This window comes from Allobosea sp. 05T422_2 (genome assembly GCF_056396265.1).
Genome location: NZ_JBFTLD010000012.1, coordinates 1 through 54,544 on the forward strand (window position 1 = coordinate 1; position 54,544 = coordinate 54,544).

The window sequence follows — 54,544 nt, forward strand, 5'->3', positions numbered from 1 at the left end:
GGCCGGCTGCGCATGCCCGAGCTCTACAATCTGAATTATGAAAAGCCGACACCGCTGGTGCCGCGCCATCGGCGCTACGAGATTGCCGAGCGCATGGGAGCCCATGGCGACATCGTCCTGCCCCTGGACGAGGACAGCGTCGTCGAGGCGGCGCGCAGCATAGCGGCGAGCGACACGCGAGCAGTCGCGGTCAGTTTCCTGCACGCCTATGCCAATCCGCAGCACGAGCGGCGGGCCTGCGAGATTCTCGCCGGGATGCTCGGCCCCGAGGTCTTCGTCAGCTGCTCCAGCGATGTCCTGCCGGAGATCCGCGAATACGAGCGGACGAGCACGGTGGTGGTCAACGCCTATCTCGGGCCCGTCGTGCGCTCCTATCTGCGTGCCCTGTCGACGCGGCTGCGCGATGCCGGCATTCACGCACCGCTGCAGGTCATGCAGTCGAGCGGAGGCGTGATGAGTGCCTTGTCCGCGAGCGAGAAGCCGGCCTGCATCATCGAGTCCGGTCCCGCGGCCGGCGTCATCGCTGCCGCCCGCATCGGAGCGGCGGGACGCTCAAACGATATCATCACGATCGACATGGGCGGCACGACCGCCAAGGCCGCGATCATCGAGCAGGGCCAGCCGGCACGCACGACGGAGTACGAGGTCGGGGCCGGGATCAACATCTCGAGCAAGCTGATCAAGGGCGGCGGGCACGCGGTGAAGCTGCCGTTCATCGACGTCTCCGAGATCGGCGCCGGCGGCGGCAGCATCATCCGGGTCGATGCCGGCGGCCTGATCCAGGTCGGTCCCGACAGTGCCGGCGCCGTCCCGGGCCCGGCCTGCTACGGCACAGGCGGAACCCGCCCGACGCTGACCGACGCGCTCGTCGTGCTCGGCTACATCAATCCGGAATACATCGCCGGCGGCGCCGTGCGCCTCGATGCGGAGCGCTCGCGGCGTGCGATCAGCGAGCAGGTCTGCGCCCCCACGGGGCTTGATCTCGAGACGGCCGCCCATGGCGTCTACGCCATCGCGGCCTCGACGATGATGCGAGCCGTCAAGGCCGTCTCGACCTATCGCGGCCGCGATCCGCGCGACTTCACCCTGTTCGCCTTCGGCGGCAACGGTCCGGCGGTGGCAGCCGAGATCGCGCGCCTCCTCGACATGAAGCGTGTCGTCGTCCCGTCCCATCCTGGCGTCTTCAGCGCGCTCGGTCTGCTCTACTCGACGACCGAGCACGACCTGATGCAGACCTATTTCTGCGCGCTCGATGCGATCGACTCCGACAGGCTCGATACGGCCTACCGCAAGCTCGAGACCAGCATGTTCGCCGGCCTGGAGGCCGACGGCTTCACCAGAGCGGATATCGAAATCGAGCGGCTGGCCGACCTGCGTTACGCCGGGCAGGCCTATGAGCTGACGATCGGGCTGACCGACCGTCCGGGCGACCCCATCGACATCGCCGCCATGGGCGCGGCCTTCCACCGCGAGCACAAGCAGACCTACGGCCATGCATCGACGAGCGATCCGCTCGAGATCGTCAATATCCGCGTGACCGGCCGTTCCCGCAGCGACAGGACCGACGCCTATCGGCCGTCAGCCCCGGACGCGCGAACGGGGGTGGCGGGCTCTCCGTCGATGCGGACCTGCTGGTTCGGACCGGACTGGGGGCACCTGGAGACGCCGATCATCACGCGTCTCGACCTCGCGGCCGGCGACCGGGAAAGCCCGCTGATCGTCGAGGAATACGACGCCACCTGCGTGGTTCCTCCTGGCTGGACGGCGGGTCTCGACGAATTGGGCAATCTCGTACTCACAGCCTCGGAAAGGTGACGTCATGCTCGCCCCTCATAGTGCCCCCCATTCTGGCCCCGAATTGTCGCGCTCCGATCCGGTGACCCTGGAGATCGTCAAGAACGCGCTCGCGTCCATCGCCGACGAGATGGCGCTGGTCATCCTGCGCAGCGCCTATTCGCCGATCGTCCGGGACTCGATGGACTACTCGACGGCGCTCTGCGATCGAAACGGCCTGATCATCGCCCAGGGCCTCACCAATCCGGTGCATCTCGGCTCGTTCCCGAGCGTGATGGTCAACATCCTGAAACGCTTCGGCGGGACGATGCAGCCGGGCGACGGCTACATCACCAACGACCCCTACGGTGCCGGCGGCATGCATTTGCCGGACGTCTATCTGGTCAAGCCGGTGTTCCACGCCGGCCATGTCGAAGGCTTCGTAGCGAGCCTCGTCCACCACACTGATCTCGGCGGCATGGCGCCGGGCAGCATGGCCCTGCATGCCACCGAGATCTTCCAGGAAGGATTGCGGATCCCGCTTATCAAGGTGATGCACGAAGACCGGATGGACGAGAACCTCCTGGCTTTCCTGGAGGTCAATTCCCGCGTTCCGGAACAGGTTCTGGGCGATCTTCGGGCCCAGATCGCCGCCTGCGCCGCTGCCGAACGCGGCTTCGGCAAGGTGCTCGAAAAATACGGCGCGCCGGCCATGCGCGGCATGCTGGCGGAACTGCACGCCTACGCGGAAAGGCTCGTCCGCGACGAGATCCGCGCGATGCCTGACGGCGTCTATGAGGCCGAGGATTTCATCGACGGCCTCGGCGAGGGCGGCGGGCCGATCCGCTTCAAGGTGACGATCACGGTTGCAGGCGACGAGCTTGAGATCGACTGGACGGGGACCAGCGGGGAGGTTCCGGGCGCCATCAACGGACCTGTGGCGATCACCTATTCGGTCGCCTATGCCGCCTTGCGCTGCGCCGTCCAGGCGGCGGTTCCAAACTGCGAAGGCTATACGCGGCCGGTTCGGGTCGTGGCTCCGCTCGGCACTATCGTCAACCCGCGTCCGCCGGCGGCCTGCGCAGCCCGCGGCGTCATGGCCTATCGCATGCTCGATGTGCTGTTCAACGCGTTTGCCCAGATCGTGCCGGACCGGATGCCTGCCGCCGGCGAAGGCGGGCCCTCCGCCGTGTCGCTCAGCGGCATCCACGAGGGGAAGACCTGGCTGATCACCGATGGCATTCTCGGAAGCTGGGGCGGCCGGGCCACGAAGGACGGGGTCGACGGGATCGCCAACCCCGGCGCGAACCTCTCGAACATGCCGATCGAACTGATCGAGGCACGCTATCCCTTGCGGATCGAGAGCTATGGTCTCGTCGCCAATTCGGGCGGTGCCGGCCGCCGCCGTGGCGGCATGGCGATCACGCGCTCTTACCGTATCCTCGGGGATGACGCGCAACTGACGATCCGCTCGGACCGGCGCGCGCATCTGCCGCCGGGCCTCTTCGGCGGATGTCCGGGCTCGCCATCGCTCAATATCATCGATCGGAACGGCACGACTGAACTGCTCCCGGTGATGCCGATGCGGACGCTCGCTCTCAGCAAGGGCGATCTCTTCACCCATGTCGCGCCTGGCGGGGCAGGCAATGGCGATMCGCTCGAACGTGACCCGGACCATGTCGCAGCCGATGTCCGCGACGGCCGCTTCACCAGGGAGTTCGCCCGCGACGTCTATGGTGTCGTYACTGGAGCGAACGGTCGCGCAGACCGGGTCGCAACGGACATTCGTCGCGATGGCCTGGCGTCCGATTTGCCGAAACTGGCGGAAGCGCAGCTCCGTCTCTTCATGGACGGGGATCAGGGCCGGGCGGCGCTGAGCCCGGAATATGAGGGAGAGCCGGCATGACGGCGCAAGTCGCACTCTCGGCAATCGATCCGGGCCACAACCGGACCGATTGCCGCCGGTACGATCTCGCCCGACTCCTGCGCCCAAGCTGGGCGGAGCTCGATTTCGGTGCATTGAGCCGGAATGTCGCGGCAACGCGCAGTCTGGTCGGACGGGATGTTCGCATCTACTTCGTCTGCAAGGGCGACGGCTTCGGCTTTGGCGCCGCCGCGGTCGCGAAGGCCGCGGAACGGGCCGGCGTCGACGGCTTTTGTGCCGGCAGCCCTGACGAAGTCGTTTCGATCCGCAGCACCGGCACGACGCTTCCCGTCCTGTTGTTCGCGTCGACCACGCCGGGCGATCTGCCGGCCGCCGCCAGGCTCGGCGCCACGGTCACGGTCCAGAGCATGGCCGATATGGACGCGGTGCTGACGGCTGGCGAGCGGATCGAGGTCTTTGTCGAGGTTGATTGCGGGCTTGGCCGCTACGGTCTGCGCCCCGAGCAATGGCCCGGCGTGCTGCAGCGCCTTCGTGCTGCCGATCATGTCGGGGTGCGCGGCCTGTACTCGCATCTCAGCACTCCGGATGATCCGGGCGTCAGCAGGCGCCAGGCAGAGCTCTTCCGGCAGGCGGCAGCCGATGCTGCGGCAGCCGGCCACGACGATCTCATCCTCATGCTGGCGTCTAGCCGGGTGGTGCTGGCCTATCCCGACATGCTCTTMAATGCGGTCGACCCCGGGCGCCTGATCTATGGCGGCGGGCTTGACGAGCACTGGATGGAGAGCAGCGGCCTCTCGCCTCTGCTCACCGCGGTGAAATCCCGGATCATCCAGGTCCAGGAGCATCCTCCGGGAACGGTGCTGGGGATCGGATATGGCGCGCCGATCGCCATCGAACGCGGCATGCGGACCGCGGTCGCGCCGATCGGCTTCTGGGATGGGCTGAACCATGTTCCGCCGCTCGGGGAGGTTCTGATCCACGGCCGGCGCTGCCCCGTGCTCGGGCGCCGGACCTTTCAGCATTCGGTCATCGACGTGACGGGGATCTCCGACGTCGCGCCCGGCGATGAGGTCGTGGTCCTTGGGCGGCAGGGCACCGAAGAGATCTCGATCCATGATCTCGCGACGGCGATCGGCATCACGGTCATCGAATTGGTCCCTCGGCTCGCGCGCTCCTTGCCGCACGTGTATGTCGGCCAGGGGCAGGAGAGGGACGGTCGGCGTGGCTAAGATGGGGACGAGGCAGTCGGCGGACGAGCCCAGGCCGATCACGATCAAGGACGTCGCGAGCCGGGCCGGTGTCGGGCTCGGCACCGCTTCACGGGTTCTCAATGGCAACGAGAATGTCGCACCTCATTTGCGCGAGCAGGTTTTCAAGGCCGTCCAGGACCTGGGCTATCACCCCAATTCCGTGGCGCGCTCCATGCGGCTCGGAAAAAGCTACGCCGTCGGCTGCCTCGTCACGGATATCCGCCAGCCCATAGCGGCTGAAATGATCGCCGCCGCGGAAAATACCCTGCGTCGCGCCGGCTACACGCTGATCGTTGCCAGCACGCATTTCGACGACAGCCGCGAGGCCGAGATCCTGTCGCTGCTGCAGAACCGCGTCGTCGACGGCATGCTCCTGGCGGTCAATCGCGACAATGATCCGGAGACGGCGCGGCGGCTTACCGCCATCACCATTCCCATGGTGCTCTGGGAGCGCAGCCCCGATGGCGGTTTCGATACTGTCCTGACGGAGCATCGTGTCGGCGCTMGCAGGGCAACCGAGCATCTGCTGGCGCTGGGGCACCGCGAGATCGCGCTCGTCGCCGGTCATCTCGACACCTGGGTCGGGCGGGAGCAGCGGGCCGGTTTCGATGCGGCGTTCGCAGACCGGGGGCTGGAACCGCCGGCAGGTCGTATCTTCGAGGTGGGCGCATTCGGAGCCCGCAAGCTTGAGGCCCTATGCCGTGGCGAGCGGCCGATCACGGCGATCATCGCCAATATCGACGAGATCCCCGGTATCCTGCATTTCTGCGCGAAACGCGGCCTCGTGCTGCCGCGCGACATGTCGATCGTGTCGATCGGTGACGCCAGTATCCTGGAAGTCATGACGCCATCGATCACGGCCGTGCGCGGCAACGGCACGAAAGTAGCCCAGCTCGCAGCCACGCTTCTGCTGAAGAAAATGTCCGACAAGCAGCCGGAAAYGGCATCGGAGCGCTTATCCGTCGGCATGCAACTCAAGGTCCGGCATTCCACGGCGCCTTTGAACGATGGCGGCGGCGAGCATGTTTAGCGTCCGCAAAATCGTTGCTGATCACTGATCGATCGTCTCGGCTCCACGGTGGTGGAGAGGAAAGTCATGATGTCCCTCCATGTCAGAACACCGACACACCACTCGTCTGCTCTCTCCCGGGCGAGCGGGCGAAGGGTGTGGCTGAAGCTTGAATCCCTTCAGCCCTCGGGGTCCTTCAAGCTCCGCGGAATTGGCCTTGCGTGTCAGGACCATGCCAGGCGCGGCGTGAAACGCTTCGTCAGCTCGTCTGGCGGCAATGCCGGGATCGCCGTCGCCTATGCCGGGCGTGAGCTCGACATCCCCGTCACGGTTGTCGTCCCCGAGACGACATCGCCAAGAGCCTGTCGCCTGATCTCGGACATGAAGGCCGATGTCCTGATCCACGGTGCGTCCTGGCAGGAGGCAAACGAGCGCGCGCTTGCGATGCTGGGTGAGAGCGATGCGTTCATCCACCCCTTCGACGACCCGGTGGTGTGGCGGGGGCACTCGACGATCATCGATGAGGTGGTCGAGGATGGAGTGCAGCCCGACCTCGTCGTTCTCTCCGTCGGCGGCGGCGGATTGCTCAGTGGCGTCATCGAAGGCTTGCAGCGCCACACGCTGAACTGTCCCGTTCTTGCGGTGGAGACGACGGGCGCGTCCTCCTTTGCCCAGTCGGTTGCCCGGGGCGAGCGCATCGTTCTGCCAGCGATCGAGAGCATCGCCACCTCGCTCGGTGCGCACCAGGTCTCGGAGCATGCCTTTGCTCTTCTTGCACAGCATCGCATCGACTGCGCCGTGGTCTCGGATCTTCAGGCGGTGGAGGCGTGCCTGCGGTTCCTGGACGACCATCGCATCCTCGTCGAACCGGCATGCGGGGCGAGCATCGCCACGCTCTACCAGAATGTCGCGGAACTCGCCGATTACCAGAACATCCTGGTCATCGTCTGCGGCGGGGCGACATCGACGGTGGAGCAAATGACTGCATGGCGCCACAGTCTCTCATCAGAAAGTGAAATCTAGGACGAGGCCTGTGTTTCCGCAGCGCGTGTCAAACAACGCTTGAAATTCAACTTGGGGTGATTGTGATGTCGGTCGATATTCGGGGCGAATACATCGAGAGAGCGGCCCTCGTCGTCATGCATTATCAGGTCGACGTGTTCGAGATCCTGTTCGGAGAGAAGCCATCGCCCTTGCTGGATCGGTGCAACGCACTGATCCGGCGCTGGCGCGCCACGGGCCGGCCGGTGCTGTTCCCGAATTTTTCGCTGGGCGCAGACTATGAACATGCCCCGCCGGGAACCAACCGCCAGATCACGCCCTATCTCCCGAGCGGACGATTTCGTACCGGTCTGCCCGTCGCGGGCCTCGCGATCGAGCCGGGTGACCTCGTCTATGCCTGTCCGCGCGCCAGCGTCTTCCACGGCACGTCACTCGACGCGGACCTTCGCACGCGCGGTGTCAGCACGCTTGTCATGGCCGGGATCAGCACCACCGGCGTGGTCCTGTCCAGCGTCGCCTGGGCCTGTGATGCGGATTACGATCTGCGTCTGGTCCAGGACTGCTGCTTTGATCCGGATCAGGAGGCCCATGACGCCCTGTTCCGCTCCAGTTTCGGCGGACGTGTCCTGGTCCTGTGAGGCGAATGCGGCTGGACCTGCCGCCCCGTACGCGAGCCGTTCGAACGATTCGGAGGGAGGGACTGGCGCGCAGGACCGTGGGTTGCGTCGTCATGCCGACAATCCCAACAGGCGCGCCCTGGGCCCGGATTTCGCCGGGGACGGGACCGCGAGCGGACACCGCAGACGCCGGCCTGGTGGTGGGCGTTGCCTCCCGTGGGAGKAATGTGTCAGCGGGGCGGCTTGTCGGACTCCGAGGATGCCGATGGCGCTAGCTGCGGACTGGCCGCCTCGGCGGTCGTGCCGGGGTCCGGAACGGCCTCGGCCATCGCGATGGCGTCGCTCTCGATCGAGGCGGCGAGGCGGCGGTAATCGTCGAAGTTGAACATCGCGCAACGTCCGTCCTGGGACCACTGGGTGATCACCTCCCAGACGAGATCGTACTCCTCGCAGACGCTGCGAAACCGTAGATCCCGCATTCGTGCGAAGCGATTGCGGAACGCAGGAATCTTAAGCATGAGACGGGCAAGCCCGCGTTCTTGAGCCGACATGGTACGCCCCTCGTGAACCCACCAGAAGACATAGGCAAGGAACGCATAGGCAAGGGCGGAAGGCGGCAGCGATATCGAGTGTCGCAATTTCTGCTGGGAATACTGACACGAAGCGACATCCGCTTCAAATATACTTTCAAGTGACGTCGACCATTTGTGTATGGGATGCGGGATCGTAGTTAAGGCAGGTTTGCCGGATTCGCAGAGAGTCGCCACCGGGTTTCCAATGCTGCGTTCAAAGCAACGATTTGGACCGGCTGCGTTGCTGTCAGCTCTTGGTGCGCGCTGGCGCGGTGCGAGACGGAACGGGGCGGGTTTAGTCCAGCCTGATCAAGAAAGATCCCGCGCGACGTCCAGAAAGGCCTTGATCGCCTTGTTGTCCCGGCGTTCGCTCAAGCAGATCAGGGATTCCTCCATCAGGATCGGCGGCCCGTCGAGGGCGATGCGCACCAGGCCGCGATCGCCGCGCAGCTCGGCCTCCGAGACGAAACCGATGCCGCCACTCGCCGCCACGATGTCGAGCGCAGCCTCGCGCCCTTCGACCTCGATGGCGTAGGTCAGCCTGACGCCGGTCTCGGACGCGCGCTGTTCGAGCAGCCGGCGCGTCCGCGAGCCGCTTTCCCGGATCACGAGCGCCATGCCGGCAAGCTCCGCCAGCGCCAGCGACCGGCGCGAGGCAAGCGGATGATCGGCTGCGACGACGGCGATGATCCGCGCCGCATTCAGCGCAATGATCTCGAAATCACGGTGCGGGGCCATATCGCCGAGGACGCCGATATCGGCCTCGTAGCTTCGCAGCTGCGCCACGATGGTCTCGGTGTTGCCGGCGCTCACCGTGATCCGCACGCCCGGATAGATCTCGCGGAACGCTGTCAGCACATGCAGGACATGATGGACGGAATCGGCCGCGAGCCGCAGGGTCCCGAGCCGCAGGGCGCGCGACTCTAAGAGCAGCCCGCGCGCCTGGTCCTCGGCATCGAACAGGCGGTGCGTGATCGCGAGCAGCCTTTCGCCCATCGCGGTCAGGGCGATCTGCCTGTGCTGCCGGCTGAACAGCAGCACGTCATACTCCTCCTCGAGCTTGCGGACCTGATCGGAGATCGCCGGCTGCGTCAGGTTCAGCTCGCTCGCGGCGCGTGAGAAGCCGCCGGCGAGCGCGACCTGATGGAAGGCACGGAGCTGGACATAGCGCATGGCGGGATCCGCGCAGGGTGGAGCCGGGGAGGCGATACGCATCAATGCAACGATTCAATTTATGCGTCGATCGAAAATAACGATTTTTCAGATGCTCTATTGCCGGCGATGATGCCGACATCGAAAGCAGTCGCCAGTCGAAAGCAGTCGCCAGGGGAACGCCCGCCGCAACGCCGGCGCGTCGCCTTGGCCCGGGAGTTTCAGATATGTCAGGTCTTTCCGCCAAGCTCGTGCATACCGAAGGCGAGTCGAACACCTCGGCGGCGCGCGGCGCCTGGTCGGCGCGGCTCGATGACAAGGCGACGCAGAGCCTGCTGAAGCGCGACGCCGATGCCTTCCTGCACCAGAGCCTGTCGAGCCCCTGCGTCACGGCGATCGCCAAGGCCGAGGGCATCTGGATCCAGGACACGGCCGGGCGCCGCTACATGGATTTCCATGGCAACAGCGTCCACCATATCGGCTATGGCCATCCCCGCCTGAAGGCTGCGATCAAGCAGCAGATCGACGATCTCTGCTTCGCGCCGCGCCGCTTCACCTGCGAGCCCGCGGTCGAGCTGGCCGAGACGCTGGGCCGCCTTGCCCCGGGCGATCTCGGCAAGGTGCTGTTCACGACGGGCGGTTCGGATGCGGTCGAGGTGGCGCTCAGGCTTGCGCGCGCCGCCACCGGGCGCTTCAAGACCTTGTCCTTCTGGGATGCGTTTCACGGTGCGGGCTTCGGCGCCTCGAGCGTCGGCGGCGAGGCGACCTTCCGCTCCGGCATTGCCGGGCCGCTCCTGCCGGGCGCGGAGCATGTCGCGCCCTGGGCGAACCATCACTGCGCCTATGGCCATAACAGCCTGGAGGATTCGGCTCGCGCCTGCGCCAGCATGATCTCCTATGTGCTCGGCCGGGAGGGCGATTTCGCGGCCCTCGTCGCCGAGCCGATGCGGGCGACCCCGAACCCGCCGGCGCCCGGCTTCTGGAAACTGGTGCGCGAGGCTTGCGACCGCCACGGCACGCTCCTGATCTTCGACGAGATCCCGACCGGGCTCGGCAAGACCGGCCGCTTCTTCACCAGCGAGCATGACGGGGTGACGCCCGACATTCTCGTCGTCGGCAAGGCGCTGGGCGGCGGCATCCTGCCGATCGCCGCGGCGATCGCGCGGCGCGACCTCGATGTCGCCGGCGATTTCGCGATTGGCCACTACACTCATGAGAAGAACCCGGTGACGACGCGCGCGGCGCTGACCACGATCGCGATCATCCGCGAGGAGGGTCTGCCGGAGCGCGCAGCTGAGCTCGGCGGTCTGGCGATGGACCGTCTGCGCGCCTTCGGCGAGGGCTCGCCCCATGTCGGCGACGTGCGCGGGCGCGGGCTGATGTTCGGGGTCGAGATCGTGGCCGACAAGGCGGACATGGCGCCCGACAACGCGCTCGCCGAACGGGTCTATTATCGCTGCCTCGAAGCCGGGCTGAGCTTCAAGATCAGCCAGGGCAACGTGCTGACGCTCTCGCCGCCGCTGGTGATCCCGCAAGCCGACCTGGACCGCGCGCTCGACATCGTCGAGACCGCGATCGCGGCCGGCTGAGGCGCCTCTGACTTCCCGACCGAAAGGGTCCGCTATGAAAGCCGTCCGCACGGACCGTGAACTGGAATGCCCCGAGATCGACGCCGGCCTGCGAGCCCGCGGCGTCGAGCTCGTCACCTTGCCCGATGGCATCCCGGAGGCCGCGCTGATCKAGGCCGTCGCCGACGCCGAGCTGATCCTGATGTGCTACACGCCGATCACGGCTCGCGTCATCGCGGCTGCGCCCAGGCTCAAGGGCATCGTCAAATACGGCGTCGGCATCGATGCGATCGATATCCCCGCCGCAAGCGCGCGTGGCATCCCGGTCGTCAATGTTCCTGAATATGCCGAGGAGACCGTCGCGGAGGGCGCCTTCGCCCTGATGATCGCGCTGGCCAAGCGCCTGCCCGAAATCGGCCGCGCCATGGCGACTGAGGGCTGGATCTGGCCGGAACAGCGCTGGATCGGCCGCGATATCTCCGGCGCCACGCTGGGGCTCGTCGGTGCCGGCAAGATCGGCCGCAGCATGGCCCGGATGGCGGGGCAGGGCTTTCGGGCCCGTGTTCTCGGCTACGATCCCCATGTCGACCGGGCAAAGCTCGCTGAGGCCGGCATCGAGAAGGTCGACGATCTGCATGCGATGTTGCGCCAATGCGACTTCGTCTCGCTCCATTGCGTGCTGAACGCGGCGACGCGCGGCTTGATCGGCCGCGCCGAGCTCGCCTGCCTGAAACCCTCCTCCGTGCTGGTCAACGTCTCCAGGGGAGCGCTGATCGACGAGGCGGCGCTCGTCGAGGCCGTGCTGGCCGAACGTCTCGGCGGCGTCGGGCTCGACGTCTATTCGACGGAACCGCTGGCCAAGGCCGGGCATGTGCTCAGCCCGCTCTTTGGCCGCGACGACGTCATTCTCTTCCCGCACCTGACCTTCTTCACGGTCGAGGCGATGCGGCGCCTCTCGGAGGATACGCTCGCCCGCTGCTTCGAGGTTCTCGACGGGCGGCCGGTCGAGGTGCGCTCGCGTGATCCACGGCTCCGCGCGCAGCGCGAGAACGTCGCCTTCGCCTGACGCGCAAATGTCCCCGCTTCACCCGGGCGGCTTCATCCCGACCGCAGCGCGCGGATGTCGCTGCGGTCGTCCGGCAGCTTGGCCGTGACGTCGAAGAAGGCTTTGACGACGGACCGCATCCGCTCGCTCTTGAGGCAGGCGACATAATCCGTGCTCGCCACCTCGCCATCGCTGAGCTGCAGGGTGGTGAAGCGTCCGGAGCCATAGGCTTCGAGCTCCCAGACGATGCCGTGGCCGAGGCCGGCCGCCACCGCCTCGCACAAGGCCTCGCGGCTGCCCAGTTCGAGGACATAGCGCGGCTTGGCCTTGGCGCGGGCGAAGGCGGCGTCCACGAGCTTCTGCGTCATCGAGCCGTCTTCGCGACCGATCATCGCCTCGCCGTCCAGCTCGGACAGCGAGATCGATTGGCGACCGGCCCAGCGGTGGCTGTTGGCGACGATCACCACGCCGCGGTGATGCCAGAGCGGCATCGCGTGGATATGCGGATGGTCCGCGACGGCGGGCAGGATGCCGATATCGACATGGCGGTCGAGCAGCGCCTGCCGCACCATCCGGCTGTTGCCGGTCGAGACCGAGAGCCTGACCCGCGGATGCAACGCCATGAAGCGGGCGAACAGGCCCATCACGATATGGGGTCCGTCCACAGCCAGCCGCAGGCTGCCATCCTGCAGTTCCTGCGACGCCGCCAGCGTTTCCTCGATCAGCTCGTCCAGGCTCGCGAGCTGGCGCGACAGCGAATAGAGCCGCTCGCCCGCCTCGGTGAGCCGGACACGCCGTCCTTCGCGATGCAGCAGCTTGATGCCATGCCGCTCCTCCAGGGCCTTGACTTGGATCGTCAGCGCCGGCTGCGTCAGCCCGAGCACCTCGGCGGCCCGCGAAAAGCTGCCTTCGCGCGCCACCGCATCGAAGGCCCGGATCTGCGTGTAGATCATCGGTGATTGCACTCGTACCCATTAATTTCTCTATGTATCGATATAAAACTTCTAATTTGTCTAATAGTTTTAGCGCTGCGACGTTCGGCTCATGGATCAACCCGAGGCGAACATCGTGGACAGCGCAGAAACACATTCGCAGGCAGCAGCAGCACTCGCGCTGGCCAGGAGCCGGCGCGCCCAGAGCGTCGCAGCCCTGGCCGAGATCGTCCGGATCCGCAGCCYCACGGGAGAGGAGGGGGCGGCGCAGGGGCGCATGGTCGAGATCCTGTCTTCCGCCGGGGCTGCCGTCACGCAGGCCGAGCCGGATGTCGAGGCGATGTTCAAGGCCTTCCCCGATGTCGCGCAGTATCCGACGCATTGGCAGCACGATCTGATCCTGCCCTATGCCGGGCTCCCGACCTTCGAGGCCCTGCGCGACAGCGGCCTCCAGCCGGTGCTGAACTATGATGGCAGGCCCAATGTCGTCGGCACCTGGCGGGGCACGGGCGGCGGGCGCTCGCTTATTCTCAACGCCCATATCGATACGGTCACCGTCGAGCCCCTGGCGCAATGGACGCGCGATCCCTTCGGCGCGGAGATCACTGACGGCCTGATGTATGGCCGCGGCACCTCCGACATGAAGGGCGGCCTGATGGCCGCGCTGCTGGCGATGCGCTATCTCAGCGAGGCCGGAACGCGCCTGCACGGCGACGTCACGCTCCACTGCGTCGTCAACGAGGAGCATGCCGGCAACGGCACGCTCGACCTCGTCACGCGTGGGGCTGCGGCCGATGCGGCCGTGGTGCTGGAACCGACCAGCAACACCATCGCCTACAGCCATCCCGGCGGTCTCTACTGGCAGGTCACGCTGAGCGGGGTCCAGCGCTCGCCGGGCGCGCGCTGGAACGGCGGCACGCTGGAGGGGCTGGGTGCGGTCGACATGCTGCCGCCGGTGATCGAGGCGCTGCTCGGGCTCGAGCGCCGCTACAACCAGGGCACGCCGGCCGGCGCCAAGCCGCCCTTTTCACTGACCATGGGCAAGATCGCGGGCGGCCATTACGAGACGGTCACGGCCGGGGAGGTGGTGATCAAGGGCGGTGCCTATTTCGCGCCCTCGCTCGGTGCCGTGACCGATATCATGGATGGTTTCCGTGACGCGATCGCAGGCGCCAACGCCGCTGACCAGGGGCTGCGCCGCCATCCTGCCAGGCTCGAATTCCTGCACCATGACGACAGCACGGATCAGCCCGCCGACCTTCCCGTTGCGCGTGTGATGGGGGAGGTGCTGGCGCGCCGGGGGGGAGACGGCACGGCCTATCCCGGCCATTTCTGTTGCGACATGCGCCATCTCGTGAACCAGGGCGGAATCCCGAGCATCATCTTCGGGCCGGGCTCCATCGCCCAGGCGCACAAGCCCGACGAGCATATTCCGATCGACGATTTTCTCGCGGCGATCGAACACCTGATCGCGTTCATCGCGGAGTGGTGCGGCACGGAACTGTAGGAGGCGGCCCAGCAAGGGTTCGCCCAATCATAAAGGGGATTGTCCAGACATGGGTATGAGCAGGCTTCCGGCTATCCTCGCAGCAACGCCGCTGGCGCTCGCTCTTTGCGGCGCCGCTGCGCTGGCACAGAGCTGTCCCAAGACCGGCGGGACGCTGACCTATGTCTATTCGCTCGAGCCGACCTCGCTGTCGACGATCGCCACCTCGGCCGTTCCGGTCGCGCTGATCTCCACCAAGATCTATGAGAGCCTGCTGACCTATGAGGGCCCGGCCCTGACGCCGAAGCCGGGCCTCGCCGAATCCTGGACGATCTCCGACGACAAGAAGACCTATACGTTCAAGCTGCGGCCGGGCGTGACCTGGCATGACGGCAAGCCCTTCACGGCGCAGGATGTGAAGTTCAGCGTCGAGGACATCATCCGCCCCTATCATTCCCGCGGAAAAGTCTATTTCGGCGACGTCGAGGCGGTCGAGACGCCCGATGACCTGACCGTGGTGTTCAAGCTCAAGGCGCCGGTGCCGTTCTTCATGAACGTCTTCCAGCCCGGCGAGGCGCCGATCATGCCAAGGCACGCCTTCGACGGCGTCGACGTGAAGGCGGTGGCTGCGGTCCGCGCTGCGCCGATCATGCAGAACCCGGTCGGGACCGGCCCGTTCCGCTTTAAGGAATGGCGCAAGGGCAGCCACATCACGCTGGAGCGCAATCCAGGCTACTGGCGCAAGGGCTTCCCCTGTCTCGACCAGGTCGTGCAGCGGATCATGCCGGACGGCGCGGCGCGCGCCATCGCCATCGAGACCGGCGAGGTCGATCTCGCCCCGATGAGCAGCCTGCCCGAGGCGGAGGTGCAGCGGCTCGAGAAGATCCCGGCGCTGGAGGCCTCGCAGGCCGGAGCCGAGGCGCTCGGTCCCAATCTCTGGCTCGAGGTCAACATGCGCGATAAGCCGCTCGCCGATCTCAAGGTCAGGCAAGCGCTCAGCCTCGCGCTTGATCGCGAGCGCATCGTCGATGTGATCTGGTACGGCCAGGGCAAGCCGGCGCGCGGTCCCGTCGTCAGCACGAACTCCGCCTTCAACAAGGCGCTGAAGCCCTATGAGTACAACCCGCGCAAGGCCAACCAGCTTCTCGACGAGGCCGGCTATCTGCGCGGTGCCGACGGGGTCCGCTTCAAGATCACCCAGCATTTCCTGCCCTATGGCGAGAACTGGGCCCGGCTCGGCGAATATGTCCGCCAGGAGCTCGGCAAGGTCGGCATCGCGGTCGAGACCCAGAGCGCCGATCTCGGCGGCTGGCTGAAGGCCGTCTACACCGACTGGAGCTTCAATCTCACCAGCACCTTCTMGCATAACTATTCCGATCCCTCGATCGGCGTGGAGCGCACGTTCCATTCCGACTTCATCAGGAAGGGCGCCACCTTCACCAACTCGATGGGCTACCGGAATGCGCGGGTCGACCAGCTCTTCGGGCTCGCCGCCCGCGAGATTGATCCGGCTGCCCGCAAGAAGCAGTTCGACGAGCTGCAGCAGATCCTGCACGACGAGCTGCCGGTGATCTTCCTGATGGAGATGTCCTACACCCATGTCTGGAACCGCAAGGTGAAGGGCCTGATCACCAACGGCATCTCGATGTATTCATCCTGGGACGGGGTCTCCAAGGACTGATGGGAACGCCGATGCGCTCGCGCCCCGTCATCACCTCCTCGTTCCGGGAAACGGCCTGATGTCCTCCCTGTCACTCGGTTTCGTGTCCGTTCGCCTGCTCCAGGTGGTTCCGAGCGTGCTGGGCATCGCGGTGCTGAACTTCGCGCTGCTCCACCTCGCGCCCGGCGACGCGGCCGAGATCATCGGCGCGCAGTCCGGCGGTGCATCGAAGGAGTTCGTCGACGAACTCCGGCGCTCGTTCGGCATCGACCGGCCGCTCTACCAGCAGTTCTTCATCAATCTCGGCAAGCTGCTGACCTTCGATCTCGGTGTCTCCAACGTCCAGCAGCGGCCGGTGCTGGACCTGATCGCAGACCGCATGCCGGCGACGCTCCTGCTGATGCTGACGGCGATCGGGATTGCCATCGTGGTCGGCGTGCTCTGTGGCGTCGTCGCGGCGATGCGGCACCGCAAATGGGTCGACACGATCGTCTCGGTGCTGGCGCTGCTGTGCTATGCGATGCCGCAGTTCTGGCTCGGCCTGATGCTGATCGTGCTGTTTTCGGTGACGCTGGGCGTGCTGCCTTCGGGCGGCATGATGACGATCGGCGCGCAGATGGGGCCGCTGGCCCGCGCCCTCGACATCGCCCGCCACCTCGTGCTGCCGGCGCTGACGCTCGGGCTCTTCTATGCCGCRGTCTATGCCCGGCTGATGCGGGCCTCGATGCTCGAGGTCTATTCATCCGATTTCATCACGACGGCCCGCGCCAAGGGCCTGTCGGAGGGACGCATCAGCCTGACGCATGCAGCCCGCAACGCGCTGATGCCGGTTGTGACGCTGGGCGGTGTCCAGATCGGCCATATGCTCGGCGGTTCGATCCTGGTCGAGACCGTGTTCGGCTGGCCGGGCCTCGGGCGCCTGCTGTTCGACGGCCTGCTGCAGCGCGACCTGAACCTGCTGCTCGGCATCCTGTTCATCTCGTCGATCCTGGTCGTGCTCTGCAACCTGCTCGTCGACCTCGTTTATGGCCTTATCGACCCGAGGATCCTGGCGCGATGAAGCGGAGCTTGCATTTCTGGCGGCGTTTCCGTCGCAACCGGGGCGCGGTCGTGGGCCTCGTCCTGCTGCTGGCGATCGTGCTCGCGGCGATATTCGGCCCGATGGTCTACACGGTCGATCCCTTCGACATGATCGGGCKACCGGCGCAGACGCCCTCCGCGCGCTTTCCGCTCGGCACCGACGTCACCGGCCGGGATATCCTCGCCGGCCTGCTGCATGGCGGCCGGGTCTCGCTGCTGATCGGGGTGGCGGCGAGCCTGTGCGCGACGATCCTCGGTGTCGTCGTCGGGGCGGCCGCCGGCTATTGCGGCCGGGGGAGCGACATCCTGCTGATGCGGCTCACCGATTTCTTCCTGACGATTCCCTCCTTCGTCCTGGCGGTGGTGATCATCGCGATCTTCCGCCCCTCGCTGATCAGCGTGATGAGCGCGATCGCGATCGTGTCCTGGCCGCCGGTCGCGCGGCTGGCACGGGCCGAATTCATGGCCCATCGCGACCGGGAATACGTCCAGGCCTGCCGCTCCATGGGGATGTCCGATTTCCGCATCGCGGCGCGGCATATCCTGCCCAACGCCCTGCCACCGGTCATCGTCGTCTCGTCCCTGCTGGTGGCGACGGCCATCCTGACGGAATCCGGCCTGTCCTTCCTTGGGCTCTCGGACCCGAACGTCGTCTCCTGGGGCTATATGATCGGCATCGGCCGCACCATGCTGCGGACGGCGTGGTGGATGTCGGCGATCCCCGGCATGGCCATCCTGCTGACGGTGCTCTGCATCAATCTCGTCGGTGAGGGCCTGAGCGACGCGCTCAATCCGAAGCTGCAGGAGCGCTGAGGCAACACCCGCTKAACTGGCATGTATGGCATGGGGCGACCATGCAGAAGTCGCTCCGGACGGCGCTCTGCTGGTGAGCGACGACGCCACCGCAGCGATCTTTCGCGTCGCGCCGGGCTCTCGCCGATAAGTGTTTCGCTGCATCGAGGGCTGCGCTGGCCGCCGGCTCCAGGTTGCGACGCAGCGCCTATCCACCGTGCGTGCGGCGCAGGAGCGAGCGCGGAGGCGCCTCTCCGTTTCCCTCCGTGCGGTCGCGATAGAGGGCCGCGCGGGCGAGCAGCATGAGGGTGACCGGCGTCGTGACGATCATGAAGACGCCGATCAGGAGTTCATGCACCACGGGCCGGGAACCCAGCACCGAGAAGCAGAGAATGGACGCGAGCCCGATCGCACCGGTTCCCCAGCTCGTGCCCAGCGTGGGTGCATGAACCCGCTCGAAGAACCTGCGAAAGCGCAATGTTCCGATGGCTCCCAGCAGTGTCAGCCCGGAACCGAGAAGGACCAAAAAGGCCGTCAGCAGGGCCGCCCAGGCGGGGAGGTTCTCGGCGTGGGTCATTCGATCACCTCGCCGCGCATGAGAAATTTGGCGAGCGCGATGCTCGATACGAAACCCAGTACCGCGATGATCAGGGCCGCCTCGAAATAGATCGCGCTTCCCGAGCGGATGCCGATCGTCAGCACCAGGAGCATGGCGGTAACGTACATGGCGTCCAGGCAGAGGACCCGGTCCTGCGCTCGCGGCCCCCGGATGACCCTGTAGGCGTAGCACCCCATGGCGGCGACGAGCATGGCCTGGGCGGCCGTCACCGACCATAGGAGGATCGCGGCCGTCATTCGAAAATGTCCATAAGCAGCGCCTCATAGCGGTTCTTGATCACGGCGATCCACTCGGCCTCGTCGGCGAGGTCGAGGACATGGAGCAGGAGCACGCCGGATTCGGGGGCATATTCGACCCAGGCCGTCCCCGGCGTGCTGGTAACGATGCATGCCAGCACGGCCAGCGCCGTCTTGTCGCGCAGGTCGAGCGGTATGGCGACGAAGCCCGCGACACGGTCGCGACGATCTCCGCGGATGATGATGCCGGCGACGGCGATGTTCGACTGCAGGATATCCAGCGTGACGGCGCCCAGAAGCTTCGGAAGAAGCTGCCATCGCCTCAGCCGGGGCTTGGATGGATGGAGCGCCGCCATCGCAAGGGAGGCCCCGATCGCGACGGCCGCCCCGACGAGGAATTGCCCGGTCGAGAAAGAGGTCAGCAGGAGCCACATCAGCAGCAGCGCCGCGGTCAGCAGCGGATAGGGGAGAAGGCGGTTCATCGCGCACCGCCCGGCGGATGACCCGTTCCCAGCACGCTCTGGATATAGGTCGACGGGGCGTGAAGGGAACGGGCCGCAGCCTCCGTGTAACTGAGCATCGGACCGCCCCACACGGCCAGGATCGTGCAGAGCGCCAGCAATGCGACGATTGGCGCGACCTCGACCATGACCACGCGCGGAACGAGTTCCTCAAGCGGCGCCCAGAAGATCCGGACACCGCTGCGCATCATGGCCACAAGGGTCGCAAGGCCCGACAGGATGACCAGCGCAACCAGCAGCCAAATGCGCCCCGGGATCTCGGCGAGAGAGCCGAGTCCGTCCGGATTCAACATGCCCGTCAGCATCGCGAACTTGGCGATGAACCCCGATAGCGGCGGCAAGCCCGCGAGCAGGAGCGCGACGCATCCAAACGAGACGCTGAGGATGGCGAGCGCCCCCGGTACGGTCACGCCGACCTCCTGATCCTCGTGCTCCTCGCTCTCGTCCGTCTCGTCGCCATACGCCTCCATGGTGACCGACAGCACGTCTGCCGCCGGTTCGCGTGTCCGCTCGACCAGCTCGATGAGCAGGAAAAAGGCAGCGACGCTGAGGCTCGAACTGACGAGGTAGAACAAGGCGCCCGACACGACCGCAGTGTTGCCGATGCCGACGGCCGCGAGCAGGGTCCCCGAGGAGATCAGAACGCTGAAGCCCGCGAGCCGGCCCAGCGCCTGGGACGAAAGCACGCCGGATGTCGCGAAGAGGATCGTCGCCATCCCGCCCCAGAGCAGCACCGTTCCGCCGAAGCCCGCCGTGCCCCCGGCCTCGGGGGCAAAAAGCAGCAGGGAGAGGCGCAGAAGCACATAGGTGCCGACCTTGGTGAGCACGACGAAGATCGCGGCAACGGGGGCGGCCGCCGCCATATAGGCGGAAGGCAGCCAGAAGCAGAGCGGCCACATGCCGGCCTTGACCAGGAACGCGATGCCAAGGATCGCGGCGCCTGTGTGAAGGAGCGCGCGGTCATCTGCGGACAGTCCCGCAAGGCGGACGGCGAGGTCTGCCATGTTCAGCGTTCCGGCGGTCCCATAGATCAGGCTGACGCCGATGAGGAAGAGAAGCGATGCGRCCAGGTTGATCGCGATATAATGGAGGCCGGCTCGCACCCGGAACGCGCCCGATCCGTGCAGCAGCAGGCCGTAGGACGCCGCCAGCGTGACCTCGAAGAAGACGAAAAGATTGAAGAGGTCGCCCGTGAGGAACGCGCCTGCGAGCCCCATGAGCATGAACTGGAAGAGCGTGTGGAAATGCGGGCCGGCCCGGTGCCAGCGCGCCGTCGAGAAGACAAGCGCGGCGACCGCCAGCGTGGATACGAGGGCGAGCATCAGCGCCGACAGCCGATCGAGCACGAGCACGATGGCGAACGGCGCTGGCCAGTTGGCGAGGGCATAGGATGAGGAGAGGGCGCCGCCTCCGTCGGCAACCCCGTCCGCCAGTCGCATCAGAACGATCGCGGTCACCAGGAGCAGCACGCCCGACGCAATGCTGAGACACGCCTTCAGCGTGTGGCGCAGCTCGTCGATCAGCAGGAGAGCCGCCCCCGTGATCAACGGGAGCAGGATCGGGACGATGAGAAGGTGTCTCGTCCAGTCCATCAGTTCGGCTCTCGCCCGTCGACGTGATCGTTGCGGGTCAGCCCACGGGCGACGAGCAGCACCACGAGGAGGAGGGCGGTCGTCGCAAAGCTGATCACGATCGCGGTGAGCACGAGCGCCTGCGGAACCGGGTCGGCCAGATCCGCCGGATTGCCTGCACCRCCGGGTCCCAGCACGGGCGCTGCAGCGACCCGCAAACGGCCCATGCTGAAGATGAAAAGGTTCACCGCATAAGAGAGGAGCGAAAGGCCGATGACGAGCTGATACGTGCGCGGACGCAGGACCAGCCAGACTCCCGATCCGGTGAGCACGCCTATGGCGATCGCAAGCGTCAGTTCCATCGCTGGCGCTCCTCTTCGAGACGGGCCGCGCGCAGGCGGCGGATGGATTGGTGGGCGATCGCGATCAGCATCAAGACCGTCGCTCCGACCACGACGCCGAACACGCCGAGATCGAACAGGGTCGCGCTCGCCAGAGGGACCTTCCCGACGATCGGCAGCTCCAGATACCGGAAATACGAGGTGAGGAAGGAATCGCCCAGGAGCATCGAGGCAGCTCCGGTGGACGCCGCAAGCAGGAGACCGCCGCCGATCCAGGCAACGGGAAGGATGCGCAGCCTGTCCTCGACCCAAATCGTCCCCGCCGCCATGTATTGCAGGATGAAGCCCGCCGCCATCGCGACGCCTGCGGCGAAGCCTCCTCCCGGAGCGTCATGACCGCGCAGGAAGAGATAGGCGGCCAGTACGATCACGACCGGGAACATCCACTGCATGATGACGGACGGCACGTAGAGATATTCCGCCTTGGTCGCTCCGACCTCCGTGTCCGGCTCAGCCTCGTCATTGGAGCGCTGGATGCGCTGCTGCTCGGGCCTCTCGATGCTGTCCGGTGCGGGGCGGAAACGCCGGAGCAGCGCGAAGACGGTCAGTGCCACGACGGCGAGGACCGTGATCTCGCCAAGCGTGTCGAAGCCGCGGAAATCGACGAGAATGACGTTGACGACATTCAGGCCGCCGCCTTCGCTATAGGCCTTCTCGACGAAGAATTTCGCGATCGAGTCCGGCGGCGTCCGCGTCATCACCGCGTAGGAGATCGCCGTCATGCCCAGGCCTGCGACGACGGCGATGGCAAGGTCCCGGAAGCGGCGCAGGCGCGGTTGCCAGCCCCTCGGTTCGGGCACGTCCTGCGAGCGCTTGGGCAGCCACCGCAGACCGAGCAGGATGAGCACCGTGGTCACGATCTCGACGACGAGCTGGGTGGCCGCAAGGTCCGGCGCAGAAAGCCAGACGAAGGTCAGGCAGGTCACGAGCCCTGTCCCGCCGAGCAGGGCAAGGGCCGCCAGCCGATGGAACTTGGCCTGATAGGCGGCTGCGACGGCGCAGATCATGCCGACGGACCAAAGGCCGGTGAAGGCGAAATCCGTCGTCCCATTGCCGGAAGGACCGAAGGAGAGGCCCGAAGCGAGCAGCGGGACGGTCCCTGCGGCGACAGCCACCGCCACCAGCAGGCGCATCTGGGGCTGAAGACGATTGGTGCCGAATGCGCCCTCGAACAGATGCGCCCATCGCCACGAAATCGCGACCATGACCCGCTCGAAGATGCGCTGTCCCTGAATCCGACCAAAAAGCGGGGGACGCTCGCAACGTTCGAGGTAAGCGCCGGCKACGCGATACAAAAGCACGCCAGCAACCAGCGCGACGATGCTCATCGCCAGGGGAAGATTGAAGCCGTGCCACAGAGCCAGGCTGTATTCCGGCGCGGCGCCGCCGAGCACGGACGACACCGCGACATGCAGGAACGGGCCGATGGTGTAGGCCGGGAAGATCCCGACGACGAGGCAGGCGACGACCAGGAACATGACCGGGAACCGCATCCAGAACGGCGGCTCGTGGGGTTCGCGGGGAAAGCTCTCGGGCGGCRCTCCCAGGAAGATCGAATGGATCAGCCGTAGGGAATAGGTCACAGCCAGGGCGCTGCCGAGCACGGCGGCGTAGGGGGCGGCGGTGTCCAGCCAGGAATCGGCGTKGGTCTCCACGGCTTCGGCGAAGAACATCTCCTTCGACAGGAAGCCGTTCAGCAGCGGTACGCCAGCCATGGCGGCGCAGGCCACCATGGCCAGCGTGCCGGTGATCGGCATGTACCGGAACAGTCCGGAGATCCGCCTCATATCGCGCGTGCCGGTCTCGTGGTCGATGATGCCGGCCGCCATGAACAGCGATGCCTTGAACGTCGCGTGGTTGAGCATGTGGAAGATGGCCGCGCCGGCGGCGAGCGGGCTGCCGAGGCTGAGCAGCAGCGTGATCAGGCCCAGATGGCTGATCGTGGAGTAGGCGAGAAGTCCCTTCAGGTCGTTCTGGAACATGGCGAGGTAAGCGCCGAGCACGAACGACGTCATTCCCGCGATGCCCAGGATCATGAACCATTCCGGCGTACCGGAGAGCACCGGCCACAGCCGCGCCATGAGGAAGACCCCGGCCTTGACCATGGTGGCCGAATGCAGGAACGCCGATACGGGCGTCGGCGCCGCCATGGCGTTGGGCAGCCAGAAATGAAAGGGAAACTGCGCGCTTTTCGTCAGCGTGCCGAGGAGGATCAGCAGGAGCGCCGGGACATATAGAGTGTGCGAACGGATGAGGTCGCCCGATCGGAGGACGTCGTCGAGGTCGTAGCTGCCGACGATATGACCGACGATCAGCACGCCACCCAGCAGAGCGAGGCCCCCCATGCCCGTGACCGTCATGGCCATGCGGGCGCCGTCGCGCGCTGCCTGGCTCTGCTGCCAGTAGCCGATCAGCAGGAAGGAAAAGATGCTGGTCAGTTCCCAGAACACGACCAGAAGCACCAGGTTGCCCGAAAGGACCACGCCCAGCATCGAGCCCGTGAATGCCAGAAAGAACAGATAGAAGCGCCGGACCGGATCGTCGGCGGACATGTAATACCGGGCGTACATGACGACCAGGAGGCCGATACCGCTGACGAGAGCCGCGAAGATCCAGGCGAAGCCATCCATCCTCAGCGTGAAGTTCAGTCCGAGAGACGGGATCCAGTCGATCTGATGCCGGAGGGCATCTCCGCCGCTCACGGATGGGTAGAGCGACAAGGTCATGATGAGGCAGGCCAGCAAGGTGAGACCGGTGATCCAGGTCACCGGTTCGCGGGAGGCCCCCGGGGACAGGACCACCGCCAGGCTGGCTACGAAAGGCAGAATGAGGATCAGCAGTAGCGGGGAAAGTTCCATCATTCTCCTTTGCCTGGKAGGCGTCGTCCGTTCTTAGGCCATCGAGGCTGATCCGCCAACGACGAGTGGATCGTGCGCGCATTCGAGGGGGCCAGCCCTCGGACGATCCCCGACGTCGTCACAGGGTCGACCGCCAAGACGTCGACCCATGGCGGTGCGCGAACGTCGGCCCCGATCATCGGGGCCCGATCGCCCACCGAAAGCCCAAGCACTGTGATGCCCAGAGGCGTGATCACCGATAACTCAGCGGGCGGCCACATTCCGTCTGCGGGATTGATCAAGCGTCGGCGTTCGGGCTGCCCCGTGCTCCCGACACGATAGGTGACGAAACCATCCAGCAGGACCGTTTGCTCCGGCATATCGTCCGCCTCACGCCACGCGGCGCGGTCCAGCTTGCGCAAAAGCGCGGACGCGAGCGGATGAATTTGCTCGCCKAGCAAATGCGCCAGCTCTTGCAGCCGCACATAATCGCTGGCCGGAAGCACAGTGACTGGTCGTTTCAATGCGCAAATCATGTTTGCCACCAGCGAGTTGCAGGCAGTCATGAGAGGAATGTCTGAATGGGTTGCCGCTCTGTGTGACCTGCGCAACCCGCGGTACGCGGGAATGCCAGCCTCTGCCCGGACCGGGCCGCGACGCAGCCGGGTCGGGGTCAGTACCCTGTGATGGGGCACTCCCGCTCGAAGTGAAGAGTGAGGACGTCGATCCGCATATCACCTACGTGGAATGTCGCCGTGGGGAAGTCAAGGGAGACGATATCGGACGTGAGTAAGTCATATCCGTCCCGTCAAATGATATTTGACGAGACGATGCTCTCGTGATGTCGATCTGCGGCGCTTTCTATTGCAAAGGTCATCCAAAAATATTCTTCTATACGGCGATATTATTTTTTAAAACGCTAAGTTCTCGGCATCAGCAAGTTCACGACCCTCTCTCATCTCCAGAAGCATCTATTGTCGCGCGCCCTCGCGCGGAGAGGTGGCAATCGGCAACCGCCAACCATGTCTCATCGCCATGGAGCGAAGCCCGAGACATAAAGCCGCTCCGGCCAGGGCCGAGGCGCCATGGGAAAAACCAATTTGATCACCGATGACGACGATGGACGCGCCGGCGAGTGCCGCAATGGCATATAGATTCGATCGCAATACCTGTGGAATCTCAGCGAGAAGGACGTCGCGCGTCATGCCCCCGCCGATATCGGCCGACAGCCGCGCGGGGATTGCTAATTGCCGCTGATGGTTGCGGCAATTCTTGGGCGAATCCCGCACCAGCAGTTATAGATGGCGTATTTCGGGAGTGGCCCGGAACGACAAGTGCGAGTGACCGATACAATGCTGATCAGCAACGCTTTCAAGACCTTCCTCCAGGAAGCGCCGGTGCATCAGAGCGTGTGGCTCGAGGCTGTGCAAAAACTCGGCGCGGCATCGCAGCTCGATCGGAAGACGGCCGCCTTGGTCTATATCGGCATTCTCGCAGCCGTTCGTTTGGAGAGCGGACTTGCTTTCCACGTCGCCGAAGCGAAAGCGTTCGGCGCGAGCAGAGAAGAGGTGATCAGCGCGATTCTCGCAGGGATGCCCGCCGTCGGTAATATCGTGATCCAAGCTCTACCGGTGGCGCTCGAAGCTTTTGATCAGGCCGTGCCAAATTCGGTGGGTCATTCCGAGGGGTAATGATGGTTTCCAAAATCGGAACCCTGGACACGTGAGGAGCTTGAGAAGCTCAAGTTGCTCGCCGAGACGGGCATCGCACTGAAGGCGATTTCAAAAGCGACGACTCGCAGAATGGCCAATCAAGTCAGGGGCGGCGGCAGACATCAGTATTGTCTGCTGCCGAAATTTACCGGGTGCGGACGTCTTGAATGCCGGCGGGACAATTAGCCATTCCGAAGCTCATGGTGCAGCTCTGCAGGGCTCAGCGCCGCGAGACCGAGCGCCGGCAGGAGGTCGTTCTCGGCCCGGAAATCACGAGCGGCGATTGCGTCGAACAGGGCAATCCCGGCTTGATGGACCGGCAGGGGCAGTCCGCAGATCGCACCGAGGAATTCGAGGGGAACCAGGCCGAACGGCACATCCTCGGTGATGAAGCGCGTATCGAGCGTCTTGGGCCCGGCCAGCTCCGGCCGCAGGCGATAGACCGCTGCAGCCATGTCTCCGACAGGGCCGGGCTCGACGCCAAAGGACAGCGCATAATGCTCCTGCACGCTGCGCACGCTGAGGCCGAAGGCGTTGGCCAGGGCCAGCCTTTCAGTGTCGAGAGCCTCGATGATGCGCCCGACCCCGGAGGTGATCGAGCCGTAATTCGGCCAGTCCTCGCCGCGTTCCGCCCGCGTCAAATTGCCGAGCATGTTGGCCATATGCGCGGGCGGATTGAGGTTGCTGAGCATGATCGCCAGCAGGTCCTCGCGCGGCTGGAAGCGATGCCCGAACAGTGCTTCGCAGAGTGCCAGTCCGGCTGCGCTATGCCGAACGGGCAGGGTGGCGACGTCCAGCCGCTTGYGGATGCCGGAGACATGCACGCTGCGGGGGCCGCTCTTCCGGGCGGTCAGGGCCGTGGTCGCCCAGGCGGCGATCGGAAGCTCCAATCCGCGCTGCTCCAGCAGGCGATGCAGATAGAGCGCCGCAAACGAGCAATGGGCGCTGAAGATGACGGCCTGACCTTCTCGCAGATGCGCCGCGAGTGCATCGCACACCTTGCGGAAACCGTTGGCCTGCACGGCGATGATCACCGCATCCGCGCCGGCCACGGCCTCGGCGCAGCTCCGTGCCACGGCGAGCGGAAACTCCCCTTCGATCTTACCCGTCACGGACAGCAGCGCCGCCCCTGCGAATTCGGCCTGGGCCGCCCCGCTCGGCGACCAGAGCACGGGGTGGTGGCCATGGGTCGACAGGTAGGCGGCATAGCCGCGCCCGATTCCGCCCGAGCCGATGATGGCGACACGCATCTGATTATTCCAATGTGATCGAATGAAACGAGACGGCCCGGCCCATGCCTGTGCCGGGCGCGGATGGGCATGGAAGATCGGCAGCGCGATCCCAAGCCGCGTGGAAACCAGCCTCGGCGTTGACCTTCAGAGCCGAAACCCATTCTTCTGGCGGCAGGGATTCGCGCCGGCCCGCTCCGGACGGAGCGCTGGAAGGCAACGAGGCGAGGCGATGAAGCGGCCCCTGCAGCTCAGGCAAATCGAGGCCTTCAAGGCCGTCGTGGAGACGGGATCGGTGACGGCGGCCGCCAATGTCCTCGGCATCTCGCAGCCCTCCGTCAGCAAGCTCATCTCCCATCTCGAAGAGGATGCGGGCCTGCAGTTGTTCGAGCGCCTGCGCGGGCGCCTGGTCCCTTCGGAGAGGGGCATCCGCCTCTACGAGGAGGTCGACAGGACCTTCGCAGGCTTGCGGCAGATCGAGCGCGCCATCGATTCCATCCAGCGCGAAGACATCGGCCAATTGTCCGTCGGCGTGCTTCCGGCCTTGACGGGCCACCTGACGCAGCAGGCCACCAGCCGGTTCCTCGCGAAGCATCCGGACGCCTATGTGTCGATCCTGGGCCGCAGCTCGCAGGTCGTGATCGACTGGCTCGTCAGACGGCAGATCGATGTCGGCATCGTCAGCGCGCCGATGGAGAACCCGTATCTGAATGCGGTTCCGCTGACGACGCATTCGCTCGTCTGCATCATGCCGCGCGGCCATAGCCTCGCCAGCAAGCATGTCGTCACTCCTCAGGATATCACGGGGACTCCGTTCATCGCCCTGGCGTCGGAGAACAAGACGAGGGTGCAGATCGAAGCCAGGCTGGCCGAGCACCGCGTCCAGCCCCGTATCGTTGCCGATGCGAACCTGACCGGCACGATCTGCGAGTTCGTCGCCTCGGGGCTGGGGATCTCGATCCTCGATCCGGTGTTCGCCCACGCGGTCCGTGACCGCGTGGAGATCCGGCGCCTTTCCTTCGAGATCGAGACCGACCTTTGGCTCTGTTACCCACGCGAGGCGCGAAACAAGATCTTCGTGGAGACCTTCCTTCGCGTTGCGCAGGAGGCGATCGCGGCCATGATGGGCGAGGTCTTCAACGTTCTGCCAGGGTCGTGACCTCGGTGATCGGCAGCGACAGGTTCAAGGCGCCCTTGAGCGGATAGCCATAGTCGACCTTGCTGCTGCGCCCCCAGACCTGGAGGATGTCGTTGATCGGCACCGAGCAGACATCCTCGTGGATCTTGCGCTGCGCCTCATGCCAGAGGGCGATCTGCTTCGCCTGATCGGGCTCGTGCCTCGCGGAGTCGATCTCGGCATCGGCGACCGCGCAATGGGAGAAATTGGCCACCGCAGTCGGTTTGCCCACCGCCGATTTCGAGGCGTAGAACTCCGACAGATAGGTATCGGCCACCGGGAAGCGGGCCGCGCCGTAAAAGACCAGGGCGCTCGCATTCTTGCGGGTCTGGTCGTGATAGGTCGGATGGTCGACCACGTTGAGCTCAAGCTTGATGCCGACCTTGGCCAACTGGGCCTGGATGATCTCCATGGCCGGCAGATGGGCCGAGATGTTGGAGGTGGTCGCCCGGATCGTGACGCCGTTGGGATGTCCCGCTTCCTTCAGCAGGGCGGCCGCCTTGGCCGGATCGAACGTGTAGGCACCATAGGAGCAATCCGAGCCGAGATAGCCGTCCGGCACGACCGAGCAGCCGCGCGGGCCGACATCGACGCCGACGAAGCGCTCGATCTGGGCCGTGTCGATGGCATGGGCGAGTGCCTGCCGCACGCGAAGGTCGTCCAGCGGCGCGACCGTGCGGTTGATGTGGAGTGTGCGGTATTCGCCAGGCCGGAAGATGTCGACGACGACATTGCCGCGACGGCGGGCCTGATCGACCCATTTCTGCTCGCGCTTGGCGTAGAAGATGTCGAGCTCGCCCGAGGAATAGGCCAGTTCGCGGCTGCTGTCGGACGGGATGAAGCGGTAGTCGATGCCGTCGATCTTCGGCTGGCCGCGGAAATAGGCCGTGTTGGCGGCGAGCTTCACGCGCTGCTGCGTGATGTGCTCGACGAAGCTGAACGGCCCGGTGCCGACGGGGCTGGTGGCGAAGCGGTTGCCCAGCGCCTCGACCGCCTTGCGGCTGACGATGTATCCGCCGCGATAATTGCTGACCAGATTGAGGAAAGACGCGTCCGGCTCGCGCAGCGTGACCTTCACTGTATGGCTATCGAGGGCCTCGACGCCGACCATATTGGCGAGGCTTGCCGCGAAGGTGGAGGTGTCGCGGCTGGCGGCGCGTTTCAGCGAGAAGGCCACGTCGTCGGCCGTCAGCTCGCCCCAGTCGCCATGGAACTTGACGTTGCGGCGCAAGTGGAACGTCCAGGCCGTCTTGTCGTCCGAGGCCTCCCAGCGCTCGGCAAGGTCGGGTTCGAGATCGGCGGAGTCCGCACTGCCGGGCTTGAAGCGGACCAGGCCGTTGAAGATCCATGCGACGACGGACTGATCCGTCGTCGACACGGCGCGGTGCGGGTCCAGCGTCGCGATGTCCGTGCCGTTGGGGCTGATGCGCAGCACGGCGGCCTGAGCGGGGGCCTGCAAGGGCGCGACCGAGAAGGCTGCGGCCGTCGCCAGCGTCACGGCCATGATCCGGGCTTTCATTCCTGTCGTCCTCCTAGGTCTTGCAATGGGTGCCGCCGGTCGCCGGGCGCGGTTCTTCTGCGTGGCGGCTTCGGTCATCGGGACTGGGTCCGTGGGTCGGAGGCATCGCGCAGGGCGTCGCCGAGCAGATTGAGCGCCAGCACGGTCACCAGGATGGCCAGGCTCGGAAACACCGCGAGCCACCAGGCGTCGAGGATGTTCTCGAAGCCCTCGCGGATCATGCTGCCCCAGGTCGCGGTGGGCGGGGGAACGCCGAGCCCGATGAAGCTGAGGGACGCCTCCGTGCGGATCGCCGACGCCAGCCAGAGCGAGCTCATCACGACCACGTCCGACATCATGTTCGGCAGGATATGGCGCGTCATGATCCGGACCGGTCCGCAGCCATAGGAGCGGCAGGCCTCGACGAAATCGCGCTCGCGCAGCGAGATGGTCGGAGCCCGCGCGACCCGGGCAAAGGGCGCGATCTCGGTGACCGCGATCGCGATGATCAGGTTTTCCAGGCTGGCGCCCAGCATGGCGGCGATCATCAGGCCAAGCAGCAGGGTCGGGAAGGCGAGCATGACATCGAGCACGCCCATCACGATCTGATCGAACAGGCCGCCGATATAGCCGGAAATCACGCCGATCGTCGTCCCGACCAGCATGGCGACCAGGATCGCGGCGAAGCCGACGAAGAGCGAGACCCTTGCCCCGTAGATCAGGCGGGACAGGACATCGCGGCCAAAGCTGTCGGTGCCGAGCCAGTATTCGGCGGAGGGCGGTTCGAGGCGGGCGGCGATGTTCTGTTCGAGCGGGTCGTAGGGCGCGAGCCAGGGGGCGAGCAGCGCGACCAGGACGATCAGCGCCAGCAGGGCGAGCCCGATCCAGGCCAGCCTGTTCTGCGAGAGCGCCAGCCACAGGCGGCCGGGCCTGCTTTCCAGGGAAGGAGCCGCAGCGGCGCTCATGAGTATTTCACCCTGGGATCGACGAGGCCATAGGCCAGGTCCGTCAGCGTGTTCACGGCGATGACGCAGATGGCGAAGATGATCATCAGCCCCTGAAGCAGCGTGTAGTCGCGCGAGTGGAGAGCGCCGAGGATCAGCTTCCCCAGCCCGGGGCGGTTGAAGATGATCTCGGTCAGGACMGAATTGCCGATCAGGGTGCCGAAATAGAGACCGACCACGGTGATGATCGGGATCAGGCTGTTGCGCAGCGCGTGCCGGGCGACGAGCCGGACCGGGCCGACTCCTTTGGCGCGGGCGGTGCGGATGTAATCCTCGGTGAGGACACCCAGCATCGCAGCGCGCGTCACCCGCATGACATAGGCGGTCATGATCAACCCGAGATTGAGCGCCGGCAGCGCCAGGCCCCGCAGGTGCTCGGCGAAGCTCTGACGGCCGCCGGAACCGCCGAGCACGGGGAACCAGCCGAGCTGGATCGCGAATACGATCAGCATCAGGATGCCGGAGACGAAGGCGGGAAAGGACAGGCCGATCAGCGAGACGACGCGTGAGACGTAGTCGAGCCAGCCGTTGCGGCTCAGTGCCGCCGCCACGCCCAGAGGCAGGCCGAAGAGGAGGCCGATCACGATCGCGGCTGCCGTCAGCTCGATCGTCGACGGCAGCACCTGCCTGACTTCCTCGATGACGCTGCGACCGCTGCTCAACGACTGGCCGAGATCGCCGCGGGCGACGTTAAGCAGGAACGAGACGTATTGGACGTAGACCGGCTGGTCGAGACCGAGCTTCGCCCGGAGCGCGGCGAGCGAGGCCGCACTGGCCTGGTCGCCGAGAACGACCTGCGCGGCATCGCCGGGAACCATCCGGACGAGGACGAAGATCGCCGTCAACATGACCARCAACGTCGGGATGGCGAACAGCAGGCGCCTGAGGACGAAGCCCGTCATGGCGATGGATCGATCTCGGTCGAAGGCTGCGACCTGGTGGAAAACAGCGGTCCGCGCCCCGGTCGCGAGAGCAAGGCCACGTCTTGAATCGCTCCGATGGTGCCCGGAAAATGCATGAGGCTTAGCGGCCCGGCCCATCGGGAAGAACACGCCCTTGGCGCATGCCCGTTCGTGATCAGCGGTTCCAAAATCGATCCATACCTGAGCTTGCACCGTGTCAGCGAACTTTGGAGGGGAGTCGATTATTCGTCAAAGTCGTTTTTCTGCCYAAGCCATTCTGCAAAGCTATGGCATCCGCGCGGTGTCTTCTGCCTTGGCGGCCACTCTCCACATCAGCCGGATCGTGATTCAGCGTGTCCGGCCGGGCCACAGTGGAACCCGGCCATCCCCGTTCGATTGCCAAGCGCGAATCGACGACATGTGGCAGATTGGGACGGCTTCTTCCGCCGACCAGGATTTTTGGCTCCGTTTCCATGACCCGCGACATCGCTGCGCGACGGCATCGCATCATCCTCGACAGTCTCGAACGACAGGAATCGATCAGCGTCGAGGAACTGGCCCTGTCGCTCGACGTCTCCCGCGAGACGATCCGGCGCGACCTCAAGGCCTTGTCGGCCGAGGGGCTGCTCGCTGTCGTTCATGGCGGAGCGATCCGGGCCGAGCGTTCGGAAGCCTCCTTCGCCAGCCGCCGGACCGTGAACCGCACGGGCAAGGACCTGATCGCCATGCTCGCCGCCTCCATGCTGGGCGACGGCATGACCATTCTGCTCGATTCCGGCACCACGACCGAGGCCGTGGTGCGCGCGCTGGCGCGGTCGGACCGGAAGCGGCTGGTCGTGCATACCACGTCGCTCGAGAATGCGCGGCTGGCCAGCCGGCTGCCGGGCGCCCGCGTCTTCCTGATCGGTGGCGAATTCGACCCCAACGAGGATGCGACCTCGGGCACGGAGGCCCTGCGGGCGATCGGGCGCCTTTCGGCGGATGTCTCCTTCGTCAGCGTCGGCGGCGTCGACACGGAAGGGCGGCTGACCGACTACACGCGCGCCGGAGCAGCCATCCGAAGCGCTCTCCTGAACGCGGCGGAGCAAGGCTTCCTGATGGCCGACAGCAGCAAGTTCGGCCTTGTCCTTCCCAGCCGGATCGGCGGCGACGAAACCTGCGCGGGACTGCTGGTCGACCGGCTTCCGCCGGACCCGATCGCCGCGAACCTCACCAGGAACGGAGTGCGTCTGCTCGTTTCCTGATTTTGCCCGTTTTGTGGTTTTTTGTTGTTTTGTGGATTTTGCCTGCTAGGCTGCCTCCATCGCGGAGGCGCTCATGTCCATTCCCACCCACTCTCGTGTCGTCATCATCGGCGGCGGTATTGTCGGCTGCTCCGTCGCCTATCATCTGACCAAGCTCGGCTGGCGCGATGTGCTCCTGCTTGAGCAGGGGCGCCTGTCCTCGGGCACCACCTGGCACGCGGCCGGCCTGGTCGGGCAGCTGCGTAGCCAGTCGAGCATGACGCGCCTGATCCGCTATTCCACCGAGCTCTACGCGTCGCTGGAGCAGGAGACCGAGCTCGCCACCGGCTGGAAACGCTGCGGCTCGGTTTCGGTCGCTCGCACGCCCGAACGCATGACACAGCTGCGCCGGACCATTTCGGCGGCGCGCGCTCAAGGGGTGGAGATCGAGGAGCTGAGCCCGAAGGAGGCCGGCGAGAAATGGCCGGTGATGCGCACCGACGATCTCGTCGGCGGCGTCTGGCTCCCCGGCGACGGCAAGGCGAACCCGTCCGACATCACCCAGGCGCTGGCGCGCGGCGCCCGTAGCCGCGGCGCAATCGTGCGCGAGGGGATCCGCGTCACCGGCATCGAGACTGAGAAGGGCCGGGTGAGGGCGGTGCAGACCGATCAGGGCCGGGTCGAATGCGAGGTCCTGGTGATCTGCGCGGGCCAATGGTCACGCGCGGTCGGGCAGATGTGCGGCGTGTCGGTGCCACTGCATTCGGCCGAGCACATGTACATCGTCACCGGCAAGATCGAGGGCGTGACGCCGGACCTGCCGGTGATGCGCGATCCCGATGGCTACACCTACTACAAGGAGGAGGTCGGCGGCCTGGTGATGGGCGGCTTCGAGCCCGACGCGAAACCCTGGGGCATGGACGGCATCCCCTATCCGTTCGAGTTCCAGCTCCTGCCCGATGACTGGGACCAGTTCGCCATCCTGATGGAAAACGCGCTGCAGCGCGTGCCGGCCCTGGAGACGGCCGAGATCAAGACCTTCCTCAACGGTCCCGAGAGCTTCACGCCGGACAACAATTTCCTTCTGGGCGAGGCTCCGGAAGTGGCGGGTGTCTATATCGGCGCCGGCTTCAACTCGATGGGGATCGCCTCTGCCGGCGGCGCCGGCAGCGCGCTGGCCGAATGGATCGTCGCGGGCGAGGCCACGAGCGATCTCTGGCCCGTCGACATTCGCCGCTTCGCGAGGTTCAACAACAATCCGGCCTGGCTGAAGGATCGCATCAAGGACACGCTTGGCCTTCACTACGCCATGCCCTGGCCGAACCGCGAACTCGATACCGCAAGGCCCTTCCGMCGCTCGCCGCTCTATGAGCGCCTGGCCGCCAAACAGGCTGTCTTCGGCTCCAAGATGGGGTGGGAACGCGCGAATTATTTCGCCCGCACCGAGGATGAGCGCAGGATCAGCTATTCCTTCGGGCAGCAGAACTGGTTCGAAACGGTCGCCGCGGAGCATCGAGCCTGCCGCGAGACGGCGGGGCTTGTGGACATGAGCAGCTTCGCCAAATTCCTGCTGCAGGGTCCGCAGGCCGAAGCGGCCTTGCAGCGCCTCTCCGCCAACGATGTCGCGGTTCCGGTGGGCAGCTCGGTCTACACGGCCTTGCTCAACGCGCGCGGCACCTTCGAAAGCGACCTGACGGCCGCCCGCATCGCGCCCGACACCTACCTGCTCCTGACCGGCACCGCCCAGGCGACGCGCGACGCGCACTGGATCAGGCGCCAGCTTCCGGAGGGAGCGACGCTGACGGACGTGACATCGGCCTATGCCGTGCTCTCGCTGGCCGGCCCGAAGGTCGTCGAGATCCTCGCTCGCGTCTCGCCCGTCTCCTTCGATCCCGTCGATTTCCCCGCCAACGCGATCCGGCAGATCACCATCGGCTATGCCACGACCTGGGCTTGCCGCCGCTCCTATCTGGGGGAGGGCTTCGAACTCTACGTGCCCGCGGAATTCGCAGCCGCGATCTACGATATGCTGCACGAGGCCGGAGCCGCTCTCGGTCTCGTCGATGTCGGATACTACGCGGTCGACTCGCTGCGCATCGAGAAGGGCTTCCGCGCCTGGGGACGCGAGCTGACGCCCGACGTCAATCCCTACGAGGCTGGCCTCGGCTTCGCCGTGAAGCTGAACAAGGGCGATTTCATCGGCCGCGACGCCCTCACCATTGCCCGCGCGGCGCCGCGCACCAAGCGGCTGGTCGCGCTTGTCGGCCCCCGTCCGAACGGTCAGATGGCCTGGGGCGGCGAGGCGATCCTGGCCGATGGCAGGCCGGTCGGCGAGATCACCTCCGCGGCCTTCGGCGCAACCCTCGGCGGAATCGTCGCGCTCGGCTGGGCTGAAAGCCACGAGCCGATCGACCAGGCCTGGCTCGATGCGCGCAACTGGACGATCGATCTCGCGGGCACGGCGATCCCCGTCACGGCGAGCCTCGCCGCACCGCTCGACCGCGGGCAGGCGCGCGGAGCCTGAGGGGATGACCGATCTCACGCCGCTCGCCCCCGCCATTCCCAGGGATATCGTCCTGCGCAAGCCCGCCCGTGTCCTCAACCTCGCCTGCGAGGACCGGCCGGGAATCGTGCATGCCGTCAGCGGCGTGCTCTACCGGCACGGCTGCAACATCCTGGAAAGCGCGCAGTTCAGCGATCCGCGCGACGGCCGCTTCTTCATGCGCGTTGCCTTCGCCGCCGGCGACCGCTTCGACGTCACGGCGTTCCGGCGTGAGTTCGACGGCGTGGCCGGCACCTTTCAGATGAGCTGGGACGCGGTCGATACGGCCCGTCCGGCCCGCGTCCTGCTGATGGTGTCACGCTTCGGCCATTGCCTGAACGATCTGCTCTTCCGCCAGGCGACGGGGAACCTCAACATCACGATTCCCGCGATCGTCTCGAACCATCGGGATTTCGAGCCGCTGGCGCAGAATTACGGCATCCCGTTCCACTATCTGCCGGTCACGGCGGAGACCAAGGCGGAGCAGGAGGCAAGGCTGCTGGAGTTGGTTGCGCAGACCGATGCGTCGCTGGTCGTGCTCGCCCGCTATATGCAGGTGCTCTCCAACGATCTCTGCCGTGCGCTCGACGGGCGGGCGATCAACATCCACCATTCCTTCCTGCCGAGCTTCAAGGGCGCCAGGCCCTACCATCAGGCCTATGATCGCGGCGTGAAGCTGATCGGCGCGACGGCCCATTACGTCACCCCGGATCTCGACGAAGGCCCGATCATCGACCAGGACGTCGCGCGCGCCGATCATTCGCTGGCTCCCGACGATCTCGTCAGCGTCGGGCGCGACATCGAGGCGGTCGTCCTGGCGCGTGCGCTGCGCCTGCATATCGAGCGGCGGGTGATGCTGGCCGGCCGGCGGACCGTCATTTTTCGCTAGAGCGTCGGCCCGAAAGGTGGATTGCGGTTTTCGGGGCAAAGCCGATGCAAAGACAAAGGGTTAGATCATCGGGCTGGATACGATGTCCGGTCCGATGATCTAGTGCGTTTCCGGTGAAAATCGGATTCACCTGCAATCCCTTAGCCCTTTGTCTTCACGCAATTCCGGAGGCAAAGCCGCGACGCAGTCTTGCTGGCATTGCTCCAGGAGCCCCCCATCACGCCCGTTCCGGGCGTCGGCGGTCCGGTAACGGTCACCATGCTGCTGGTGAACACGGTGGAGTGCGGGAGYAGGATGATTTCATCGCACCCGAAGAGTGGGCAAGCCGCAAGTGCGCTCACTCGGCCGCCCGCATCAGGCGGCTTCCCATCAGGGCTCCCCGCTGTTCGAGAAGTCCGTGCACGGTGGCGGCGATATGGGCGTCGATGCGCTTCAGATCGCGCGCGATATCAAGCTGGAGCGCGCTGACGATCACCGCTTCGCGGCTGCCGGTGCGCATCTCGGCGAGATGGGCCTCGATCGCTTCCCGCTCCAGTTCGCGGAAGGTTTCCTTCTCGCGCACGATCCGGCGCGCGGTGGCTTCGTCCTGCGAGATGAAGACCGTGAGCGCCAGGCGCAGGTGATCCCGCAACCGGTCATGGGTATCGGCGATGCGGGCAAGCGCGTCCTCGGGCAACCGGCGCTGGTCGCGGATGCGCTTGCCGGCCATCTGCATCAGGTTCTTCTCGATGATGTCGCCGATATGCTCGAGATTGATCGCCAATGTCAGCACCTCCGAGAGCCGGTGCTCGTCGGATCGCGACAGCGTCTCATGCGCGATCGCGCCGACATAGAGCTGGATCTGGTTATAGAGGTTGTCGAGCACGTCGTCGGCACGGCTGACCTCGGCCACCCGGGCCGGATCGTCGCCCTCGAACGCCATCAGCGACGTCTTCAGCATCCCGTCGACGACATCGGCCATATGCAGCACCTCGCGGGTCGCATTGGCGAGCGCGAGCGTCGGCGTCGTGAGCGCTGCGGTGTCGAGATAACGCGGACGCGAGGGGTCGGCTTCCGGCGCGGGATCGGGCAGCAGGCGTGTCAGAATGCCCGCGAAAGCCGGCAGCGGGACAAGGAAGAGCACAGCCATCACGATGTTGAAGGCAAGGTGGAACAGCGCCGCCGATTGCGCCGGATGGCTCGCGAACCGCTCCACGACCGGTGTCAGCACGGGCAGAAGCAACAGGCCGGCCGTGCAGCCCAGGATGCGGTTGGCGAGGTTGCCCACCGGCACGCGCCTGGCCGCGGCATTCCCGTTCATGGCCTGAACCAGGGGATTGAGCGCCGTGCCGAGATTGCAGCCCATCACCATCGCCAGCATGGTCTGGGTTCCCACGACCCCGGTCGCGGCAAGGCTCATCACGACCAGAATCGCCGCAAGCGAGGAATGGGCGGCAAAGCTGAGCACCGCGGCCAGGAGCAGGGCGATCAGCGGATCGCCCGAGAGCGCGCCGAGAACCGCGCGCAGCACCTGCGAGTGCTCGACCGGCGCCATGGTGGCCTGCATCAGGCGAAGCGACAGCAGCATCAGGCCCAGCCCGAACAGCGCCTTCGCCATTTCATTGGCGGCCAACCGGCCGAAGCGGCGCATGCCGAGATAGCCGACGAGGAGCAGGAGCGGCACCATCATGCTGGTGTCGAAGCCGACGAACTGGACGATCAGCGTCGTCCCGACATTGGCGCCGAGCATCATCGCCAGGGCCRGCGCCAGCGCGATCAAACCGGCGCCGGAGAACGAGGCGATCATCATCGCGGTCGCCGTGCTGGATTGCAGGCCGGCCGTCACCATGAGACCCGCGCCGAAGGCCCGCCAGCGACTGTCGAGACCTGTCGCCAGCAACGCGCGCAAGCGGCTGCCGAAGGCGGCCGAAACGCCTGCCGTCACCAGCTGCACGCTCCAGAGCAGCAGGGCGACCTCGCCGGCGAGCGCAAGCAGGATCTGGGTTGGCGTCTGCGCTGCCATGATCACGTTCTCCCGCGCGCCGCTAAACCATCGGCCCAAAAAGTGGATTGCAGTTTTCGGGAAGGCCGATGCGAACACAGAAAGGCTGGATCATCGGCCCGAAAAGTGGATTGCGGTTTTCGGGAAAGCCGATGCGCCACAGAAGGCTGGATCATCGGACCGGATACGATATCCGGCCCGATGATCTAGCGTTGCCGCCAGTGCTGCAGGCGGCCGAAGACCAGGCGGTCGAGGCCGGCATGGGCGAGTTTCACGGCAATGGCCGTGAACATGATGATGCTTGCCATGCCCGCCGCCGACGCCATGGCGCCGGCCTCATCCATATGGACGATCGCGATCGAGGCGAGCTTGGTGTCGGCGCCATAGAGGAAGATCACGGCGGAGACCGTGGTCAATGCGTTGACGAAGACATAGACCGCGATGTCGAGGATAGCCGGCATGCAGATCGGCGCCGTCACCCGGCGGAACGTCGACCAGAACGGCACCTTGAGCGAGGCGGAAACCGACTCGAACTCGCTGTCGAGCTGCTTCAGGCTCGTCAGCGCCGTGATGTGCCCGACCGTGTAGAAATGGGCGATGGTGTTGATCACGAGGATCGTCAGCGTCCCGTACAGGAAGCCGAGCGGATTCCAGCCCGCATTGAAGAAGAAGACATAGCCCAGGCCGAGCACCAGGCCGGGCACGGCCATCGGCAGCATGGCCAGGAACTGGGCGAAGGCGCGCAGCCGCGGGTAGAGCTTCACCTTCTCGATCAGATAGGCGCCGGTGAAGATCAGTGCCGTGCCGATCACCGCCGTCAGGGACGCGAGCAGCAACGAGTTGGCATAGGTCTTCCAGCCATCCGGCTCGACCGCGGCGAAGTTGTAATTGCTCAAGGTCAGGGACAGGTTGTAGGGCCAATACTTGACGAAGGAGCCCCAGAAGGCGATCGCGTAGGGGCTGACGATCGCGAAGGCGATCACGCCGACGAAGCCGAGCAGGGCGAGATCGCGGCGCCGGTCAGGGCGCGGCACGTAGGGAACGGCGCGGGCCGAGAGCATGGCGCCCTGGCGCCGCTGCACCACGCGGTCGACGAAGAAGGCCAGCACCGCCGGCACCAGCAGGATGATGCCGACCACGGCGCCCATCGGGAAATTCTGCTGGCCGACGACCTGCTTGTAGGCGTCGGTCGCCAGCACGTTGAACTGCCCGCCGATCACCTTGGGAATGCCGAAATCGGTGATGACCAGCGTGAAGACGACGAAGACGGCGCTGATCACGCCGTAGCGTGCGCCGGGAAGGGTGATCGTCCGGAAAATGCGCCAGCGCGAGGTGCCCATCGCGTCGGCCGCTTCGCGCAGCCGGCCGTCCGAAAGGGCGAGCGCCGTGACGAGGATCAGCATGGCGTGCGGAAAGCTGTATAGCGTCTCCGCCGCGATGATGCCGACCGGGCCGTAGAGCKAGGCGCCCATCATCCAGGACTTGAGCAGCCCCTGGTTGCCGAAGACATAGATCAGCGCGAGGCCCGACAGCAGGGACGGCGCGAAGACAKGGATCATCGCCGCCGCATAGAAGACGCCCTTGGCGGGAATGCAGCTGCGGCGCAGCGCATAGGCGTAGAGGAAGGCGAGGGGCACCACGATGACCGTGGTCGCACTGGCGACCGCGAGGCTGTTGAGCAGCGAAAAGAACAGCGTCGGCGTCGTCGCATAGCTGACGAAATTTGCCAGGCCGACGAAGTTCCCGTGCGTATCCTCGAGACTCTTGGAGAGCAGCGCCCAGAGCGGCAGGGCGATGATCAGGACCAGGACCGCGCAGAGCGCGACGATCAGGACCCCGGCGACATGGCGCTCGCTGATCCGCACCGGCGATACCTTCACGGACGCATCGATCATCGTCAGCCGTGGTGCGAGGTCGCTCATCGTGCGCCCCCCGCAAAGACATGCAGGGCCTCGGGCGGAAAAGCGACGGTGCAGACCTGTCCCGCCGTGATGCCGAGATCGCGCATCGCATTGGTCGAGAAATCGGCCGCGATCCGGGTCGAACGGGAGCTGGTCGGCTCGAGATGCGCCCGGCAATAGGAGCCGAGGAAAGCGAGATCCCCGATCCGCGCCTCGAATCGGTTKGGCGTATCCTCACCGATGCTGCGGGTGCGAACCTCCTCCGGTCGCATGGCCAGCCGCACCGGCGTCCCCACGGCGAAGGGGGTGGCATTGGCGACGAGCAGGTCGAGCTCGTCGACACGGACCCGGCCCGGCCCGGTCACGATCGCATCCATGAAGGTCATGTGCCCGACGAAGTCGGCGACGAAGGGCGTGGCGGGGCGCCGGTAGATCTCTTCGGGCGTGCCGACCTGCTCGACTTCACCGTCCCGCATCACGACGATGCGGTCTGCCATCGCGAGCGCCTCCTCCTGGTCATGCGTCACCATGATCGTGGTCACGCCGAGCCGCTGCTGCAGCGAGCGCATTTCGTCGCGCAGGCGCACCCGTACCTTGGCGTCGAGGGCCGAAAGCGGCTCGTCGAGCAGCAGCAGCTCCGGCGAGGTGGCAAGCGCGCGCGCCAGCGCCACGCGCTGCTGCTGCCCGCCCGAAAGCTGGAGCGGATATTTCTTGCCCTGCTCGGGCAGGCCGACGAGCGTCAGCAGCTCCTCGACGCGGCGCGCGATCTMGGCAGACGAGCGACGCCGGTTGACGAGGCCGTAGCCGATATTGTCGGTGACGGTGAGATTGGGGAAGAGCGCGTAGGACTGGAAGACGATCCCGAAGTCGCGCTCCGACGGGCTGGCCCGCGACACGTCGCGCCCGCCCATGAGGATGGTGCCGCCATCCTGCTGGTCGAGGCCGGCGATGGCCCGCAGCAATGTCGTCTTGCCGCAGCCCGACGGTCCGAGAAAGCAGACGAACTCGCCGCGGCGGATGTCGAGATCGATATCGTGCAACGCCCGGAACGCGCCGTAATTCTTGGCGAGGTCGCGGATCGAGAGAAACGGGGGCGCAGTCGTGGACATGATGCCGACCTTCATCTGAACAGGCAGTGATCAGGCTCGCCGGCAACGGCGAGGCCGCACTCTTGCGTGGTGCACGGACTTGCTTCGTGAACGGACTTGCGTCTTGCACAGACCACGCCGCCGGCCGCTCGCGCGGGCCGGCGGCGTGGCAAAGGCTCAGTTCTTCGGCGCCGACTTCGACTCGTAGCGCTTCGACCATTCGGCGAGCACGCGCTCGCGATTATCGGCCATCCAGCTGAGGTCGTTCTTGATCATCCCCGCTTCGGCATTGACGGGATAGTTGGCCGGCTTGTTCTCGACACCCGGCGCAGCCACGATGGCGTAGGTCTGCGAGTAGAGCTCGTTCGCCGCCTTGGTCGTCGACCAGTCGGCGATCTTCTTGGAGACGGCGAGGTTCTTGCTGCCCTTGACGATGGCGCTGGCTTCCATTTCCCAGCCCACGCCCTCCTTCGGAATCACGACCTCGATCGGTGCGCCCTTGGTTTTCTCGGACGCGCCGCGCATGTCGAGCGCCAGACCGATGGTGCGCTCGCCGCGGGCTGCCTGGACGCAAGGGGCGGAACCGGAATGGAGATAGGCGCCGATATTCTCGTGCAGCCCGTCCATGAACTTCCAGCCTTCGGCTTCGCCCATGCTCTGCAGCCAGCCGGCGACCATCAGATAGCCGGTGCCGGAGGAGGCCGGATGGGGCATCACGATCTTGCCCTTGAACGCCGGGTTGAGCAGGTCCTTCCACGAGGCCGGCACGGGCACGCCCTTGGCCTCGGCCGTATTGTAGCACACGACGCCGAGATAGGCGTCCATGCCGGTCCAAGTATAGGGGCTGTTGGGATCGCGGAAGACCGGCTTCAGCGCATCGGCGCCGGCCGGCTTGTAGGTTTCCAGCAGCCCGGCCTTCTCGAACATCAGCAGGCTGGACGCCGCGAGCCCCATCACCATATCAGCCCGCGGATTGTCCTTTTCGGCCAGGAAGCGGGCGGTGATGACGCCGGTGGAGTCGCGGACCCAGACCACCTCTGCGTCCGGCACGGCCTTCTCGATCGAGGCCTTGAACGGTCCGAGCTGGTCGTTCTCCAGTGCTGTGTAGATCGTTACCTTCGTCTTCTGCGCCAGGGCGACGCCGGGCAGTGCKAGCGCGAATGCCCCGATGACGCAGGAAGCAAGCCAGTTCTTCATCTTCTCATCCCCTCGTGGTGATCGATTAGAGCGCTCTTTCGGCGTTTTCCCCTGAGATCGTAAAACACAGGCGGATCGCTCCGCCTGTGCTGGTCTTCTTCGTCATGCGGTCCAGGGCAGGGACCAKGTCTTGACGTTGGTGAAGCTCTTCATGGCTTCGACGACGCCCTCCTTGTAGCCGAGGCCTGAATCCTTGATGCCGCCGAAKGGCGACATCTCGATGCGGTAGCCGGGAACCTCCCAGAGGTTGACGGTGCCGACCTCGAGYTCCGCGACRAAGCGCTGGATGTAGTCGAAGCGGTTGGTGCAGACGCCCGAGGACAGGCCATAGGCCGTCGARTTCGAGATCCGGATCACCTCGGCGATATCGTTCGGCACGCGGATGATCGGGATCACCGGGCCGAAGGTTTCCTCATGCACSAGCTCGCAGGYGTAGGGGATGCGGTCGACCACGGTCGGRTGGAAGAGCGCRCCCTCGGCCCGCTGGCCGTAGAGCACTTCGGCGCCTTGCGTCACGGCGTCGTCGACGCGGSCCTGGAAGAGCGCGGCCGAGCGGGCGTTGATGACGGTGCCGACATCGGTTGCCGGATCCATCGGGTTGCCGCATTTCAGCGTCTTCGCCTTCTCGACGACCAGTTTGGCGAAGGCGTCGGCGACGCTCTCGACCACCAGGATGCGCTTCACCGCGGTGCAGCGCTGGCCGGARTTCTTGGTCGCACCAGTGACCGCRAGCTCGGCCGCCTTGTCGAGGTCGGCATCCTCCATGACGATCAGCGGGTCGTTGCCGCCGAGTTCGAGCACGATGCGCTTGTAGCCGGCGGTATTGGCGATGTGCTTGCCGACCCGGACCGAGCCGGTGAAGGTCACCAGATCCGCATCGGGATCGGTGATCATCGCATCGCCCATGGTCGAGGGRTTGCCGGTGACGACCGAGAGCATCTCGGGCGGCAGGCCGGCCTCGTAGAGCACGTCGGCSAGYGCSAGCGCGGTCAGCGGCGTCAGCTCGGTCGGCTTCAGCACGAGGCGGTTATTGGTGGCGATCGCCGGCGCCAGCTTGTGGCTGACCATGTTGAGCGGGTGGTTGAACGGCGTGATCGCCGAGATCACSCCGAGCAAGGGCTGGCGCGTCGTGAAGATCTTGCGYGCCTTGCCGTTCGGCGAGATGTCGCAGGAGAACATCTCGCCATCATCCTTGATGGTGAGCTGGGCCGCAAAGGACCAGACGTCATAGGCCCGGCTCGCCTCATAGAGCGAATCCTTCCAGCACAGCCCGGCTTCGGCCGTGATCAGCCGGGCGAACTCGTCCTTGCGGTCGCGCAGCARCTCGGCCGTCTTCTGCAGGATCTGCTGGCGCTCATAGCGGGTCAGTGTCGGCTTGAAGGCGCGCGCCTTGGCGAAGGCCTCGCGGACATGCTCGGGCCGCGCCGCCGGCACCAGGCCGACGACGGAATTGTCGTAGGGATTGCGGACCTCGACCATGTCGTCGGTCGAGACGAGCTTGCCGGCGATCCGCATCGTCTCGCGGCGGGGTGTCGGGCTGAAGGGAGCGTTCATCACCAGGTCCTCACGCCGCGACGCAATTCAGGGCGACGTCAAAGACGTCGAAATTGCGCAATGGCCCCTGCGGCCAGTCGACGGCGCGGTTGACCAGCATCGGCACAAGCTGCTCGGTCAGGCCGCCATGCGAGCGCAACGGCTCGGTCAAACCCGCCAGGTCGTGCCGCGCGGCGCTGGTCCCGAGCACCTTGTGGCGGGTCGAGATCACCACGATGTCGCCGATCCGGTCGGCCGGGAGCGAGAAGCGGGCGCAGGCAGCGCCGCTGTCCAGCACGACCTCCACGCCGTTGGTGGCTGCGAGCTCGGCGATGAGCGCCCGGCCGTCCGTTCCCTCCGACAGATAGATGGTAGCGAAGGAGCCGAGCGCGCCGTGATGGGCGACATAGGGGTCGGTGATCGGCAGGATCACGCGCGCCTGGCCGGCGCCGCATCGCGCGTCGACCCAATCCTGGAGATAGAGCACATCGGGCTCGCCCGAGGCGAGGTGCTTATCGTTCATGCCGTGATCGGCGGTGAGCGCCAGCACGCAGCCGAGCGCATCGAGTTCGCCGATATAGCGATCCATCATCGCATAGAAGGCGTTGGCTACCTCGCTGTCCGGTGCGGCCTTGTGCTGGATATAGTCGGTCGTCGAGAGATACATGACGTCCGGCCGGAACGTCCTGATCAGCTTCACGCCCGCTGCGAAGACGAACTCCGAGAGATCGGCCGAGTAGACCTCCGGCAGGGGCTTGCCGACGAAGGAGAGCAAGTTCTCGATGCCGTTCTCGGCCAGCGTCGCCTTGTCGGCCTTTTCCGAGGAGAAGGCGATCGAGYGGCCGCTCTTCGGATCCAGGCCCTTGCCGAGCAGGGTGCGAAGCTTGTCCTTGGCGGTGACGACGGCAACCTTGGCGCCGGCCTCCTCAAAGGCCTGCATGATGGTGCCGGTGCGCATGAAGCGCACATCGTTCATCATCACCTCTTCGCCGGCCGCCCGATCGTAGAAATAGTTGCCCGCGATGCCGTGGACTGCCGGCGGCTGTCCGGTGATGATCGAGATGTTGTTCGGATTGGTGAAGCTCGGGATCACCGAGCGCGCCAGCCGGTAGGAGCCGGCGCGCAGCAGGCGGTCGAGATTGGGCGCCAGTCCCCTGGCGATGGCCGCCTCGATATAGCCGGGCTCGGAGCCGTCGATGCAGACCACGACGGTCGGAACCTCCGGCAGGCGATAGCTGCGGCCATTGGCGGCCACGATGTTAGGGGCTCGCGTGAGCATGGGTCTTCCTTTCGAGAAGCGGACTTGGCGCTTCAGCGACATGGGCTGGTCGAGGCAGGGGGGAGCGCGGGCGGCCCGCGCCGGGAAGGTCAGTTGACCGTGGCGAGGGGCGCCACGGTCGAAGGGCGTTAGCGGATCATGGCCCGGACACGCGATGAGATGAGATCGGCCGCAAGCACCATCGCCAGGATCATCAGGATGCAGGTCGCGGTATCCTGGTACTTGAAGAGCTTCATGGAGGAGACGAGCTCGAAGCCGATGCCGCCGGCGCCCACCATGCCGAGCACGGTCGACTGCCGGACATTGGTTTCCAGYCGGTAGAACACCGTGCCCAGCCAGGTCGGCAGCACCTGCGGCAGGACGCCGAAGAAGAAGGTCTGGAAGGGCCCGACGCCGGCCGAGCGGAAAGCCTCCAGCGGTCCCTCGTCGATATCTTCCATCGCCTCGGCGAAGAACTTGCCGAGCATGCCGGCCCCGTGGATCGCAAGGGCCAGAACGCCCGCGAAGGGGCCAAGGCCGATGGCGGCGACGAAGATCAGCGCCAGGATGATCTCGTTGATGCCGCGCATGCAGTTCAGCACCTGGCGCGTGGCGTGATAGACGACCGGGCTCGGGCTTAGATTACGGGCCGCAAAGAAGCAGATCGGCAGCGCGATGACGACKCCGAGCAGCGTGCCCCAGACCGCGACCYGCAGGCTCTCCAGCGCCGGCTTCCAGAGTCGATCCAGAAAATCCGGGTTGGGCGGCATCATGCGGACCAGGAAATCCCACATATAAGGGATGCCGTTCCACAGGTTGCTGGCATTGATCTGCGAACCGAGCGCGGCCCACCACAGGAAGACGACGATCGCGAGCGACAGGGCGCTGACGCCCCACCAGCCGAAACGGCCCTGCGGCGGACGAAGGACGAGTTGCAATGTACCGAATGACATGATCGGGCTCCCCGTCGCGTTCAGGCTGTTGCGGTGGCGATGAGCGGCGTCAGCACCGGCTGAGCCAGCGCGCGCGGCTTCAGGACGCGGCTGATGCCGGGGTCTTCCAGGCCGGGATAGATCTGGTGGACGATCTCGGAGGTCAGCTGGTCCGGCGTGTCGTCGAAGATCACCCGGCCGCCGCTGAGCCCGACGATGCGCTCACCGAACTCGACGGCATAGTCGACCTGGTGCAGGTTGCAGATCACGGCGATGCCTTCTTCCTTGCAGATCGCCTTGAGGTATCCGAGCACGACGCGCGACGTTTTCGGATCGAGGCTCGCCACCGGTTCGTCGCACAGGATCACGGACGGCTGCTGGGCCAGCGCCCGGGCGATGCCGACCCGCTGCTGCTCGCCGCCGGAGAGCTGGTCGCCGCGCGCATTGGCCTTGTGCGCCAGCTCGACCCGCGTCAGGCATTCCATCGCGATATCGACATCGCGCCTGGGAAAGAGCTGCAGCATCGACAGGAAGGAGGACAGCCCGGCCATGCGGCCGACGAGCACGTTCTTCAGCACCGAGAGGCGCTTCACCAGATTGTGGTGCTGGAAGATCATGGCGACGGGCCGCTCGCCGCGCACGCTGCGCTTGGCATCGAAGACGGTKCCGTCGATCAGCGTCCGCCCCGCATCGGGCTGGGCGAGCCCGTTGATGCAGCGCAGCAGGGTCGACTTGCCGGCGCCGCTGGGGCCGAGCACGACCAGGAACTCGCCCGCTCTCACGGTCAGGTCGATGCCCTGCAGCACCGGCCGACCGACATAGGACTTCTTCAGTCCTTCGATCTTGATCATCTCGGATCCTCCGCGGAACCGCGCCAGGCGCGGCTACTTCATCTTGGCCAGATCGAGATTCAGCACCTTCGCTGTGTCCCGGATGATGTCGTAGGCCTGGTCATTGGTCTCGACGAAGCGGTTGAGCTTGCCCTGATCGGCCCAGGTGATGTCCCTGATGTTCAGGAAGGCGGTCCTGATCTGCTTCTTCAGGTCGTCGGGCAGGTTCTTGCGCCAGCAGGTCGGCGATTCCGGGATCGGGTCGGAGCGCCAGACGACCTGGATGTCGGCGGGGTCGATCAGCTTCTTCTGGACCGCGGCGTCGAAGATGCGGTCGGCGATCGTCGCGGCATCGACGCGCTTGTTGGCGACGGCGAGCGCATTGGCATCGTGCGAGCCGGTGAAGAGCACGCGGCCGAAATCCTTCTCTGGATCGAAGCCGAGCTTCATCAGCCCGGCCTTCGGGAAGAGGTGGCCGGAGGTGGAGGAGGGATCGACGAAGGCGAAGGTGCGGCCCTTCAGGTCCTTCACCTCCTTGATGCCGCTGTCCTTCCGCGTGATGATCTGGGCGTGATAATAGGTGCGGCCGGACTTGGCGGTTTCGGCGGTCGCGAAGGCCTCGATCGGCGCAACCGTGGTGCCGAGCACATAGGAGAACGGGCCGAGATAGGCGACCTCGACATGGCCCGAGCGCATGGCTTCGATGACGCCATTATAGTCCGAGGCGACGAAGCCCTGGACCTTGATGCCAAGGTTCTTCTCCAGGGCGTCCAGCAATTGCTGGCTCGATTCCAGCATGGCACGGGAATCCTCCGACGGGATCAGCCCGACCCTGATCAGCTTCGTCTGGGCCCGAACCAGATGCGGCATGGCCAGAACGGCCCCCGCTGCGGCAAGCGAACCCGTCAACACCTTCCGACGCGAAATGTTCATGTCATCCTCCCGAGATGATCCGGTGGTCCTTTGACCTTGCCGGTGAACCGATTACRGGCGCCGTAGCCCTGATGTGAGTGATGTTAGGCAGCTTTGGCGGCCTGTCTCCCGATGAAATTGCGACCCCGCTCACCCTCCAGCGCCTTTGCGACCAGACGGTCCCATTCGACCGGTGACACGCCATAGGCGGCCGGGTCGGTCTTGACGCCGAGCCCTTGCAGGAACAGGCCAAGCCGTTCGGCGCCGGCATCGAGATCGCTGCCGAACACCCGCCGCAGCGCGGCATCGCATTGTGGCTGCGTGCCCATGGCCCAGCGCATCACGATCGGCAGCGAGAAGGAGCAGGCGATGCCGTGGATCGTGCCGCTTTTCAGCGTGATGTCGTAGGAGATGTTATGGGCCAGCGCCGTCTTGGTGTTCGAGAAGGCGAGGCCCGCCAGCAGGCTGGCGCGCATCTGGCGCTCCCTGAGGCCGATATCGTCGAGCCGCTCCATCAGCCGCGGCAGCGTGTCGATGATCTCGCGCGCGGCCTCCACGGCGTAATTGGCCGAGACCGGGTTGCCGTTGACGTTCCAGATGCTCTCCAGCGCATGCGAGAGCGCGTCGAGCCCGGTCGCAAGCGTCAGGCCGCGCGGCGCGCCCAGCGTCAGGGCCGGGTCGAGCACTGCAGCCTCGGGATAGAGCCGGGGATGGGCGAGCGAGTATTTGCTGCCATTTGCGGCATCCCAGACGGTGGCCCAGGAGGTGACTTCGCTGYCGGTTCCCGCCGTCGTGGGAACGGCGATGATCGGGATGATGTCCGAGGCGTCGAGCGGGACCTTGTCGACGAGATGGCGGCGCACCGTCTCGAAATTGCCGCCGCTTGCCGCGAGCACCTTGGCCGCATCGATCATCGAGCCGCCGCCGAGCGCGACGATGACCTCGGCCCGCTCTGCAGAGGCGCCGAACAGGCGGCAGGATTCGACGAGGTCAGCACAATCGGGATTGGTCTCGATATTGGCGATCGTCACCACCGGCGCCCCGGCAGCCTGTGCCAGGCGCTCAGCCAGGTCGCGGAAGATTGGCTGGTCATAGGTGACGAGCGCCCAGCGCCGCTTGCCGATCAGGCCGGCGACCTCGTTGAAGAGGCCGGCGCCAAACCGAATCCTGACGGGATTCCAATAGGCCCAATGCATGCGTTCCACCCTCGTTCCGTCTCGTCTGCCGCGCTTTCCCGGCGCTGTTGGAGTGGATGCTCACAAAGGGCGACCCAATAAACAAATTGATTTTTCAGACGTGATAGATAGAAATTTGCTATGCGTTATACGCGCCTTCGCTCGTTCCATGCCGTTGCGACGGCAGGCGGCTTCAATGCCGCTGCCGCGGAGTTCAACATCAGCCAGCCGACGCTGACCGCACAGGTAGGCGCGCTCGAGGACGAGTACGGGGTCGAGCTCTTCGTCCGGAAGGGGCGACGCCGGGAACTGAGCGACGCGGGGCGACAATTGCTGGCGATTACCACCCGCCTGTTCTCCGAGGAGGACGAGGCGATCGCCTTTCTCGAGCAGTCGCGCGAACTCAGGACCGGCCGGTTGTCGATCAGCGCGGTTGGCCCCTATCACGTCACCGAGATGCTCGCGGCCTTCAACCGCGCCTATCCCGGGATCGAACTCGCCGTGAAGATCGGCAATTCGACCGAAGTTTTGGACGATCTCTTCGAGTATCGCTGCGACGTTGCCGTGCTCGCCTATCTCGACGAGGATGATCGGCTGCTCACCATTCCCTATCGCCGGCATCCGGTTGCGGTGTTCGTGCGCGAGGACCACCGGCTCGCCGGACAGGCGAGCATCGAGATTGCGGCGCTCGACGGCGAGGCGATGATCGTGCRTGAGCGCGGCTCGACGACGCGGCGGGCCTTTGAGGAGGCGCTGGCCGCGACCAGGACGAGGCCGCGCACAGTCATGGAGATCGGCAGCCGCGAGGCGATCCGCGAGGCGGTGATCCGCGGGCTCGGCATCAGCTATGTCTCGGTCGCCGAATTCGTGCCTGACCCGGCGCTCCGCCTGATCCCGATCGCGGATGCGGAGATCTACACCTACGCGCATGTCGTCATCTTGCGGAAGCGCGAGGCCAGCCGGATCGTGCGGGCCTTCCTCAACGCCGTCCGCCAGACCAAGGATATGTGATCGCTCGAACCGCTGGTGTTGGGGTGCGTTCGGGGCCGGCCCGAGCGAGAGCGCTGCGGCTACGCGGCGCGGGCCGGAGCGTGCCGGGCCGCGGTGATCAGGGCGTGCGTCATCTGCCGCAGGATCGCTGTCGCGTCGCAGGTGGACAGGATCTGCGAGCTGACGAAGGCCCCATTGATGAGCACCGAGAGCTGGGTCGCGAGCACCTCGGGATGCTTGACCCGCAGCCGCTCGGCGATGTCCTGCAGGCGCCGATGCAATTGCTGCTTATGCGTGCGGGCCACGAGCCGGGCAGGGTGATCCTCGTCCGGGAACTCCGCGGCGACATTGATCTGGGGGCAGCCGCGATAATGGGGCCGGCCGACACGCTCGCCGATCCAGGCTATATGGGCGTCGAGCTCGGCTTCGCCGTCGTCCGAGTGGCGCGCTGCCACGCCATCCCAGCATGCCCAGAAATCCTCGTCTTCCCGCTGCAGATACGCGGCGATGAGGTCATCCTTCGTGCGAAAGTGACGGTACAGGCTCGTCTTCGCGACGCCGGCCGCCTCGATGATCACATCGACGCCGACAGCGCGGACGCCACGCCGGTAGAACAGGTCGGATGCGGTCGCGAGCAGCCGCTCGCGCATGTCGACCTGGCCAGGTTCCTCAGCCAGCCGTTGGTTGGTCGGCTCCGTCCGCATGCACTGCTCTCCCTTGACGAGGCGACGATAGCAGATCTCCAGTTGACACGCTACAGACCTGTCTGTACCCAAAAGAAACAGACAGGTCTGTAGCGGGAGAGCGTCATGAGCGATCAGTTTGAAGGGGCAGGGATCAGCAAGCCTGCCATCGCAGTCTACGGGGCYGCCGGACATACGGGCCGCTTCGTGATCAGGGAGCTGCTGCGGCGCGGCTTCCCGGCCATCGCGATCGGGCGCGATGGCGAAAAGTTGGCGGAGGCGGGTTTCCCGGCCGGCGTCAGGCAAGAAGTTGCAGCGCTTGCGGATTCTGCAGCGCTCGCCCGCGTCCTCTCCGGAGCGGCGGCGCTGATCAACTGCGCCGGGCCGTTCCTCGACACGGCCGAATTCCTGGTCCCGGCCGCCTTGCAGGCGCGCATCCCCTATCTCGACGTGACGGCTGAGCAGCCCAGCGCCCGGGCGACCTTCGAACGCTATTCCTCCGCTGCGGAAGAGGCCGGTGTCGCCGTCATCCCGGCCATGGGCTTCTATGGCGGCCTGAGCGACCTCCTCGTCACAGCCGCAATGGGCGACTGGACCGGTGCGGACGAGGCCCGCGTCGCGATCGCCCTGGACAGCTGGCATCCGACCGAGGGCACGCGGGTGACGGGGCAGCGCAACACGGCAAGGCGCGTGACGATTGCGGAGGGGAGGCTGCAGCACCTGCCCGATCCGGCTCCGAACGCCGTATGGCCCTTCGCCGAACCTTTTGGCGCGCAGGAGATGGTCGAGCTGCCTTTCACCGAGGCGATCCTGATCGACAGCCATCTCCAGCTGTCGGACCTTCACAGCTACCTGAACACGGCGCCGCTGCGCGATCTGCGCGACGGTTCCACCCCGGCGCCGGTCGCAGCCGACGCGTCCGGGCGCTCGGCGCAAAAATTCCTCGTCGAGGTCGAGATCCGACGGGGGGATGCCGTACGGCGGGCGGCCGCGCGCGGGCACGATATCTATGCCATCACCGCACCGCTCGTGGTCGAGGCCGTCGAGCGGCTCCTGAAAGGCGCGAAGGCACGCGGCGGCGTCTTCGCTCCGGGCGCAGTTTTCGATGCCCGGGACTTCCTGGCGGCGCTCGCCCCCGATCTCGCGCTCTGATCACTGACGGGGTGGCAGGCGGCGGCGTTCATGCTGTGCTGCCGCCCCGGTCTCTGTCGGTGCGCTGCGCGATGGAGTTCGATCTCGGCGAGCGTGGAGCTCATGTGCCGGCAGGCGTGGCGCCCGGAACGCGGGCCAGGAGACCATGTGCCGCCAACGCTTCGCGAATTCCGAGATGCACCTTGTACGCGACCTCTCCGTCTTCCGGGGCAAGGAGTTTCAGCCGCTGGTCGACTTCGTCGCGCAGATTCGCGATCTCGAGCGCGATTCCGCCGGCCGCGAGCCTTTGGCGGATGCTGGCCAACGCCGCAGCCGCGGTGCCATCGATGCTGGTGATCGGTGAAAAATCCAGGACAACGAGCTTGAGCCCCTGAGTCTCGGCAACCCTGTCCAGAATCCCGCGCCGAATATTCTCGACGTTGAAATAGACCCAAGGGTGGGCTGTCCTCAGGATCAGGGCGCCGGGCGCGGTGGTTGCGCTGGGGCGATTGGCAAGGTTCACGAAGCTGCTGCTCTMGGCATCGAAGCCAAGGGTGGCGATCTCCGGCCGAGTGAGCTGTGCAATGGTCAGCATGAGCGATGCCGCCGCTGCAATGAGCACCCCGTTGAGGACGCCCGCAATCAGCACGCCAAAGAACGCGACCAGCGCGATGATCCATTCCGCGAACGCAACCTGCCGCAGGTTGCCGATCTGCCGGAAGCGGACGAGATGCTTCGCGGCCATCAGCACGATGGCGGCAAGCACCGGCTCGGGCAGGTATTTGAACACGCCCGTGAAGAAGAGCAGTACGAGCAGGATCGCTGCCGAATTGACGAGCAGCGCCGCCGGCGAGACCGCGCCGCCCATGGCGTTGACCGCGCTCTGCGACATTCCGCCCGAGACGGCATAGCCCTGCGAAACACCCACGGCCAGATTGGCCGCACCAAGGGCCAGAAGCTCCCGATCCGTATCGATTTCGGTGCCGTTCTCCTGGGCAAAGCTCCTTGCAACCGAACTCGTCTCGACGAAGCCGAGGAGAAAGCAGGCAAAGGCCAGCGGTACGAGCTCCGTCAGGTCCTCCGGCTTGATCGCGGGGATACCGAAATGCGGGAGACCTTGTGGGATGTCTCCGACAATCGCGATCCCGAGTTTATCAAGGCCGAACAGGTGAGTCGCGATGATGGCGGCGCCCACCACGAACAAGGTGGTGGGCCGCCGCGGCATCAGTTTCTCCAGCACCAGAAACAGGACAACCGCGGCGATGCCCATGGCGAGCGAGGGGCCGTGCGCGGTGGGCAATTCCCGCCAAAGCTGCAGGAGACGTGGAAGGAAATTACCGGTCCCGCCAGGCAGGCCAAAGAGCTTGGGCAGTTGCGTCGACGCGATGTAGAGCGCAGCGCCCGTCTTGAACCCGAGCAGGATCGTGTCCGAGATGAAATAGGCAGTCTGCGAGGCGCGAAGCAGGCGTCCGGCGACGCAGATCAGGCCGAACACGATCGCGGTCGCGGCCGCCAAGGCGGCGTAACGCGACAGATCTCCTGCGGCGAGGGCGGACAAGCCGGTCGGAAACAGGACCGAGAGCGCGGATGTCGGCCCAACGGCGAGCTGGCCGCTCGCGCCGAACAGGGCATAGCCGGGGCCGGCCACGAGATAGCAATAGAGCCCGGCGACGGGAGGCAAACCGGCGAGCGAAGCATAGGCAAGGGATTCGGGGATCGTGAAGGCCGCCAGGGCAAGGCCCGCCGGGATATCCTGTTTGAGGTTGCCCATCTGATATCGGCGAGCCCATCCGAACAGGTTCTCGGTGAATCTGCCGATGGACGACCCGCCGCCGCGGTCGGCCTGGGGACCATTTGGTTGCATGGCGCGCCCTCACGATCGTGCCTGCGTGAATGGCCCGGCTCCGGCAAGGCCAATGCCGAAGCAGGACGGCCTGGGCCAAACCGTCTTCCAAGGTCAGCGCCGCTTACGATCAACATCAAAGAGTGCACGGCCCCGCTCATGAAGCCGCCGATGCCGGGAACCGTCCAGCGCAAACCGGCGGCCCGGCTCCCTCCACCGACCTGCAAGTGGCCGGCACTGCCCATCGTGGCGCCGATCAGGTGCCCCTCGCATGCCGAAACCAGCGTTCGGCTCAGGATAGTGCCGTGAGGTTCCGCGAGCGGTGCCGTCCTATTTCGGGCAAAGCCTGTAATTGGTGCCGCTGGTGTCGTTCGCGCTGTAGAAGCGCTTGATGCGGCCATCCGGTTCCTTGGCCATGATCGCGGACACCTGTGAGGTCGAGACCGGGTTGACGCAGCCGAGCGACAGGAAGTCGCGATCGCCGACACGTTTGACCGACTGGATCCTGCATGTGGCGGCCGATGTTCTGATGCGGTCACCGCTGATGATGAAGGCCGAGACGAAAAGATCGGGTGGGCTCTTGAAGGTCATGCCGTTTCGGCCTGGTGAGAAAATCTCCTCACAGGCCGTGCCGTCGGCAAGCCAGGCTCCCTGATAGGCCGCGTAGCGACCCTCGGCTGCCCAACCATGCGAGACCAGAGCTGTTGCGGCGACAAGACCGGCGATGGCAGCACTTGCGTAAGAGGCGATAGTCATCTGTTCCCCCAATGCTCGACCTTCGCGAACTATAGCGGGTCTCTCATCCCCGTCGATGCTGTGAACGTCGATTTCCGTCCTCATGACGAGATCTTGGTTTACGTTGGGCGGCGAACGCCATGGACCGCTCATGAGGAGGGTATTCCGGAG

Annotated in this window: 47 protein-coding genes; 19 read left to right on the plus strand and 28 right to left on the minus strand. The window is 65.7% G+C overall.

What is annotated here, in order from left to right; all coding sequences use genetic code 11:
- The 6 genes from AC1DJT_RS04030 to AC1DJT_RS04055 all read left to right on the plus strand — a co-directional run.
- A partial coding sequence (locus tag AC1DJT_RS04030) for a hydantoinase/oxoprolinase family protein (protein WP_476833577.1) occupies nucleotides 1-1,815 on the plus strand: 1,815 nt, incomplete at its 5' end.
- 4 nt (nucleotides 1,816-1,819) lie between these two features.
- The gene (locus AC1DJT_RS04035; protein ID WP_476833578.1) at nucleotides 1,820-3,679 is read left to right on the plus strand and encodes a hydantoinase B/oxoprolinase family protein; all 1,860 of its coding nucleotides are present in this window, start codon (nucleotides 1,820-1,822) and stop codon (nucleotides 3,677-3,679) included.
- Nucleotides 3,676-4,887: an alanine racemase gene (alr, locus tag AC1DJT_RS04040; RefSeq protein WP_476833579.1), complete on the plus strand. Its 1,212-nt coding sequence runs from the start codon at nucleotides 3,676-3,678 to the stop codon at nucleotides 4,885-4,887. The genes AC1DJT_RS04035 and alr overlap by 4 nt, the downstream gene beginning before the upstream one ends.
- 1 nt (nucleotide 4,888) lies before the next feature.
- Nucleotides 4,889-5,938 (plus strand): LacI family DNA-binding transcriptional regulator, encoded by a 1,050-nt coding sequence (locus tag AC1DJT_RS04045; RefSeq protein ID WP_476833596.1) that lies wholly within the window; start codon nucleotides 4,889-4,891, stop codon nucleotides 5,936-5,938.
- A 69-nt stretch (nucleotides 5,939-6,007) separates the two neighbouring features.
- A complete protein-coding gene (locus AC1DJT_RS04050; RefSeq protein ID WP_441507404.1) occupies nucleotides 6,008-6,940 on the plus strand; it encodes a pyridoxal-phosphate dependent enzyme in 933 nt (310 codons plus the stop codon).
- A gap of 65 nt (nucleotides 6,941-7,005) precedes the next feature.
- On the plus strand, nucleotides 7,006-7,557 hold the full coding sequence (locus AC1DJT_RS04055) for a cysteine hydrolase family protein (RefSeq protein WP_476824233.1): 552 nt from the start codon (nucleotides 7,006-7,008) through the stop codon (nucleotides 7,555-7,557).
- A gap of 209 nt (nucleotides 7,558-7,766) precedes the next feature.
- Here AC1DJT_RS04055 and AC1DJT_RS04060 read toward each other — a convergent pair whose 3' ends face one another.
- Both AC1DJT_RS04060 and AC1DJT_RS04065 read right to left on the minus strand, forming a co-directional pair.
- Nucleotides 7,767-8,054 (minus strand): hypothetical protein, encoded by a 288-nt coding sequence (locus AC1DJT_RS04060; RefSeq protein ID WP_441507384.1) that lies wholly within the window; start codon nucleotides 8,052-8,054, stop codon nucleotides 7,767-7,769.
- A gap of 363 nt (nucleotides 8,055-8,417) precedes the next feature.
- A complete protein-coding gene (locus tag AC1DJT_RS04065; RefSeq protein WP_441507385.1) occupies nucleotides 8,418-9,281 on the minus strand; it encodes a LysR substrate-binding domain-containing protein in 864 nt (287 codons plus the stop codon).
- Between the two features lie 206 nt (nucleotides 9,282-9,487).
- On the opposite strand from AC1DJT_RS04065, the gene pbfA reads away from it, so the two are divergent.
- Together pbfA and AC1DJT_RS04075 are read left to right on the plus strand one after the other, a co-directional pair.
- Nucleotides 9,488-10,849, plus strand: coding sequence for a (R)-1-hydroxy-2-aminoethylphosphonate ammonia-lyase (pbfA, locus tag AC1DJT_RS04070; RefSeq protein WP_441507386.1), 1,362 nt, complete (start codon nucleotides 9,488-9,490; stop codon nucleotides 10,847-10,849).
- 34 nt (nucleotides 10,850-10,883) lie between these two features.
- Nucleotides 10,884-11,894: a 2-hydroxyacid dehydrogenase gene (locus tag AC1DJT_RS04075; RefSeq protein WP_476833580.1), complete on the plus strand. Its 1,011-nt coding sequence runs from the start codon at nucleotides 10,884-10,886 to the stop codon at nucleotides 11,892-11,894.
- A 32-nt stretch (nucleotides 11,895-11,926) separates the two neighbouring features.
- Here AC1DJT_RS04075 and AC1DJT_RS04080 read toward each other — a convergent pair whose 3' ends face one another.
- Nucleotides 11,927-12,826 (minus strand): LysR substrate-binding domain-containing protein, encoded by a 900-nt coding sequence (locus AC1DJT_RS04080; RefSeq protein ID WP_441491341.1) that lies wholly within the window; start codon nucleotides 12,824-12,826, stop codon nucleotides 11,927-11,929.
- Between the two features lie 115 nt (nucleotides 12,827-12,941).
- Here AC1DJT_RS04080 and AC1DJT_RS04085 point away from each other — a divergent pair, with 115 nt between their 5' ends.
- The 4 genes from AC1DJT_RS04085 to AC1DJT_RS04100 are packed head-to-tail and all read left to right on the plus strand — an operon-like array spanning nucleotide 12,942 to nucleotide 17,844.
- Entirely contained in the window at nucleotides 12,942-14,312 is a 1,371-nt protein-coding gene (locus AC1DJT_RS04085; protein ID WP_476833581.1) for a M20/M25/M40 family metallo-hydrolase, read from the plus strand.
- Between the two features lie 49 nt (nucleotides 14,313-14,361).
- Complete coding sequence (locus AC1DJT_RS04090; RefSeq protein ID WP_476833582.1) at nucleotides 14,362-15,972, plus strand: ABC transporter substrate-binding protein; 1,611 nt, start codon at nucleotides 14,362-14,364, stop codon at nucleotides 15,970-15,972.
- A 58-nt stretch (nucleotides 15,973-16,030) separates the two neighbouring features.
- Nucleotides 16,031-17,011 carry an ABC transporter permease gene (locus AC1DJT_RS04095; protein ID WP_476833583.1) on the plus strand — a complete coding sequence of 327 codons (981 nt, stop codon included), beginning with the start codon at nucleotides 16,031-16,033 and terminating at the stop codon, nucleotides 17,009-17,011.
- A complete protein-coding gene (locus AC1DJT_RS04100; protein WP_476833584.1) occupies nucleotides 17,008-17,844 on the plus strand; it encodes an ABC transporter permease in 837 nt (278 codons plus the stop codon). Before AC1DJT_RS04095 ends, AC1DJT_RS04100 begins: the two co-directional genes overlap by 4 nt.
- Nucleotides 17,845-18,031: 187 nt before the next feature.
- Here the strand turns inward: AC1DJT_RS04100 and mnhG are convergent, their stop codons facing one another.
- The 8 genes from mnhG to AC1DJT_RS04140 form a co-directional block, all read right to left on the minus strand.
- A complete protein-coding gene (gene mnhG, locus AC1DJT_RS04105; RefSeq protein WP_476770928.1) occupies nucleotides 18,032-18,400 on the minus strand; it encodes a monovalent cation/H(+) antiporter subunit G in 369 nt (122 codons plus the stop codon).
- Nucleotides 18,397-18,678, minus strand: coding sequence for a K+/H+ antiporter subunit F (locus tag AC1DJT_RS04110; RefSeq protein ID WP_113517826.1), 282 nt, complete (start codon nucleotides 18,676-18,678; stop codon nucleotides 18,397-18,399). Before AC1DJT_RS04110 ends, mnhG begins: the two co-directional genes overlap by 4 nt.
- Nucleotides 18,675-19,160: a Na+/H+ antiporter subunit E gene (locus AC1DJT_RS04115; RefSeq protein ID WP_476770927.1), complete on the minus strand. Its 486-nt coding sequence runs from the start codon at nucleotides 19,158-19,160 to the stop codon at nucleotides 18,675-18,677. Before AC1DJT_RS04115 ends, AC1DJT_RS04110 begins: the two co-directional genes overlap by 4 nt.
- Entirely contained in the window at nucleotides 19,157-20,791 is a 1,635-nt protein-coding gene (locus AC1DJT_RS04120; protein WP_476833585.1) for a monovalent cation/H+ antiporter subunit D, read from the minus strand. Before AC1DJT_RS04120 ends, AC1DJT_RS04115 begins: the two co-directional genes overlap by 4 nt.
- On the minus strand, nucleotides 20,791-21,132 hold the full coding sequence (locus AC1DJT_RS04125; RefSeq protein ID WP_441491350.1) for a Na+/H+ antiporter subunit C: 342 nt from the start codon (nucleotides 21,130-21,132) through the stop codon (nucleotides 20,791-20,793). The genes AC1DJT_RS04120 and AC1DJT_RS04125 overlap by 1 nt, the downstream gene beginning before the upstream one ends.
- Complete coding sequence (locus AC1DJT_RS04130; RefSeq protein WP_476833597.1) at nucleotides 21,123-24,029, minus strand: monovalent cation/H+ antiporter subunit A; 2,907 nt, start codon at nucleotides 24,027-24,029, stop codon at nucleotides 21,123-21,125. The genes AC1DJT_RS04125 and AC1DJT_RS04130 overlap by 10 nt, the downstream gene beginning before the upstream one ends.
- Entirely contained in the window at nucleotides 24,029-24,574 is a 546-nt protein-coding gene (locus AC1DJT_RS04135; RefSeq protein WP_476770423.1) for a GreA/GreB family elongation factor, read from the minus strand. Before AC1DJT_RS04135 ends, AC1DJT_RS04130 begins: the two co-directional genes overlap by 1 nt.
- A gap of 405 nt (nucleotides 24,575-24,979) precedes the next feature.
- Nucleotides 24,980-25,213 carry a TRIC cation channel family protein gene (locus AC1DJT_RS04140; RefSeq protein WP_476770424.1) on the minus strand — a complete coding sequence of 78 codons (234 nt, stop codon included), beginning with the start codon at nucleotides 25,211-25,213 and terminating at the stop codon, nucleotides 24,980-24,982.
- A 147-nt stretch (nucleotides 25,214-25,360) separates the two neighbouring features.
- Between AC1DJT_RS04140 and AC1DJT_RS04145 the strand changes: the two genes are divergently transcribed.
- A complete protein-coding gene (locus AC1DJT_RS04145; RefSeq protein WP_441507394.1) occupies nucleotides 25,361-25,699 on the plus strand; it encodes a carboxymuconolactone decarboxylase family protein in 339 nt (112 codons plus the stop codon).
- A gap of 203 nt (nucleotides 25,700-25,902) precedes the next feature.
- On the opposite strand, the gene AC1DJT_RS04150 is transcribed toward AC1DJT_RS04145, so the two are convergent.
- The gene (locus AC1DJT_RS04150; protein WP_476833586.1) at nucleotides 25,903-26,970 is read right to left on the minus strand and encodes an NAD/NADP octopine/nopaline dehydrogenase family protein; all 1,068 of its coding nucleotides are present in this window, start codon (nucleotides 26,968-26,970) and stop codon (nucleotides 25,903-25,905) included.
- A 211-nt stretch (nucleotides 26,971-27,181) separates the two neighbouring features.
- Here AC1DJT_RS04150 and AC1DJT_RS04155 point away from each other — a divergent pair, with 211 nt between their 5' ends.
- The gene (locus tag AC1DJT_RS04155; protein WP_476770426.1) at nucleotides 27,182-28,108 is read left to right on the plus strand and encodes a LysR substrate-binding domain-containing protein; all 927 of its coding nucleotides are present in this window, start codon (nucleotides 27,182-27,184) and stop codon (nucleotides 28,106-28,108) included.
- On the opposite strand, the gene AC1DJT_RS04160 is transcribed toward AC1DJT_RS04155, so the two are convergent.
- From AC1DJT_RS04160 to AC1DJT_RS04170, 3 genes are all read right to left on the minus strand, one after another.
- Nucleotides 28,086-29,645: an ABC transporter substrate-binding protein gene (locus tag AC1DJT_RS04160; RefSeq protein ID WP_476770427.1), complete on the minus strand. Its 1,560-nt coding sequence runs from the start codon at nucleotides 29,643-29,645 to the stop codon at nucleotides 28,086-28,088. The genes AC1DJT_RS04155 and AC1DJT_RS04160 overlap by 23 nt on opposite strands.
- Nucleotides 29,646-29,719: 74 nt before the next feature.
- Nucleotides 29,720-30,589, minus strand: coding sequence for an ABC transporter permease (locus tag AC1DJT_RS04165; RefSeq protein WP_476770428.1), 870 nt, complete (start codon nucleotides 30,587-30,589; stop codon nucleotides 29,720-29,722).
- Nucleotides 30,586-31,530 carry an ABC transporter permease gene (locus tag AC1DJT_RS04170; protein ID WP_476770429.1) on the minus strand — a complete coding sequence of 315 codons (945 nt, stop codon included), beginning with the start codon at nucleotides 31,528-31,530 and terminating at the stop codon, nucleotides 30,586-30,588. The genes AC1DJT_RS04165 and AC1DJT_RS04170 overlap by 4 nt, the downstream gene beginning before the upstream one ends.
- 473 nt (nucleotides 31,531-32,003) lie before the next feature.
- Between AC1DJT_RS04170 and AC1DJT_RS04175 the strand changes: the two genes are divergently transcribed.
- The 3 genes from AC1DJT_RS04175 (at nucleotide 32,004) to purU (ending at nucleotide 36,184) form a co-directional block, all read left to right on the plus strand.
- Nucleotides 32,004-32,774 carry a DeoR/GlpR family DNA-binding transcription regulator gene (locus AC1DJT_RS04175; protein WP_476832644.1) on the plus strand — a complete coding sequence of 257 codons (771 nt, stop codon included), beginning with the start codon at nucleotides 32,004-32,006 and terminating at the stop codon, nucleotides 32,772-32,774.
- A 73-nt stretch (nucleotides 32,775-32,847) separates the two neighbouring features.
- Entirely contained in the window at nucleotides 32,848-35,277 is a 2,430-nt protein-coding gene (locus AC1DJT_RS04180; protein WP_476770878.1) for a GcvT family protein, read from the plus strand.
- A 4-nt stretch (nucleotides 35,278-35,281) separates the two neighbouring features.
- Entirely contained in the window at nucleotides 35,282-36,184 is a 903-nt protein-coding gene (gene purU / locus AC1DJT_RS04185; protein WP_476770879.1) for a formyltetrahydrofolate deformylase, read from the plus strand.
- A 337-nt stretch (nucleotides 36,185-36,521) separates the two neighbouring features.
- On the opposite strand, the gene AC1DJT_RS04190 is transcribed toward purU, so the two are convergent.
- From AC1DJT_RS04190 to psrA, 10 genes are all read right to left on the minus strand, one after another.
- Complete coding sequence (locus AC1DJT_RS04190) at nucleotides 36,522-38,186, minus strand: Na/Pi cotransporter family protein (protein ID WP_476833587.1); 1,665 nt, start codon at nucleotides 38,184-38,186, stop codon at nucleotides 36,522-36,524.
- 185 nt (nucleotides 38,187-38,371) lie between these two features.
- On the minus strand, nucleotides 38,372-40,087 hold the full coding sequence (locus AC1DJT_RS04195; protein WP_476833588.1) for a putative 2-aminoethylphosphonate ABC transporter permease subunit: 1,716 nt from the start codon (nucleotides 40,085-40,087) through the stop codon (nucleotides 38,372-38,374).
- Nucleotides 40,084-41,175: a putative 2-aminoethylphosphonate ABC transporter ATP-binding protein gene (locus AC1DJT_RS04200; RefSeq protein ID WP_476833589.1), complete on the minus strand. Its 1,092-nt coding sequence runs from the start codon at nucleotides 41,173-41,175 to the stop codon at nucleotides 40,084-40,086. Before AC1DJT_RS04200 ends, AC1DJT_RS04195 begins: the two co-directional genes overlap by 4 nt.
- Nucleotides 41,176-41,331: 156 nt before the next feature.
- The gene (locus tag AC1DJT_RS04205) at nucleotides 41,332-42,351 is read right to left on the minus strand and encodes a putative 2-aminoethylphosphonate ABC transporter substrate-binding protein (RefSeq protein WP_441509085.1); all 1,020 of its coding nucleotides are present in this window, start codon (nucleotides 42,349-42,351) and stop codon (nucleotides 41,332-41,334) included.
- 102 nt (nucleotides 42,352-42,453) lie between these two features.
- Nucleotides 42,454-43,905, minus strand: coding sequence for a phosphonoacetaldehyde dehydrogenase (phnY, locus tag AC1DJT_RS04210; protein WP_476833590.1), 1,452 nt, complete (start codon nucleotides 43,903-43,905; stop codon nucleotides 42,454-42,456).
- Nucleotides 43,906-43,915: 10 nt separating this feature from the next.
- Nucleotides 43,916-45,163 carry a phosphonoacetate hydrolase gene (gene phnA, locus AC1DJT_RS04215; protein ID WP_476833591.1) on the minus strand — a complete coding sequence of 416 codons (1,248 nt, stop codon included), beginning with the start codon at nucleotides 45,161-45,163 and terminating at the stop codon, nucleotides 43,916-43,918.
- Nucleotides 45,164-45,291: 128 nt separating this feature from the next.
- Nucleotides 45,292-46,095 (minus strand): phosphonate ABC transporter, permease protein PhnE, encoded by an 804-nt coding sequence (gene phnE / locus AC1DJT_RS04220; RefSeq protein WP_476833592.1) that lies wholly within the window; start codon nucleotides 46,093-46,095, stop codon nucleotides 45,292-45,294.
- 20 nt (nucleotides 46,096-46,115) lie between these two features.
- Complete coding sequence (gene phnC / locus AC1DJT_RS04225; RefSeq protein WP_441493473.1) at nucleotides 46,116-46,925, minus strand: phosphonate ABC transporter ATP-binding protein; 810 nt, start codon at nucleotides 46,923-46,925, stop codon at nucleotides 46,116-46,118.
- Between the two features lie 33 nt (nucleotides 46,926-46,958).
- Nucleotides 46,959-47,837, minus strand: a complete 879-nt coding sequence (phnD, locus tag AC1DJT_RS04230; protein WP_441493474.1) for a phosphonate ABC transporter substrate-binding protein — start codon at nucleotides 47,835-47,837, stop codon at nucleotides 46,959-46,961.
- Between the two features lie 83 nt (nucleotides 47,838-47,920).
- On the minus strand, nucleotides 47,921-49,012 hold the full coding sequence (gene psrA / locus AC1DJT_RS04235) for an iron-containing alcohol dehydrogenase PsrA (RefSeq protein ID WP_476833593.1): 1,092 nt from the start codon (nucleotides 49,010-49,012) through the stop codon (nucleotides 47,921-47,923).
- Nucleotides 49,013-49,132: 120 nt separating this feature from the next.
- Between psrA and AC1DJT_RS04240 the strand changes: the two genes are divergently transcribed.
- Nucleotides 49,133-50,002: a LysR substrate-binding domain-containing protein gene (locus tag AC1DJT_RS04240; RefSeq protein WP_476833594.1), complete on the plus strand. Its 870-nt coding sequence runs from the start codon at nucleotides 49,133-49,135 to the stop codon at nucleotides 50,000-50,002.
- A 59-nt stretch (nucleotides 50,003-50,061) separates the two neighbouring features.
- Here AC1DJT_RS04240 and AC1DJT_RS04245 read toward each other — a convergent pair whose 3' ends face one another.
- Entirely contained in the window at nucleotides 50,062-50,685 is a 624-nt protein-coding gene (locus AC1DJT_RS04245) for a TetR/AcrR family transcriptional regulator (protein WP_476770860.1), read from the minus strand.
- Between the two features lie 105 nt (nucleotides 50,686-50,790).
- Here AC1DJT_RS04245 and AC1DJT_RS04250 point away from each other — a divergent pair, with 105 nt between their 5' ends.
- Nucleotides 50,791-51,816: a saccharopine dehydrogenase NADP-binding domain-containing protein gene (locus AC1DJT_RS04250; RefSeq protein ID WP_476770859.1), complete on the plus strand. Its 1,026-nt coding sequence runs from the start codon at nucleotides 50,791-50,793 to the stop codon at nucleotides 51,814-51,816.
- Nucleotides 51,817-51,916: 100 nt separating this feature from the next.
- Here the strand turns inward: AC1DJT_RS04250 and AC1DJT_RS04255 are convergent, their stop codons facing one another.
- Together AC1DJT_RS04255 and AC1DJT_RS04260 are read right to left on the minus strand one after the other, a co-directional pair.
- Nucleotides 51,917-53,566: a SulP family inorganic anion transporter gene (locus AC1DJT_RS04255; protein ID WP_476833595.1), complete on the minus strand. Its 1,650-nt coding sequence runs from the start codon at nucleotides 53,564-53,566 to the stop codon at nucleotides 51,917-51,919.
- A 402-nt stretch (nucleotides 53,567-53,968) separates the two neighbouring features.
- Nucleotides 53,969-54,394 (minus strand): hypothetical protein, encoded by a 426-nt coding sequence (locus AC1DJT_RS04260; protein WP_441493480.1) that lies wholly within the window; start codon nucleotides 54,392-54,394, stop codon nucleotides 53,969-53,971.
- Nucleotides 54,395-54,544 lie beyond the last annotated feature (150 nt).

Bases quoted from the DNA above. Each gene is read 5' to 3' on its own strand.
- AC1DJT_RS04050 (WP_441507404.1), top strand. From the start codon at position 6,008: ATGTCCCTCCATGTCAGAACACCGACACACCACTCGTCTGCTCTCTCC.
- AC1DJT_RS04055 (WP_476824233.1), top strand. From the start codon at position 7,006: ATGTCGGTCGATATTCGGGGCGAATACATCGAGAGAGCGGCCCTCGTC.
- AC1DJT_RS04060 (WP_441507384.1), bottom strand. From the start codon at position 8,054: ATGCTTAAGATTCCTGCGTTCCGCAATCGCTTCGCACGAATGCGGGAT.
- AC1DJT_RS04065 (WP_441507385.1), bottom strand. From the start codon at position 9,281: ATGCGCTATGTCCAGCTCCGTGCCTTCCATCAGGTCGCGCTCGCCGGC.
- pbfA (WP_441507386.1), top strand. From the start codon at position 9,488: ATGTCAGGTCTTTCCGCCAAGCTCGTGCATACCGAAGGCGAGTCGAAC.
- AC1DJT_RS04080 (WP_441491341.1), bottom strand. From the start codon at position 12,826: ATGATCTACACGCAGATCCGGGCCTTCGATGCGGTGGCGCGCGAAGGC.
- mnhG (WP_476770928.1), bottom strand. From the start codon at position 18,400: ATGACCCACGCCGAGAACCTCCCCGCCTGGGCGGCCCTGCTGACGGCC.
- AC1DJT_RS04110 (WP_113517826.1), bottom strand. From the start codon at position 18,678: ATGACGGCCGCGATCCTCCTATGGTCGGTGACGGCCGCCCAGGCCATG.
- AC1DJT_RS04115 (WP_476770927.1), bottom strand. From the start codon at position 19,160: ATGAACCGCCTTCTCCCCTATCCGCTGCTGACCGCGGCGCTGCTGCTG.
- AC1DJT_RS04140 (WP_476770424.1), bottom strand. From the start codon at position 25,213: ATGACGCGCGACGTCCTTCTCGCTGAGATTCCACAGGTATTGCGATCG.
- AC1DJT_RS04145 (WP_441507394.1), top strand. From the start codon at position 25,361: ATGCTGATCAGCAACGCTTTCAAGACCTTCCTCCAGGAAGCGCCGGTG.
- AC1DJT_RS04155 (WP_476770426.1), top strand. From the start codon at position 27,182: ATGAAGCGGCCCCTGCAGCTCAGGCAAATCGAGGCCTTCAAGGCCGTC.
- AC1DJT_RS04160 (WP_476770427.1), bottom strand. From the start codon at position 29,645: ATGAAAGCCCGGATCATGGCCGTGACGCTGGCGACGGCCGCAGCCTTC.
- AC1DJT_RS04165 (WP_476770428.1), bottom strand. From the start codon at position 30,589: ATGAGCGCCGCTGCGGCTCCTTCCCTGGAAAGCAGGCCCGGCCGCCTG.
- AC1DJT_RS04175 (WP_476832644.1), top strand. From the start codon at position 32,004: ATGACCCGCGACATCGCTGCGCGACGGCATCGCATCATCCTCGACAGT.
- purU (WP_476770879.1), top strand. From the start codon at position 35,282: ATGACCGATCTCACGCCGCTCGCCCCCGCCATTCCCAGGGATATCGTC.
- phnD (WP_441493474.1), bottom strand. From the start codon at position 47,837: ATGAACATTTCGCGTCGGAAGGTGTTGACGGGTTCGCTTGCCGCAGCG.
- AC1DJT_RS04245 (WP_476770860.1), bottom strand. From the start codon at position 50,685: ATGCGGACGGAGCCGACCAACCAACGGCTGGCTGAGGAACCTGGCCAG.
- AC1DJT_RS04260 (WP_441493480.1), bottom strand. From the start codon at position 54,394: ATGACTATCGCCTCTTACGCAAGTGCTGCCATCGCCGGTCTTGTCGCC.